This window comes from Paenibacillus terrae, from assembly GCF_000943545.1.
GTDB lineage: Bacteria > Bacillota > Bacilli > Paenibacillales > Paenibacillaceae > Paenibacillus > Paenibacillus terrae_A.
In genome coordinates this window covers 1-57,671 of the sequence record NZ_JTHP01000024.1, presented here as the reverse complement: position 1 = coordinate 57,671, position 57,671 = coordinate 1, and the positions used below count along the sequence as shown (strand labels likewise).

The window sequence follows — 57,671 nt, the reverse complement described above, 5'->3', positions numbered from 1 at the left end:
GATATTTTTTACGGGTTCTCGTTCTTTTTACCTGCACTTATATTTGGTCTGAATGCGATTTACCTGTTCAAAATGAAATTTCCAGACATGCGGGTTCAGGCGCCCAAGGAACCAGTTCACGATACATCTGTATCTAACGTGGAACAAACGGTAGAGCTAAAAGCAAATGACCGGAGCAAGCCGCGCTTCTGGCAGGAAGGGCTTTGCCTTATTGTTCTCGGCTTTACCGGGCCTACCTTGCTGTATATTGTTCAGTTGTGGCTGCCTACTTTTGGACAGCAGTTTATCGGTATGACTGAATCAGAGTCCCTGAGATTATTAGTCTATTACAATGTCGGTTCTCTCGTCTCCGTATTTGTATTGGTGATTGTGTTAAGAAAGTGGATCAAACCGGTTCACATTATTCTCATTTATCCATGCATTTCTTTGTTGGCCTTTGGAGCACTACTCCTTTTCAAATCACATGCTGCGGCCATTATTAGCTCATGTATCATCGGATTTTCCATTTCGGGTGTGCTTCAACTGACATTGACCGTAATGAGTGAGTTTTTCAGTCAACGAAAAGGACAGATCACCGGGTTCATTTACACAGCAACTTCAGTATCGTACACGGTCATCCCCGTGTTTACAGGCTTTCTTTTGAAGCATTCTCAAATATCCAGTGTTTTTATGCTGGCTCTGATTGTAAATGTGGTGGGTATTGTGCTGGCCGTGTTTGTTAATTTCCGGTACAGTACCATTTTTCCATCAAGTCGCAAATTGTCCCCTAAAATCGCGCTTGATCCGGAGTAAGCCAACAAACCGGGCCTAATCATCAGCAGGCTTATTCAGAATGCGTTATACTATGAAATATTGTAAATGTTCGACTTAAAACTGTTATTTAGGAGTGAGTTAGATATGGCAAAAATCGTTAAGGTAAAAGATGTTCTGATCGGTGAAGGAGCGCCTAAAATCTGCGTCCCGATGGTGGGAGAAACGTTGGAGCAACTGATGGAAGAAGCTGCACATTTGCGTACACTCGACCTGGATATCGTAGAGTGGAGAGTCGATTTTTTCGAGCATGTAGAGGATTTGGGGAAAGTTAAGGAGGCCTTGATTGAAATCCGGTCCATCTTGGCAAATATCCCGCTCGTCTTTACGTTCCGTAGTGCCCGGGAAGGCGGGGAAAAGGAAATCAGTACGGCGAGTTATGTGGAGTTGAATCGCATGGCAGCCGAAACGGGACAGATAGATATCATTGATGTGGAGCTTTTTAATGACGAAGCCGATGTGAAGGTGCTGGTGGAAGCTGCGCATAAGCATAACGTATCCGTGATTATATCCAACCACGATTTCCAGAAGACGCCGCCAAAGGAGGAAATCGTATCTCGGTTGCGTAAGGCGCAGGAGCTGGGAGGCGATTTGCCTAAAATAGCGGTTATGCCGACAAGTACAGCCGATGTGCTGACCTTGCTGGATGCCACCCGTACCATGGCAGAGGAATATGCAGATCGGCCTATTATTACGATGTCAATGGCGGGGAAAGGTGTCGTGAGCCGTCTGACCGGAGAGCTGTTTGGTTCGGCTTTAACCTTTGGTGCCGCTAAGAAAGCTTCCGCGCCGGGGCAGATACCTGTCACTGAACTGAGAGAGATATTAACAGTGCTGCACAGTCATTCATAAAAGACACATGGTATTAATGCTGACAACCCAAGTGCCAGCATCCAAAAAAGGAAGGTCCGCATGCAGTAAGCATGATGGAACCTTCCTTTTTGTAACTCTAATTCAATCCACGAGTAGGCTCATACAGTTCCCAACCGAGATTTAGAGTTTGAATAATATAGTCTGCGACTTCTTCCGCATCCAGCTGATCTGTATTGATCTTGGAGTGATTTACCGCGTAAATGTCCTGTCTGGAACGGAAAAGAGCTTCGATTTCGTCCAAATTCTTGTTTTGCAGGTTGGGACGGGTATCGATGAGCATCTTGAGTCGATCCTTCCAGGATTCCCAATTTAAATCTAAAAAGAAGACGATAGATGAAGCCAGGCAAGCCTGTTTAACCTCTTCTTGTAAAAAGGCACCGCCACCAACCGAGATGACTTTCAGGCGGGTATTGCTGCATAGTTTGAGAATATGATCTTTTTCAATCTCACGGAATCTTTTTTCTCCATATGTTTTGAAAATTTCTGTTGTCGGCATGTTGTACTCTTGTTCAATCTCCTGATCAATATCCACAAAGTCCCGATACAGCTTGCGCGCGAGATGGGAACCGATCGTTGTTTTGCCTACACCCATAAAGCCAATGAGCACAATATTCTGTTCTCTTAATGGAATCTCTCTTTTGTTTTGCACCATAACCACTCTTTTCTCACCAGTAATGTTGAGATGTAACGCTTCAAAGCGCTAAATACATAAATACATTATACGTTCATCAAACGTGTCATTCAATAGCATAGATCACTTTAGGAGAAAGGTACAAGATAAAATGGTGTTCATCACCATATGGATGATATTGAACATGTAAGACGGACGGATTAGTTCATAAAGTAATTTCATGCGTAATTTCTCGAAAAATAAACTTGTACAAGCATAAAAAAGGCAATATTGTGTACTTAATTGAAAAAAAGGACATATTTTGCCGAAAAATATATTGAAATTACTGGAAGTTGGATTATAATAGAGTTATGCAAATTGTAAATGTAATCGCTGTATTTACAATTTGTGTTTAATTAAATTTATGTAATTTGATAACTTTGAACCAAATACCAAGTATACATATGTAAATAATAATATATATTTCACAGACGTGTATTGGTCAATGGGTTCATTGTACGAAGGTGGTGATACGGTCTACGCACTCTAGTCAACGAAGAATTGTGAGACAGGAATAAAAAAATATCTTCGAGAGGGATGAATTGAAATGAACACAAGAACAGCCAAAGTATTGAAAAAGGGAATGAGTATCGCTTTATCAGGTATGCTGGTCGCTTTATTTGTTGGCAATTATTCTGCTCATGCAGCTCCAGAAGTCGTTAGTAAAACCATTCTTGTAAAAGCCGGAGAAGTATACGATGGTAAGGGGAAGACGGTAGCCGCTGATCCAAAAACCTTGGGTGACGGAAGCCAGGCTGAGGCCCAAAAGCCTATTTTCAAGCTTGAAAATGGTGCAACTTTGAAAAATGTGATCATTGCTGCGCCTGCTGCGGATGGTGTGCATGTGTATGGCAACGGAACCATTTCCAACGTAACGTGGGAGGATGTAGGTGAAGATGCATTGACGCTTAAAGAAAAAGGTACGGTAAACATTACGGGCGGTGGAGCGTTCCATGCATATGATAAAGTCTTCCAAATCAATGCCGAGGGCACGATTAACATTAAAAACTTTAGAGCCGATGATATCGGAAAACTGGTTCGCCAGCTGGGCGGCTCTACCTTCAGAGTGAATATGACTTTGGATAACTCGGATATTTCCAATGTAAAGGATTCGATCCTGAGATCGGACGGTCCTAACAGCACAGCTAAAATTACGAACACTCGTTATCACAATGTGCCACAATTGTTCAAAGGCTTTAAATCCGGTAATACGAGTGAGTCTGGCAATACTAAATATTAATCGGAACAGGATAGGAGCGGGGATGGAAATCGATAGATTTTGATTCTATCCTTGTATAGATTGAAAATAGGGGCTGTCCCACAGATCGTCTGGATCTGATGGGACAAGCCCCTATTTAGCTTTTATTTGTTTTTCGCGCCGCGGGAGGATACCGTTGGAACGCTCAAAAGACAAGCCGGGCTTCGTTCAGAACGAGTACTGTGATATGATCTTGCTATTACATTTTATACAAAAAAGTTGGGAAGCTATGAATCTATTTCATCCATATGTGAATGTTGACGGTACTTTGAATGATACGCAGGTGTGGAGTCGGGAAGTTTTATATACAGGTACAAATGGTCGGCATGTTGAACGTTTTTACGTGTCACCTTCTGAGAGTTATGTGTTCAAGCCATTAACCAATGATGAGCAAGCAGGCCGGGAGAGATGGGTGTATGAGCATGTACTTCCTTCACTACCGTCGGTTTATCCCCGATTGCTTGCCTGCTCTGATTCAGAGGAAGATGGCGGAGTAGAATGGATGATTTTTGAGGATCTTGGTCCGTTGCATCATCTACACGAAGAACAAACGATGTTGCGGGCTGTTGGACTTGTAGCAGGGTGGCATGCTTTGCCGCCGGATCGTTTTACCGGAATTCCACTGCGCGGCCCGAAGCCGCTCATTCAGGATTTGGTTTCTGAGTTGTACATGCGCAAGCTTGATGTGTTGAAGCTTTGCAGCTCGTTAGGGTTTCCTAAACAGCAGGTTCAGCGTATGTATGCACAGCTGGATCACTTCGCTTTTTCACCGCAGCTTGTGTTGTCTCATGGTGATCTTCATCCGGGCAACTATGCGCTGAGTGGGGAGCGGCTAATGGTGCTGGATTGGGAGCATGCCCATTTGAACACACCGCTCTGGGATGTGTATCATCTGATCGACATGTCCCACCCGTTGTTTCCCCGGTGTATAACGTCCGACTTGCGAATTCGCTTGCTGGACAGGTATTTGGAGCAGTTGGAGCTGTTGGGAGCAGGACTGGAGCGAGGCGCATTTATGCAAGAATATGGCATGTTTGCTGTGGTATTTTCGCTGTGGATGCTGTTGTTAATTGAAAGTGATTTGCGAAGGATCGGAACGAAATTGCATATAAACGGTGATAAATGGTCAAAAGAGCAATTAGAAGCCCAACGGGGCGAGGCGTTAGCCTGTTTGAACCAATGCGCAGCGATGCTGGAATGGGGACAAGTCAGAAGGTGTGAATAAAGAGTTTGAGCTACAGCGTGTGTACAGATCGTAAACAAAGGTGGGGACATATATGAAAAAAGTCGGTTTGGTCATGAGAAAAATACAGTTTGCCGAAGCGCAGGGCCCGCGTATTTTTGCGGAACGTCTGAAGCAGATCGGGCTGGAGCTGGGCGTGGATATCGTATTTGTGTCACCGGAGCGCCATGTTAGCAGCCATGACTGGCTTCCCGGTTATGAGCATGAAAAGGGTGATCTTGTTAATTATGACGTGGTACTCGATCAGCTTCATGAGCAGCAGATTGAGGATGTTATTTATACGGTATCCGGCTTTACATATTTGAAAATGTTCTTTAAAAACAGCGTGCTTTTTCCGCACAGTTTTCCTGATCCGGCGCTTACAGGCTATGAGATGATGAAGCCTTTTTATCAGATCGTGGACAAGGCTATTGTGCAGACTGACTTTCTCAAGCAGGAGATGGCATCCAAATTTGGTGTAACCGATGTGACGGTCATCCCGATTGGGTTTAATGAGCGGCTGGTGGAAAAGCATTTTGACCCTTCGCAGGTCGTGGAGAATCGGGTGATGTGGATCGGAAGGGATGAGGAGAATCGGCGTCCTGATCTGGTATTGGAGTATGCGCGGCATAATCCCGACAAGGAAGTTTACATGGTGTTTGGCGGAGAACGCTATAAGGAAAGCATGAAGAAGTACGATATCCCTGACAATGTGAAGCTCCAATTTGCGTTGACGCAGGATGAGGTATTTGCGCTGATGAATACGGCCAAAGTATACTGGAGCTGCTCCAAATTCGACACGTTTGCGATGCCGCTGACCGAAGCGCTGGCTATGGGGAAAATCGTCGTGAAGCCTGAGCATCCTTGCTACGGACATATCAGCTCCACGCACTCTTTTTCGGGCAATGAGAAAAACTGGTTCGAGCTGGTCAATATGGCTACCGCCTCACCTCGTCGGGTTTCCACGGAAAACCAGGCGTATGCCATGGAGAAGTTTTCGAGCAGGGTGATGAAGCAGGGGTATCGGGACTTTTTTGAGAATTGGTTAAGCTGAGCAGGTAACGTCGCAGTATTTAAAAGCCATCGTTTGAATAAGTAAAAGGAAGAGGGGGTTACCCTCTCCTTTTTGAATTCTAAATATGTGGTTTGTTGGGGATAATATGAAATAAAAATATACCTTCTACTATGGCAAATAAGCTAGTAAATGAATGGTTAGCAAAGCGGGTTTGGTTCGTTAACTTTGAGTACTCAGGCGGATGAATGTGGTAGGGCTCTGTTGTAGTTTGATAATCCTCATCTTGATGTGGTTCACAGTGGAATTTAGCTAGAACCTGTCTATCGTCTTTGCTAATCCAATCGTAGTAATAGTGTGTAATCACACCGTGTCGTATATGTTCAGTTATGTATAACTTGGAGTCATCTACAAAAACAAGGGTTGCTCGCTGGGCGTAAGCGGTGCTTGTCTTGCCAGTGCTATCTGTATCTCGAACAAGCGAAATGGCATCCCCGAAGGTTCTTTTCAATAACTCCAAGTTTGAAGCAGGATTTCCTATCAATTAGGGCTGATTTCTTGAAGAAAAGCTCGCCACTCTTTACCTTCTCTTGACCATTTAAAATCATTAGACATACTTGGTTCTCCTTTCTCTTTAAGCACATGTTCGAACGAATTACCATATCGTTCTTCATAAAAATTAATCATATCTACAGAATAACGAATGTGATTTATTTGAGATTCGGTCTTATCCATGTTTAACTTGGTTTGGTTTTCTTTGTATAATGTAGCTACTTCCTTCAAGGAAATGTGTTCTCCTGTAGGGGAAATCCACAAGGTTCGAGCGTTAATTCGGGCCTGTTTATTTTTTTCCTCTCTGACGAATCCTACAAATCGCTTTGCGGCAATCCAGTTGTTAATAGTTGATATACTAACTCCAAACATTTTAGCTAACTGCCCTGTCGAATATGAAGGTGATATTTCTTCCTCCGCCAGAGTAAGTATACTAGCGCTTACGTCCTTTAAACCTTTTGTAAGGATATCTAAGTTCTCATCGCCTACACGTCCGAACTGAATGATTTCAGTAATTTCTGATTCCAAGTTTGCAGGTAACGCATTAAATCTCACAGCGATGTTATGAAAAACCTTCAAAATAACTTCTGCTTTCTCCGGGGATCGTGAAGATTCAGTTATGAAGTTTTCGAATATTATTTTATCCTCTGTTGATAACGCCACCATATTCACCTCTTTATGCCTCCATTCTAAATGAACTGCAATCAAACTGCAAGTTAAACTGCAAATAAACTACAACTTCCTATATTTCCATTGTATCTGTCCCCTTTATTTGTATACCTAAAAGATTTGAAAAAAATTAATATCGAAAGTGCGATAAGGTTAGTTTTTGTTGGTTTAAAAATCAAAAGAGATCCCTGTGTGACTTATCACAAGAATCTCTTCGATGTTTTGCAGTGCTGATATCAAATGGGTCCAAACTCAATATCTGTAGCCAAGGTTTCTCTAACGAGTTAATCCAATTTAGGATTGTATCCACGCTACGGCTTCAGATTGAGCAGTTCTGCGGTCGATGACGTAGCTGACCAGCATGAGAAGCAGGCCACCGACAGTGATAAGAGATGCGACCCATGGGATGGCGGCGAGTCCCATTTGATTAATGACGACCCCGCCGATAAAAGCGCCTCCTGCATTGCCCAGATTCAATGCGGAATGGCTGGAGGTAGAAGCGAGCAAAGGAGCCTCATAGGCCAGATTCATGATGCGAACCTGAATGCCGGGCATAATGCCGAACGCGGCAATGCCCCAGATAAAGACAGTGATGACGGCCAGCACCGGGCTTTGTAGCGTGAACGTCAGGATGGCCAAAATAACTGCCAATACGGCATAGTTTGCGATCAGCGACGGCAGCAGTTTCCAATCTGCAAGCTTGCCGCCGACGATGTTGCCGATGGTTACGCCGAGGCCAAACAGGACAAGAATCCACGTGATGCTGTGCTCGGCAAAGCCGCTAATGTCGGTCAGTAAAGGCGTGATATACGTAAAGACGGTGAACAGGCTACCGCAACCGACAGCACCTGTGAGCAGCATCAGCAGTACCTTCGGATTAAACAGGCTTCGGACTTCTTGTTTGAGACTGGAAGGCTTGTCCTGATGCATGACCGGAATGTACCGGATGATGCCAAAGAGAGAAATCAGGCCGATCACAACGATGGCTCCAAAGGAAGCACGCCAGCCGAGCTGCTGTCCGATAAAGGTGCCAAAGGGCACGCCGATAATGTTGGCTACGGTCAGTCCGGTCAGCACCATGGAGATGGCACCAGCCCGCTTATCAGGACGGACCAGCCGCGCCGCGATCAGGGAACCCACTCCCAAAAAGGTTCCGTGCGATAACGCGGTAGCCATACGGGCTACAATCAGAAGCTCGTAGTTGGGAGCAATGACGGAAAAAAGATTGCCTAAAATGAATATAATCATCAGCAGGCATAACAGCTTTTTTTGCGGTACCTTGTGAGTCAATACGGTGAGCACAGGTGCGCCAATGGCTACACCAAGCGCGTAACTGGTGATTAGCTGTCCGGCTTGCGGGATGGTAACTTGAAGATCTTGGGCTACATTAGGCAGAAGCCCCATAATGACGAATTCGGTCATGCCGATGGCGAAGGCACCGAGTGTCAACCATAGCAAGGAGGGTGGAAAGCGATTGGCTGTCAAATTTTCTTGAGTACTCATAAATATCTTGTATCCTCCTGAAAAATAGTAATGCGAGTATATCATTAGAAACCACATCTGGCGACCCATTTGCAATAATTTTACATACTAAGCAGATAAGATTTATGTATTTTACAAAAGCGACAGGTATGAGCGGGTTAAATATGTTATTTTTATAATATGGACTCATCCAAGGAGGATATAATGATGACACTTAAAGTGGTACATAGTATTACAGATTTAATTGGAGATACGCCTTGTGTGCGGCTTCAACGGTTAACCGGACCGCAGGATGCGGAAGTGTATGTGAAGCTGGAATACTTTAATCCCAGCGGCAGTGTTAAGGATCGGGCGGCGGGTAATTTGATTGACGAGGCGGAAAAGGCTGGACACTTAAAGCCGGGTGGAACCATTATTGAGCCGACCAGTGGCAACACGGGGATCGGTTTGGCGATGAATGCGGCTGCCCGAGGCTACCGTGCGATTTTGGTCATGCCGTCGAATATGACGAGGGAACGAATCAATATTTTAAAAGCGTATGGGGCTGAGGTTGTGCTGACACCAGCGGAAGAACGGATGTCAGGAGCGATTCGCAAGGCGCTAGAGCTGGGGGCTGAGATTGAAGGGAGCTTTATCCCGCATCAATTTGAAAACGAGGCCAACCCGGATATCCACCGTACAACGACTGCACTTGAAATTTTGGAGCAGACAGAAGGCAAGCTGGACGTGTTCGTCGCTTCTTCGGGAACAGGCGGTACGATTACAGGAACGGGTGAGGTACTGCGCCAGCATTTGCCGGATCTGCGGGTTGTCGTGGTGGAGCCGAAGGGTTCGCCAGTGCTGTCAGGGGGCAAGCCTGGTCCGCATAAGCTAGTCGGTACTAGCCCGGGATTCGTTCCTGCCGTACTGAATACGGATATTTATGACGAAATCATACAGGTTTCGGATGAGGATGCGATTGCGATGACACGGGCCATTGCTGCTCAGGAAGGAATTCTTGTCGGACCTTCCAGCGGAGCTACAATATGGACGGCAATTCAAGAAGCTCGGCGCTTGGGAGCGGGCAAACGGGTGCTTTGTATTGCCCCGGATACAGGAGAGCGATATTTGAGCATGGGTATTTTCGGATAAAAAGAGTGAAGGGGGAATAATATGAAGATTATGCCTTTACAGAAACGTGGAATCTCCGATAGTCGTCTGGTTCTGGGTTGTATGCCTTTTGGCGGAGAATGGAGCCAGGCGCCATTTACGCAGGAGCATATTGTTGAAGCAGAAAGAGCGGTGGAAGCCGCACGTTCCATCGGCATTACGATGTTCGATCATGCAGACATCTATCGTATGGGGAAAGCGGAAGAAATTTTCGGTCGGATTTTGAAGGGACAGCCTGGTTTGCGCGAACAGATCGTTATCCAGTCCAAATGCGGCATTTTCCTGCCAGATGGTACGCTCCCAGGGCGATTTGATTTTTCATATGCTCATATTATGGAGTCTGTGGATGGTATTCTGAAGCGTTTGGGCACCGAATATTTGGACATTCTGCTGCTGCACCGTCCTGATCCGTTGGTTGAGCCGGAAGAAGTAGCAGAGGCGTTCAGTAAGCTTAAGGCATCCGGTAAAGTACGGCATTTCGGTGTTTCCAATATGAATGTAAGCCAAATTCAGTTTCTGGAGCGCAGCTTGGCGGAGCCGCTGATTGCTAATCAATTGGAGATGAGCCTTGCGCATCTGCACTTTATAGATCAGACGGTGCATGTGAATCAACAGGCGGGGACGAGTGTCCATTTTGGCGAAGGCTTGCTGGAATACTGCCAAACGGAGGATATTCAGCTTCAAGCGTGGGGTCCGCTGGCACAGGGACGTTTTAGCGGTGGTTCTTTGGACGGGGAGCCGGAGCATATACGCCAAACAGCAGAGCTGGTGCAAAAGCTGGCTGTTGAAAAGGAAACGACACGTGAGTCCATCGTGCTTGGCTGGCTCATGAAGCATCCGGCGCGTATTCAGCCTGTGATTGGCAGTGCCAATCCTGGACGGATCAAGGCGTGTCAGGACGCAGAGCGCCAGAGTGAGCTGATGACCCGTGAGGAATGGTATGAGCTGTATGTGAGCGCACGGGGACAAGCTTTGCCGTAACTTTGGAATGCTTCTCAGCTTGTTATAGCAGGCACATTTTCATGAAAGCATATGACTTGGTAATACAAACCGTAATTGAATAGGCCCGCCCTTTGTCTTATGGACAGAGTGCGGGCCTTTTTTTATTGGACGTATTAATATTTTTTCAGCGGCTAATCCTCTTCGTATCTTGCAAGTGCCCTGGCGGTTGTTTCCTTCATTCGGGAAATGAGCCGGGAGCCTTGGACGACCTTGACGCGTTTGCCGAGGAAACGGATTTTGGACAGTACATATTCATCTTCGTCTGCCTGAAAAGTGAGCGTAATGCGATAGGTATCCGCATCCTGAATATACTCTACTTCTTTCTCAAAGCAGGAAAAGGCGTATAAAATACGGGACATTTCCCCGTTGTAGACAGAAATAATTTCGATGATGCCCTGTTCTTTGCGTGACTCCAGAATACCGAGTATACGTTGGGTGAATTTCTCGGTCTCTTCAGGTGGAATTTCCTCTTCGGTGATGGTTACGATGTTAGGCAGCTTGGTGGACATCAGCGCACGGTGTCTGCGATTGTACCAAAGCAGGCTCCATTCCTTTTTGACCATGGAAAATTCCAGTTTATACGGAAAGCCGGACATACGCTCATGAACACGCCCGTTGCGCATTCTGTAGCTCATACAGATACCTGAGCGTGACCGCAGGATGGGACGCAATATACGCAGGAGCGGATGATAAACCGGGGAGGCAGGAATGCCGGCCTTTTCCCTCAAGCTGCCATCGACCTCCAGCGGCTCGTCATCTGCGAGCATCAGCCGAAGCTTATCGAGCGTAGACAGGGTAAAAGCTTCTGTCGCCGCTGGATCTGCCAGCATGGACTGGAGCCAGATTCTTTCCTGCGATGTGGTAGCAAAAGCGCCCGATTCATCCAGCCGCGAGACGATTTGGTAGTTAAATATTTTCTCGAATAGGCTCATAATAGGCTTGAAGCTCCTTCCATTCCTGCTTGAATTCCTGACGCAGCCGCTTGGGTTCCAATACCTCACAGCTTGATCCAAAGCTGCGTAGCCATGGTTTAATCTCGGTGATTCCGTTCACTGTAATTTCATAGATAAAGGATTCACTTTCTTCCTCCGTGATCGTTCCCCATTGTCCCTGCAACAGCACGCGTTCCCGAATAAAGTTGCGTTTGGCACCTTCGGGATTGAAAAAACGTACCCGCACCTTCACGGCACGTCCGGTATCCACAAGCCAGCTATACCGCGTTCTTTCTTCCAACACGGCCAGCAGGTCGGCAAAACGCTGCTCCGACACGGGTTCGCCCTCCGCCAACTGTGTCATGCCCTCCATGCGAAACTTCATGATCCCTTTGCCGTCCACCTGACCCAGTACATACCAACGTCCATATTGATGATCATAGATGACTTGCAAGGGAAGAATGGTGTGCTCACGGCCTTCGGTTTCTTTTTCAAACAGCGGATTCGTGTTCTGTGACCCATACATGCTTCGTTTGGCCGCCGAAAAGTACAAAAAAGTCACACAGCTACGTTGCCGAATGGCGTGAAGAAGCGGATGAATATGGGCCTCATCCAGAATGCGTGAGTAATAGTGGTATTTGTATAAAAAAGGTTCCACCATTTCCTGATCTCCAGCTTGACGACGCATGGCTTTTTTTAAAAGATCGCGCAGCAGATATCCCTGTACAGAGGGGAGGTGCGTATTCGCCATAATGTCCACAAAGTCATACAGGTCCAGTAATTCCTCGTCCGTCAGTCCAGTGACCAGATCATTGCGAACAGCATAGCGGTAAGGTCTGCCGCCGGGCTCCTTGCGAACCACGCCGACTTCGACCAGATATTTCAGGTCCGAACGGATCGTTTTCTCATCCGGTAGCGTACTGTCGGGAGGCAGCCCATCGCAGCAGGCATCCAGCAGCTCCATGGTGGTCAGCGGTTGTGACTGTAGCGCTGTCAACAGAAGGGCCAGGCGGACGCTTTCCGACTCCTTGAGCGATTTGGCCCGAAACAGGAATAGCAGTAGTGGATCAGCGGATTCATAGTAGTTGAAGCGCAGCATTTCATTGAAGTCATGTCCCTGCTCCGCTGGTAACTGCTGCTGCACGGATTGAACGATTTCTTTGAGACGCCGGATCGTTTTATCAAAGGTATGTACGGAAATGCCCAGTCTGTCTGCAAATTGCTGCCGATTATAAGCGCCGCTCGTCAGTGTCAGCATGCGCAGAAATTGAATTTCTTTATCAAAGCTCTCTCTCGCCATGGCGGATTCCCCGTTTCTGTTGCCGTTCTCCGAAAATAAGTATCCCTCTATTCTAACAGGGAAGAGATGCAGGAAAAAGGGAATTTATTCATCTTTGTAATACTTTCGCCATGTTCGCGGCAAGCAAAATATAGGATGATATAAATACCAAGTAGAATCCGTCAGCCAAGACGGGGCGTAGAATGAATGTGGAGCATTCAGGAAATATCAAGATATAAAAGCGGTGGTTAGGGAGGGAATAGCATGAAAGATATAAAACATGGACGGAATTCAATCAGACCGGAAATGCGTGAAACGATATTGCAGGAGCTGCGTGCTTTGGAGCAGGAGGAGCAGGTGCGTATTGTATATGCCTGTGAATCAGGCAGTCGGGCGTGGGGATTTCCTTCACAGGATAGTGACTACGATGTACGTTTTATTTATGTAAGGCCGGTGGAGTGGTATTTGTCCATTTTTGATAAACGGGATGTGATTGAGCGTCCAATCAGCGATTTGCTGGATATCAACGGCTGGGACTTGAAAAAGTCGCTCAATCTATTTCGCAAGTCCAATCCGCCTTTACTGGAATGGCTGCAATCCCCGATTCCCTATCTGGAGCCATATTCAGTGGCAGAACAGATTCGCGCTATATCGCCGTTAACTTTTTCGCCTAAGTCCTGTATGTATCATTATCTGAATATGGCGCGGGGAAACTATCGGGATTATTTGCAAGGAGAACAGGTGAAGATTAAAAAGTATTTTTATGTGCTGCGCCCGTTGCTGGCGTGTGGCTGGATTGAACGCTATAACAGTATGCCTCCGATGGAATTCGAAGACTTGCTGGAGGAATTAATTCCGGCAGATACAGAGCTTTATCAGGTGATCGGACATTTGCTGCAACGTAAAAAAGCGGGCGAGGAACTGGATATTGAGCCACAGCTTTCTGTGGTCAATGATTATATCCAGCAGCAAATGGCTTATTTTGAACAAAAGGCGCCTTTGCTCCAGCATATGGAGGGTGGACGTGATCAGCAACTGGATGATTTGTTCCGCGCTGCGGTGAAGGAAGTATGGCAAGCCGAACTGTAAAGACTGGTTCGTTGACTATGAATTGGGAGAAATAGTGGTATGGGAATATGATCCGAGATTATAGTTTTATAAAGGAGGAACTGAAATGGGTATGTCACTGATTGATATTGGTGTAAATCTGATGCATCGTTCGTTTCATGAGGATCGGGAGCAGGTGGTGGAAAGAGCGGCAGCCGAAGGGATTACACCGCTGATTATTACCGGGACAAGTGTCCGCAGCAGCCGGGGGGCTTCACAGTATGCGGCACGTTATCCCGGCAAGCTGTATGCGACGGCTGGTGTGCATCCCCATGATGCCAAAGACTGTACCCCGGATACGATTCAACAGCTTCGTACGCTGGCGGGTCAGCCGCAGGTCGTAGCCATCGGGGAATGCGGACTGGATTATAACCGTGATTTCTCTCCGCGTGATGTGCAGCGTCAATGGTTTAGGGAACAGATGAAGCTGGCTGGCGAGCTGAAAATGCCGTTATTTTTGCATGAGCGGGATGCGCATGAGGATTTTGCGGCTATGCTGCGGGAGCATCATGGGCTGATAAATAAGGCGGTGGTGCATTGTTTTACCGGAACCGCACAGGAGCTGCACATGTATGTAGACATGGGATTGTACATCGGTATTACAGGCTGGATCTGCGACGAACGGCGCGGCAAGCATTTGCGTGAACTGGTCAGGGATATTCCACTGGACCGTCTCATGATTGAAACGGATGCTCCATTTCTCACCCCGCGTAATTTACCTGTAAAGCCGAAGGAAGGGCGCAATGAGCCGATCTATCTCGCACATATTGCCGCTACGGTTGCAGAATGTACAGGTCGAAGCATTATGGAGATCGAAATCGCGACGACAGAGACAGCCAAACGTTTTTTCGGATTGTAGGATTGTCAAAGCAATAGATGTGGTGTACATTATAGTGAATTAAAAAGCATTGTCGGGAGCTTGAGAAAGTCAGGCTGAGAGGGTGGCCCTTGCCATCGACCGTGAAATCTGATCTGGGTAATGCCAGCGTAGAGAAACCTAGAACACTATACAGGAATGCCGCTTGTTTTGCGGTTGTCGATAGATTCGGTTCATATCTTATAATCAAGCTAGACGGCTGCGCTTAGGCTACTGGTTGTATGAGGCATATCGACGAATGATGTTTTGTATGGTGATCCACCTTTTACTGCGCATAAAGCTTGCCTGGAGATTCAGCTCCGGACAAGCTTTTTTTCATGGCCACGAGGCCCATTTTAAGGGAAAAGGGGAGTACATCATAATGAATACTGCTGTAAAAGCGTCTAAAGGATTGAAGCTGACGGATATTTTGGTCACGATCGTGATCGCCGTCGTGTTTGGGTTGGTCTATAAAATATGGGGGCCTGCGTATGATCTGGTGAAACCGCTGGGGCTGAACGCCGAGCAATTGGTGTACGGCATGTGGTTTATGGCGGGCACATTCGCATACCTTATTATCCGCAAGCCGGGAGTTGCGATTTTGGCAGAGGTGGCAGCGGCAACGGTCAGTGCTTTTTTGGGAAGTGAATGGGGGATGTCTACCTTGTACTATGGCTTGCTGCAAGGATTGGGAGCAGAGCTGTTTTTTGCGGTTTTTCTGTACCGGAACGCCAATCTGTGGGTCACTTCCCTGGCTGCGGCTGGATCGGCTATAGCCTCCCTGATTTTAGACTTCAGTTACGGGTATATTGATCAGCTTTCGACCTGGAACTATGTTCTGTATGTCGGATTCCGCATGATTGGCAGCATTGTGATTGCCGGGGTGTTCGCGTTCTATCTGGCTAAGGCGCTGGAAGTCACCGGGGTGACACGTACCTTGAGACCTGCAACGGAACAGGACTATAAGGGGCTGGACTAATGAGTTGGGTAGCCGAAGATGTAGTGGCGTCGGTCACTCGTCTTCGTTTGAAATTTCCCGGTGAGCAGGAACTGATTTTCCACAATATGTCTGTATCCGTCCGCAAGGGGGAAAAGCTGCTGCTGCTTGGACCGAGTGGATGCGGTAAATCAACGCTGCTTCAGGTGCTGAGTGGTCTGATTCCGCGCACGATAGAAGTACCGATGAAATGTGATGCTGCTGTCATTCCGGCGCGTGCGGGTGTCGTATTTCAAGATCCGGATACGCAGTTTTGTATGTCGTATGCGGACGAGGAACTGGCTTTTGTATTGGAAAATAATCAGGTTCCCCGTGAGCAAATGCCGTCTCGTATCCGCAAGCTGCTGACGCAGGTCGGTCTTTCGACGGATGAGATACATATGCCGATTGGCAGCATGTCTCAGGGCATGAAGCAACGGCTGGCGATTGCGTCTGTGCTGGCGATGGAGCCGGAGGTGCTTTTTCTGGATGAGCCGACGGCTTTGCTGGATGAAGAAGGCACCGCACAGGTGTGGGATACGATTCGCCACATTTCAGCAGATCAGACGCTAGTGATTGTGGAGCATAAAATTAATGAAATTGTCCATGATGTGGACCGGATTGTGGTGCTTTCTGCTCAAGGGGAAATCATGGCGGACGGGACTGCGGAGGAGGTATTTCATAAGCAACGGCAGGCGTTGTCTGATTACGGTGTCTGGTATCCGGGCGTATGGGATGAGGCATCCTCACCACGTTGGAGTGAACAAGGGACACAGGAGCATGGAGTGGGGAATGACAGCGGGGCGTTCATCTTGGCAGCGGGTACTCCTATACTGGAGCTGGAGCATTTCAGCGGCCTTCGGGGTTCGAACTCAGTCATTTATGTAGAGCAAGCGCAGGTGAAACCGGGGGACTGGATTGGTGTGGTCGGTGAAAATGGGGCTGGTAAAAGCTCGCTGCTGCTCTCCATGATGCGCTTAATCCGAACGCAGGGAAGTTACAACGTGGACGGAATAGAGGCTGGCGGTACGGAACAACTGGCAGAGCGTATCGCGTTCGTGTTTCAAAATCCGGAACTGCAATTCGTAGCGCATACCGTTCGGAAGGAACTGGAGTATTCGCTGCCGGAGAGCTTGTTTATGGATGAACAGCGCCGGGAGCGAGTGGATCGAATACTCTTACAGTTCGGGCTGGAACGGCTGGATGAACGTCATCCGTATCAGCTTTCGTTGGGGCAAAAAAGGCGGCTGAGCATTGCCACAGCTATGATCCGTGAGCCAGCGGTGCTGCTGCTGGATGAGCCGACCTTTGGGCAGGATGCGCGTAATACCTTTGTCATGCTGGACATGCTGGAACAGCTTAGAGTGGCAGGCACGGCGATTGTGATGGTCACGCATGACCCGGAAATTGTCCGTCGATATTGCACGGATATATGGCGGATACAGAAGGGGGAACTGCGGCATGAACCTGTCTTTTCCCCATCATGAAACATGGCTTCACCGGGTTAATCCGGGATTAAAGCTTGTTATGTTTTCCTTGTTGTTCGTGGTCGTCATTCTGATTCACAATCCGAACGTGATGTTCAATGTAGCGTGCGCTATGCTGCTGTTGCTCGTCTGGTCAGGCCATCCGTGGAAGCGACTGCTACTGTATGGTTCTCCCTTTATACTGGTGTTTATTTCAACCTCCACAGGCATGATGATGTTCGGCAAAGGGGTGACGACCTGGTGGACATGGGGCCTGATCCATATTACGCAGGAAAGCTTTTATCGGGGAATGCATCTTGGATTTCGTGCACTGAGTATGGCGGCGGCAGGATTATTATTTGGTTTGACGACACGCCCGGTGAACCTGTTTTATTCGCTAATGCAGCAATGGAGGCTTCCTCCGAAATATGCATACAGCTTTTTGGCGGCCATGCGGATGATACCGATGCTGCTGGAGGAATTCCAAACGTTGAGACATGCCCACCGCATTCGGGGTGTACATCAGCATGTGTCCAAATGGAATATGTATGCTACGCTTCGCAGATATGCGATTCCGCTGCTGGCTCAAAGCATCCGGCGCGCCCAGCGAATTGCTATTGCCATGGAGGCCAAGGGGTTTGCCAATGAAACCAAGCGCACGTACTATTATGCGATCCATTATTCGGCTGTAGATAGTGTGTTTATTTGCTATTTTGTGGTGATGCTTACGCTGGCTTGGGGGCTCGGTATCCGCTTTCCTTATGTGGGCGTGTGGGATGTGCGCTAATTTGCTGTCAAAAGGCTTTGCCCGATTTCTGCTCTGTGTTATATTAATGCAATGGGAATTGACGGCTCGTACAGACCTGACTGGGCTGGCGGGCCTATTACATTTTCCCTGAGAAATGGATCATCAGGAGGCCAGTTTCATGATTACGCTGCATCAGGTAAGCAAGCATTATACGACCTCAAGCGGCCCATTTCAAGCGGTTCAATCCGTGTCCCTTCAAGTGGAGGAAGGGGAAATTCACGGTATCATAGGTGCCAGCGGTGCCGGTAAGTCAACGTTGCTCCGGTTGATGAATGTATTGGAACAGCCGGATGAGGGAAATGTGGTTGTAAATGGAGACGAGCTGACCCGCATGCCGGAAAAACGTCTTCGTGAAGCGCGGCGATCCATCGGGATGATTTTTCAGCATTATCATCTCGTCCACAACCGTACGGTTAGTGGCAATGTGGCAATGCCGCTGGAGCTGGCAGGCGTACCGAAAAAAGAGAGAGCGGTACGCGTGCGCGAATGCCTGCAATTCGTCGGCTTGGCTGACAAGGCGGAGCAGTATCCAGCACAACTGAGCGGAGGCCAGAAGCAACGTGTGGCGATTGCCAGAGCGCTGGCGAATCGACCTGCGGTGCTGCTTTGTGATGAGCCGACCTCAGCGCTTGATCCGCAGACAACGGCGGATATTCTAGGCGTGTTGCAGGAGATCAACCGTGAACTGGGGGTTACGATTGTGATCGTAACGCACGATATGGACGTGGTGCGGAGCATTTGTAGCCGCGTTTCGGAGATGCGGGATGGACATTTGCTTTCAACGCAGCTGGTGGCTGACCCGGCGGTCAATTCAACAGCGAAAGCAGGTGAAGCTCATGAATGAAACGCTGAGCATCATTGCGCAGTATCAGTCCGAGATATGGAAGGCCATCGGAGAGACGTTCATCATGGTGGGCTTTTCCATCGCAGCAGCCGTACTTTTGGGGCTTCCGGCAGGAACAATTTTGTATTTGTGCGGCAAGGGGCAAAAATATGAAAATCGGCTGGTGTTCACCATACTAAACAGTCTGGTCAATGTGATTCGCTCGTTCCCGTTCTTGCTACTGGTCGTGTTTATGATTCCATTTACACGTCTCGTCGTGGGCACGGCGCTGGGTACGATGGCAGCTACGGTTCCCATGTCAGTGGTAGCCATTGCCTACTATTCAAGGCTGGTGGAGCAGTCACTGCTGGATGTGCCAAAGGGTGTAATCGAAGCTGCTACTTCTATGGGAGCGTCTACCCTCCAGCTTATTTTTAAATTTTTGTACGTGGAAGCCCGTTCCGGGCTTGTACTTGGCTTGACCACGTCCACAATCAGCTTCATCTCTTACTCTACGGTGATGGGCATTGTGGGCGGCGGCGGCGTGGGTGATTTCGCCATCCGCTACGGTTATCAACGTTTTGAAACCGGATTGATGGCGTTCACCATCGTCGTCATGATTTTTTTAGTGCAAACGATCCAGTTCACCGGAAGCACGATATCCCGCCGGATCGACAAGCGATAAGATAGGTTATAGCCTGCTATGTTAGAGCGGACGCTTTATTGAACATCTTATATGTTCAAGCGTAACAGCAGCCTATGGCAAGAAGGTAAACTGAGGATGTAATCCCTCAGTACCGATAGATCGTAGGCAATACACTTGCACCACCCACCATGGGAAATGAGAATGACTTTACAGTGGCACATAAGCGTAGCGGGCAGAATTGTTCTAAAGAAGCGATAGCGTTCGCCTTTACCCCCGGATTTTTACCTTATAATGTTCTACTAAATGAAAAAAATCTGGGGGTAACAGCGATCGGAAGAACAATCTGCACGCGAAGCGGCTCCCCCTGTAACTCACTCTCCTCTTCCCAATCACAAATTTACTTGGAGGTTTCTCACCTAATGAGTCGGAAAAACAACATGAAAACTAACCTGAAATTACTTACACTATTCGCTGTCGTCATGCTGTTGGTTGCAGGATGCGGCGGTCAAAAGCAGGCGACACAAGAAACACAGCCTAAAGAAGCGACTTCTCAAAAAGAAGTGACTTTGAAAGTGGCGACGCTGATTCCACCGATGACGGATGTGCTGGATATCGTAAAACCATTGCTCAAGCAGGACGGAGTCAATTTGGAAATCGTCGTGCTGTCGGACAATATCCAGCCGAATAACGCATTGGCAGCCCATGAAGTGGATGCTAACTTCTTTCAGCATGCTCCTTTTATGCAACAATACAATGAAAGCAACAAGTCTGATCTGGTAGCAGTCAAACCGATTTACAACGCCATCTATGGCGCGTATTCCAAAAAATACAAGAACATTAAAGATCTGCCCGAAGGTGCGACCATTGCGATTGCCAACGACCCAGCAAATACCGGACGTTCTCTCGTGATGATGGAACAAAACGGTCTGATCAAGCTTAAAGAAGGCGTAGGCTATAATGCTACACAGGCTGATATTATTGAAAACAAGAAAAAGTTTGTGTTCAAAGAAGTCGATCTGTTAATGCTGGCGCGGTCGCTGGATGATGTGGACATGGCTGCCATGTATCCCGCTTATGCCAAGCCGTTGGGCCTGACACCGAAGAAGGACGCGCTAATTACTGAAAAGGACGATACCCACTTTGCCATTAATCTGGTAGCGCGCAAGGATAATGCGGATTCGGATGCCATTCAAAAGCTGGCGAAGCGAATGACTGGTCCGGAGGTTCGTAAATTTTTCGAGGATAATTACAAGGACAGCGTTGTCCCAGCATTTTAAATAAACAAGCATTTTGCATAAATCCAGAGAGCGGCTTTCAATCTATAATATATAGATCGGAATGCTTATGTTCGTCTATATATTAACCCGCTAGCGACTGGAATCAAATTATGCAAAATGCTAAATACGAGTGTTGAAACGTTGTTTTATGATTAGTTGCGGCCTGTATAAGGTAATGAATTCTGTGATGAGCAGATGGAGTTCCTTGTGCAGGTCTTTTTCTTTTCTATCCTTAATATGGATATTTTTTATCGAAAACAGGGTAAAAAGTCTTAGTTTTTAAGGTTTTAGGGTGCATACACTGCTATAAATTTTAGTCATTAAGGGTGATGGAGTAATGCTTGCGAGCATATTAAAATAAATATACGAACAAACATTCGTTTTCGATTTCGTTAACGGTGTCTTTGTATGGGTGGAAAATTCAACTGACAACGGGTCAGAAGCGGGAGCAAGAAGGAAGGGGAACGACATGAAGCTGGCTGTAACTGTAAAAAGTTTGGGAAAACGAAAGCCGGAACTCGCAAAACAGGAAATGGAGTTGAATCCTGCCCCTGAAACTTTGCGAGAGCTGATTGCTGCTACCGTCGCCCTGAATGTCCGCAGACTGCGTGAAAAGCAGGAGAGTGTCGCACTGATCCCGTTCCTCACAGGGCAGGAGGTTCAGGCGCAGGGCGAGACAGGCAAGGTAGGATTCGGGTCCGTCTATAATGATGGTGTTCCTGATGTGGAGGATGCGGTAAACACGGCGATGCAGGCTTTTGAAGACGGCTTGTACAGGGTTTTTGTACGTGATGAGGAAGCTACTGTGCTGGATGCCCCTTTGTTGCTTGAGGATGGAGACGAGATTGTATTTATACGGTTCACAATGCTGGCCGGAAGCCTATGGTAGGGGGAAATGAAATATGCATCAGGAGAAAAATGAACAGGAATATTTCACCGAACTGAAGGGGCGCGCGGCGCAACTGGATGGACAACAACAGGAATTGGCCCAACATGTTATGGAACTGGGTCGAATTCATTACATACGCGAGGATGAGGAGCCTTTTAACGAATGCCAGCGCATATTAAAAGTACAGGCAGAAGCAAGCGGGGAGCCGCTGTTCAAGCCACTGGCAGAGGTGCTACGTCAGTTGATTGGAACAACGGCCGGGGATGTGTTTGCATATATAACGGAGCATGTGACTGAATATCCTTACAGTACAGGGTATGAGCGTAAACCGTTCCGTACCTCGGATATCACATTCCATACTTCGCGGATTTATAAAAGAATGGTGCAGCTTATCCGAATGGACTGGATCGGCTTCTCGCTTATAGATTATTTAACGAAAAAGGATTATGAACATGGGAATGACTATCGGATTCAAGAGACGATTAGTGATTGGATTGCCTATGAGTTGGACAACGGTAATCCGCAGGTCTTGGAGGCGCTAAAAGGTATTGTTTATGGCGATAACCAGACTGCGCTTCTTACGCGTGCCATGATTAAAGGAATGCTCTTGAGCCATCAAGAGGAGAATTACCATATGATCGGCGAGCTTTTGGCAGCTGCCAAGCTTCAGGAGGGATTACGCCAAAGCATCGTGGAGCAAATGGATGAAGGAACCCCGGAGGCTCTTGTATATCTGTTGAAGGTGATTGTCGACCAGGGTTTCATTCGTTACAGCTCGGTGGTACGCGCGCTTGCGGTATGGACAGGCATGGGCTTGGAGTCTGCTAATCAGCGGGTGGTTCGCCAACTGATTGAGCAGGCGTATGAAGCATTGACGAATAGCAAGCTGCGTCAGGAATGGCTGACTAGCGCGAATGCCAATGAGGTATATATGAGCTTGTGGGCTACCGCAGTACATGAGGAACGTGATCTGTATGGACAAGTTCGGCAAGTCATGGAACAGGGAGCGCCTTATCAGAAGATTGTAGCGCTTTATGTACTCTCTAACAGTGGAAACAAGGATGTGCGTCTGGGGATTGCCAGAGAATATCTGAATGAGACGGACCCGGAGCTTCAATACTGGGTACTGACGAACTATACAAGTAATTATTTTTACGAATGGGTAGAAGGCGGGACGGTCGCGGATCGGATCGTTAAAGTGGTTCGTACTCCATTACTGGAAAATAAAGAAGAGCGACGCAAGGATTTTGAGCGACTTCATGCTCTGTTTGCACAGATGAAAAAAGGCGAGTCTGCCGAGCCCTCCAAGGTATTGGATTTTGTAAACGTTTATCACCGTTCAGATGCACCGATTCAAAAAATGCTGTATCTCGTCAGTTATGATATGGACGCGACCTGGATCGGTGAAATCGTAGCTTTGAAGGATCAGATTAGCCCTGATCTGCGTGGCGAGCTGCTGAATCACTTTGTGCGGAATCCGGATGATACGGTGCAACGTGAATTTATTTTCTCAAGCCTGTCCGACAAAAGTATGAGCATTCGCGAGTTCGCTGTTGCCAAGGCACGCAAGCTGACGCTGGCGGAAGAAGAAATGCAGCAGATGGAGGGGCTCTTGAAGCTCAAGACGGGTTCCCTACGGCAAAGTGTCATTGGTGTACTGCTGGTACAGCCGGATAAGTCTCTGAATGGCTCGTTGGAACGGTTGCTTCGAGCAAAGGCGGAGCTGCAACGATTGGGCGGACTGGAAATATTGACGAAGATCTATGCAGACCCCGAGCGTGCCGAGCAGTATGAAACCCTCCAGCCTTTAGCAGATATCATTCAGCAGCCGACGGCTAAGGAAGAACAACTACTGTCCAAGCTGGGGCAGGAGGATGCTTATACGGGGACAAACGGCTTTGGCTTGTACGAGCCTGCTGCCAAGGAGGCTTGGCTGGAGAAGCAGCCGGATCTGGGTGATTTCCGGTTGGGTGATGTTTTTGTGGGTTCATTGGAGAAGATGAAGCGGTTCCTGAGCGGACTGAATGAACTTGTCCACCAGCATCGTGATGTAGAATATACTGCTGAGTATTATTCGGGCTACAAAGAAACGCTGCTAATCGGCGCTAATTTTCGTACCGTACGCTTGGCTCAGCCTAATGAGGAAGCAGTTTCCATGCTGTCTTTATATCCTCTTCACGAGGAATGGAGTCGTTATTTGCAGGAGAGCGACATGGAAGCAAGTGAACTGCTAGAGCTTGTTTTATATGACCGATTGGATTCTATGGATCAAACACTTGACCGCTATCACCGTTATTTCTCCAATCATAACATGGACTATTCAGAACTGAGAAAGCACAAGCTGCTGGAAGGATGGCGTAAAGATTTCGCTGAACAAATGTATCCTTTAGATCGAATTAACGAGATGCAGCAATGGATAGCAGAGCTGATGTATAACGATCAGGTAAGCACGCTGATTAATGCTTATTTTCTGGACACTCCCGGTGATAAAACCTTTGATACCATTGATTTCTCGTTGAATACATTGATGCAAGCTATGCCGAAGGACAGACTTGCTGAGGACATGGGAATGCTGCACCTGCTGTCCAGCCCGTGGATCGGGTTGGAGAAAGGGCGTGTATATGATGATGAGTCCTTTAAACGTTTTTTCCATACTTTTGATAACTATAATGAACTGGCGGGTGTATTAAATCACTTTTATTCACCGCTGGAGCTGGAGGATTATTTTAAAGCATATGAAAAAGGGCTGATCGGTGTAGGAGAAGTGTATCGGGAACTGTTGGCTGGCAGTGACAGCAGAAGACATATGAGTTCCTTAACGAATGCCTGCAATACATGGATTGCCAGCAATCCGGAATTTTTGGAAATACGGCGTACGGTTATTGACCGACTGCTGGAGGTTGAATTGGTTCGAGGTGATTTGCCTACCGAGGCCACGCCAAAAGTGATGGGATTGAGCCGGATTGAAGGCATGGATTATTTCATCCGTATTCTGGATGGACTCGACAAGGAAACGTTCGTGCGTGGTTATGTGTATGGCTACGGCGATCGTATCACCAAAAAAGAATCGTTCAGCCACTTGCTCAAGGCATGTTATCCGCGTGATGGCGAGGATTCTGCTTTGCTGAAGGAAAAGCTGAGTAACGCTAAAATTACGGATAAACGTCTGCTGGAGGCGGCAATGTATGCGCCACAGTGGATTGAAATTGTAGCAGGCTACCTCGGATGGGAAGGTCTTCGCAGTGCTGCATGGTACTTCCATGCGCATATAAATGAAGGTTTTTCCGCCGAGAAGGAAACGATTGTAGCTCATTATTCGCCGATTGCTCCGCAGGATTTTAATGATGGAGCCTTCGATATTCACTGGTTTCATGAGGCCTATGAGACGTTGGGCGAGGAACGTTTTGATCTGTTGTACGACTGTGCCAAATATATTTCGGCCGGAGCCAATCATCGCCGATCCCAGTTATTTGCGGATGCGACGCTGGGTAAGCTGAAACTGAGTGAAATGAAAAAGTCGGTGGAAGACAAACGGAACAAGGAACATTTGCTGACCTACAGTCTGATTCCTCTTGTTAAACCTCCTGAACCAGATGTACGGGAACGTTATGACTTCATCCAGAAGTTTCTGGAACAGAGCAAAAAATTCGGGGCACAGCGTAAGGCCAGTGAAGCTCTGGTTTCACGAATTGCGCTTGGGAATTTAGCACGTAATGCAGGTTACGATGATGTAACACGGCTCGTGTGGGACATGGAAGCCCGTAAGCTGGAGAATCTTCGGTCTTATTTTGAGCCACATGCTTTGGAAGAGGCCACAACGATACAGTTGGTCATTGATGAAGAAGGAACGGCAGATATTGAGATTGTCAGCAAAGGGAAGACGCTGAAATCTATTCCGGCTCGCTTCAAGAAGGATGAGTATGTTGCTGCGTTGAAGGAGCTTAAAGGCGATCTGGTGGATCAGTATCGTAGAGCCCGCAAGGAATTGGAACGCTCAATGGAGTCCGGCACGGCCTTTATGATGAAGGAATTAACGGGATTATTAGGCAACCCTGTGCTTGCTCCGTTGGTGCGAACGCTAGTTTTCAAGGCTGGAGATCGCTTGGGATATTTCAATGAAGATACATCAGGGTTAGCTGATCCTTCGGGTCAACAGTTTCCCGTAGGTGAAGAGGACAAGCTGATCATCGCTCATCCGCTCCATTTGTACGAAAGTGGTCGTTGGAGCGACTTCCAGAAGGATTTATTTGACCGCCAGATTCGGCAGCCGTTTAAACAGGTGTTCCGTGAGCTGTATTTGCCGAATGCAGATGAACGTGCAAGTGCCACGGTTTCCCGTCGATATGCAGGACATCAGGTACAGCCGAATAAAACGGTAGCCCTGCTGAAAGGTCGCCAGTGGACGGTCAGCTATGAGGAAGGACTACAGAAGGTGTATTATGCCGAAAGCCTGATTGCTAACCTGTACGCGATGGCAGATTGGTTCTCACCAGCCGATACCGAGGCTCCTACACTGGAAACGGTGCAATTCTTTGATCGGACAACGTATAAGAGTGTGCCGTTGGAGGAAGTTCCTCCAGTGCTGTTCTCGGAAGTCATGCGGGATGTAGATTTGGTCGTCAGTGTCGCCCATGTGGGCGGTGTTGATCCGGAAGCCAGTCTTACGACCATTGAAATGCGCAGCGTTATTGTGCAGGAATCGCTGCGTTTGCTGAAAATCAGTAATGTACGTTTGGATGGGAATTATGCGCGTGTAGAAGGCAGCCTTGGTGAATATGCGGTACATTTGGGAAGCGGCGGTGTCTACAAGCAGGCGAAGGGAGCGCTGCATATCATTCCGGTGCATTCGCAGCATCGTGGGCGCATCTTCCTGCCGTTCCTGGATGAAGATCCAAGAACAGCCGAGATTTTATCCAAAATTGTACTGCTGGCTGAGGATCAGAAAATCAAGGATCCGCAAATTCTTACGCAGCTTCAGACGTAGGATAGAAACTGTAATATAGAGATTCATTTTGAAGTAGCGTGAAGCCCTGTCCATGCAGATCCGTGTGGCGGGGCTTCATCATTTGCGTCAGATAATTCTTTTGTTCCTGGCAGGCGTTTGCTAGAATAAAGGGGATTGTGTAAGTCAACGTTGACCATATTGCAGGGAGGGACACGAGTATGAGCAAGAAGATCAAATGGGGAATTGTCGGCACAGGATGGATTGCAGATCAATTCGCCGCGGATTTGGCGCATGTTACGAACGGGGAAGGGTACGCTGTTGGATCACGCACCATTGAAAGCGCTACCGAATTTGCAGCCAAGCATCAAATTGCACGCGCTTATGGAAGCTACGAGGAACTGGCTCAAGATCCCGAGGTAGATGCTATATACATAGGCACTCCTCATCCTTTTCATAAAGAAAATGTTCTGACGGCTCTTCGGGCGGGTAAAGCCGTTCTGTGTGAGAAACCTTTCACCGTGAATAGTGGGGAACTGGAGGAACTGATCGGCTTAGCACGTGAACATAAGCTATTCCTGATGGAAGCGATGTGGACACGCTTTTTGCCTCCGATTCGCCAAGTGCGGGAGTGGATAGACGCGGGACGAATTGGTGAGGTGAAGCTGGTTAAGGCGGAGTTTGGTTTTCGTGTAGAATGGAACCCAGAAGGACGCTTATTGAACCCCGATCTGGGCGGAGGTGCTTTATTAGATACGGGAATTTATCCGGTTTCCTTTGCTTCGATGGTGTTCGGTCCTGAACCCAAGCATGTATGGAGTACCGCTCATATCGGGGAAACGGGTGTTGACGAGACGTTCTCCATCCTGCTGGATTATGGAAATGGACGTACGGCTGTGCTCAATGGGGCGGTTCGTCTCGGGTTGACGAATGAGGCTTATATCCATGGCACAAAGGGATATATCCACATTCCATCTTTCCTGAATAGCACGTCGGCTACTTTACATGTGGACGGCGAAGAGGTACAAACCTTTCAGGATGACCGAGCTTCCACAGGGTATGCCTTTGAAGCAGAAGAAGTGGGGCGCTGCCTGAATGAAGGCTTATTCGAAAGTTCCACGATATCTTTGGATGAATCACTGGGCATTATGAAGCTGATGGATCAGATTCGCGCACAGTGGGGGCTTCGGTATCCTTTTGAGTAATTGAATTATGAATTGAATAAAGAATAAACCACTTAAAGTCCAGAGAGCTTTTGAAGCTCTTTGGACTTTTTTGTGTACATCGTTTGGAATTAATGCAATCCTCATAAATCGGCTCAATTCCAACTTTGGTCGCAGATTAAAGATGTTCATATGAGCACTGGAATGAGTGGGCCATACGAATCATTTTTTGTGATTTGAATTAGTTAAAAAATCGTCATATAAAAGTGACGAAAATGTAATAAAATCGTCAGTTAACGGAATTGGTAACGCTCTCTTTCTATGAAAATAAATGATGGTCCTAGGGAGTGGTTTCCAGAATTTTTCAATGAAATTTTCAGAAATGTACGGTAGGGTGTTGTACATGTCACTTGAGTCAGTGCGGCTTTTGCTGACTTGCTTGCTTATCCCGTGGCTTTTGATTCTTGTCGGAGCTCGCAGGATCGAGAGCCTCTGCAAGCCTATGAGAGTTGAATTGGCATTCATCTCATGACCTAACATCAAGGAGGAATTACAAACGTGAAAGTGAAATCAACATGGTTGTTTCGTATGATGATGATGACAGTTATCGCGGCTGTTGTGATCGGACCGATGAATATTGCAGGAGCGGCAGGAAGCCGGACAGACCGGCCCTGGATGAATACGTCCCTCTCGGCAGAGAAACGAACAGCTCTGCTGTTACAGGAAATGACGCTGGAAGAAAAAATAGATTTGGTGACTGGAAAGGTCAACAATTATTATGGATTCTACAATGATCCGATTGAGCGTCTGGGCATCCCGGCGTTGACGATGGCAGACGGCCCTGCGGGTGTGCGTATCGCCAATCCGGATGTACAGGACAAGCAATCGACTGCGCTGCCTGCTCCAATTGCATTAGCTGCAACATGGGATACCCAAGCTGCCAAACAGTACGGTGATCTGATCGGAGACGAGGCTTTTAATACGACTCATAATGTGGTGCTCGGACCGGGGATGGATATTGCCCGCATTCCATGGGGATCGCGGAACTTTGAATCTATGGGTGAGGACCCGCTGCTGCAATCGCAAATGGCGACCGCTTATGTCAAAGGTGTGCAAAGCCACCCTGTGTTGGCCACAGCCAAGCATTATCTTATGAATAATCAGGAGACGGAGCGCTTCACGACGAATGTCAAAGTCAGTGACCGTGCGCTGCATGAAATTTACATACGTCCCTTTCAGGAGGTTATTGCCAAGGCTGATTTGGGAGGGGCGATGTGCTCTTTTAACAAGGTCAACGGCGAGCCTGCTTGTGAGAACAAGACCCTCTTGACGGACCTCTTGAAGAAGGAGCTTCAATTCCAAGGTTTCATAATGAGCGATTACGGTGCGAACCTGAGTACAGTAGAGTCCGCTAATGCCGGCTTGGACCTGGAAACACCGGGTACACCTTTTGGTAAATGGGGAGATCAACTGCTGGTTGCTGTCAAGAACGGCAAGGTAAGTGAAAAAACGATTGATGATAAGGCTCAGCGTATTCTGGTGCAAATGTTCAGCAAAGGGTTGTTTGATCACCCGGTTGAAAATAACCAGATTGATGCCCGTGACCATGGCAAGACGGCCCGCCAATTGGCTGAGGAGAGCATGGTGCTGCTGCAAAATAAAAATAATACTTTGCCACTTTCCAAGGATAAGCTTAAATCTATTGCTGTGATTGGTCCCGATGCAGATAACGGTACTGTAGCAGGCGGAGGCAGCTCGTTGGTGAACCCGACGTATACTGTAAGTCCGTTAGAGGGAATCCGCAACCGTGTCGGCAAAGGGGTAACTGTCCAATATGCACCAGGTACAGACCCGATTTCTGCGGGAGACATTATGCCGGGTCCATCGGCTGTGCCATCCTCATTGCTGACCACATCCGACAAAAAAGAGGATATCAGCGTTGGATACGCCACTTATGGAGATGACGAACAGGGACTGCGGGGCGAATACTGGAAGAACAACAAAATGGAGGGCAGTCCGGAGCTTGTACGTAATGATGGTCAGGTCAACATGAATCTTGGATTCTATAATTATCAGGGTCTCAATGCGAAGTCCCCTAAAGTTCCCAATACGCCAACGACACTGAACAGCTTGATATCTGCGCGCTGGACAGGCGCAATTGCAGCTCCCGAGGATGGCGACTATGCGCTGTCATTAACCAGTTTGGGATCAAGCAAGCTGTATCTCGACGACAAGCTGTTTGTGGATAATCAAGGTACAAAGCTGGAAACTACGAAGAAGAATATCTCGCTCAAAGCGGGTGAAAAGCACAAGATACGTATTGAATACCGTGCCGATTATCCGGTAACCGGCCGTGATTCTGGCGGAATGGTTCGTTTGGGCTGGGAACCTCCGGCAGATACGTCAGACAAGCTGATTGACAATGCGGTGAAGCTGGCGAAAAAGTCGGATGTAGCGATTGTCGTCACACGTACTTATGAGAGCGAAGGCTATGTTGAGCGTTCCGATATGGAACTGCCCAACAATCAGGATCGGCTGATCCGTGCGGTTGCCGCGGCGAACCCGAAAACCATTGTTGTGCAAATGAGCGGCAGAGCTGTACAGATGGACACTTGGCAGAATAAAGTTCCCGCCATCGTACAAGCATGGTTTGCTGGTCAAGAGCAGGGGAATGCCATTGCACGCGTTCTGTTCGGGGATGTGAATCCTTCCGGCAAGCTGCCTGTAACCTTCCCGGTTAACGAGCAGTCCACTCCGGTATCCTCACCGGAAAAATTCCCGGGTGTGAACGGAATAGGTGACTATTCGGATGGTATTTTTGTAGGCTACCGGGGATATGAGAAATCGGGAATTCAACCCGCATTCTCCTTCGGATACGGCTTATCCTATACGACCTTTGGCTATAGCGATCTGAAAATAAAACAGCACACGAGCGGAAATAAATCCAATCGTACGAGCACCGTCGAGGTTTCGCTAAAATTGAAAAACACCGGGAAAACTGCCGGAGCAGAGGTTGTGCAGGTGTACAGTGGGAAGCTTCCGACAAACGTGGAAACTCCATCCCGTCAACTGGCAGGCTGGTCTAAGATCGAGCTGAAGCCGGGCCAGGAGAAGAAGGTCCGCATTGAACTGGACCCGAAAGCCTTCTCCTACTGGGACGAGAAATCCAAAGCATGGGTTATGCCGTCCGGTGAAGTGCCGATTTATGTAGGCAGTTCCTCTCAGGATACACGACTGACAGGAAGTGTTACGATTCCGGCAGCATCTACAGGAAAGACAGCGAAGTAACCCCGTTACATTTGTTTCAAAATGGTTATATTCAAGAGAGCGCGGGCATATGCACCGGCTCTCTTTTTGCGGTAGGTATGCAAGGGGGATTCCAAGTGAAAGCTGAAACAGAAGGAAGGCTGAGGACGATGAAGAAACCCCAAAAGCAACGACATTCCAACATGCGGCTGCTCGTAGCTGCAACTGCGATTTTGGTCTGTGCTATTCTGGTCAGTATCGCTATACGGAATAGTCCTGAGCCGAAAGCAGAAAGTAACGTCAGCATGTGGCTGACGTCACCGGACCCGGCGAATCGCCTGACCGAGCAAGCTCCGATACATTGGAGTAACGATAATGCTAAAGGCAGCGCAGCCAACTCGAACGTACTGACGGTTGAGGTGAAGCCGGATATTCGTTACCAGACGATGGAGGGGTTCGGCGCAGCGGTATCCGGTTCATCCGCTTATCTCATGAATCACGGCATGTCTCCGGATCAGCGTGACCAGTTACTCAACGATTTGTTTACCGCGAGCGGTATTCAATTGAGCTATATTCGCCACACCATCGGCGCATCCGATTATTCGGTGGATGAACGGGGACAGCCCAGCAGCTATACCTATGACGATGTGGCATCAGGCAAGGACTATGATCTGAACCACTTTTCCATTACCAAGGATCAGGACGTGACGGATGTGCTAAAGCAGATCGTACGCAGAAATTCTGACCTTCGGATTATGGGAACTCCGTGGACTGCGCCGCCCTGGATGAAATATGGGGAGCAGACCTACAATGGCTGGTATTTGGACTATAATGTTCCGCGCGTCTATTCCGCATATGCTGACTATTTTGTACGTTATATTCAGGCTTATGCGAACGAAGGTATTCCGATTCAGGCGATTTCCATTCAAAATGAGCCAGAGTTCACCACGTCCAAGTATCCCAGCATGAGTATGGGGGCAGCCGAGCAGGCAAACTTTATTAAGCAATATTTGGGTCCTGCCTTAAGTCGGAACAAATTGTCCACCCAGATTATTGCTTTTGACCATAACTGGGATACCGGGAGTGATTATGCCCGTACCGTGTTGGGAGATGAGCAAGCTCGAAGCTATACGCACGGCACGGCCTTTCACTGCTACAAAGGAGAGCCCACAGCGATGACAGACGTGCATAATGCCTTTCCGGACAAGGCAGTGTACATGACAGAATGCAGCGGGGGGCAGTGGAGTCCGGATTTTGGAGATAATTTGAGCTGGGATATGTCCAAGCTGATCATTGGCGCACCACGGAACTGGTCGCAAAATGTCTTGTTCTGGAATGTGGCGCTTGATCCATCCGGTGGCCCGACAAATGGCGGCTGTACCAACTGTCGCGGTGTGGTTACCATTGATCCATTGAGCGGTGCCGTTACTAAAAATGTGGAGTACTATGCGATTGGACATGCCAGCAAATTTGTCCGCCCGGGTGCGGTCCGTATTGATTCCACGCATTACAGCGGAAGTATTGAAACGGTCGCCTACCGTAACCCCGACGGTACCCTTGTCCTGATTGCCGCTAATACGGGAGCGGACGAGCGGACTTTCAAGGTTCGGCAGGGAAGCAAAGTCTTTACCTGCAAGCTTCCTGCCAAATCGGCAGCTACCTTTCAATGGAGCTCTTCGGCTTCATAAAAATGTGCCATTCTTCTGAATGCTTACAGTAGATTTAGAGCGCTCAGCCTATACGGCTGGGTACTCGTTTTTGTGTGTTCTAAAGTTCAAGCCGCGAAAAGATAAAATTTTAACATTGTTCAGAATTGCTTCAGAGGCGGATGATAAGATTTTTTCAATATGGTTCGGCACTGACCATCACTCCATCCTTCAAAAAGTGAGTGCAGTCACACAAGTACAATGATAAGCTTAACTATAATGTATATATATACATCGTTTAAATATCGCTCTTTTGGAATCACGGTTCCAAGTATTCATGCATAAAGGAGAAGAATAGCCTCATGGATATACAATTACAGTTGGACCCCTTGTCAGTTGAACGATTAGCAAACGCGCTTTCAGCACGACCGGGAGTATTTAAGCTGTTTTATGACACAGAGGGCTGCGGATGTAACGGCGTAATTGTCATCTTGGTTATCACTGCGCCCAATGCTACCGATATAGTCATTCAGTCCGAGCCCTATTCTTTTTTTGTAGACCGGCAGCAGGAGCAGCAATTCGACAGCAGAATGCGGCTTGAGGCAGACCCTAATTATCCGTCATTTAAATTGAGCAGCGATGCGGGCCTATTCAGCAGCAACATTAGAATGAAAGATGTGCGTGTCAAATCGTCTACTTGAAGAGTACTGGGTGGCTAGGGGAAGTATGTAATGTAAACGGAGACGACTATTGCGAGTAAGAAATCCGTTTTTAATAAGTTAGTAATAATACCCGAATATGGAGTAGTTTTTAATGGGAAAGAATAATCTTGCCCAATTTCAAGAATATCAGGAGAACAAATTTACCAAACGCATTATTCATAAAGAAGCATGAACACGAAACCAGTAGCGAATCCCAAAAGACGAACCTCATCCACCAAACATGGATCGAAGTTCGTCTTTTTGGACATATTCACTCAGCTCTTCAAAGAACTAAGTTATGTAGTGGCCTCCTTGTAAGTGTTACAATAACCATTATGATCATTCGAGAAGGACGTTGAGATGATGAAAAACTTGCTCGTTTCGGGCTACCGCGCCCATGAATTGAATATTTTCAACCAAAAGCACGAAGGCATTCCATATATCAAAAAGGCGATCACAGGCAGGCTCATTCCCCTGATTGAAGAAGGACTGGAGTGGATTATTACCCCGGGTCAGTACGGGGTGGATCTGTGGGCCTGTGAAGTGGCAATTTCACTGAAGCAGCAATATCCTCACTTAAAATGCTCCATTATGGTGGCTTATCAAAATATGGAGGAAAAGTGGAAAGAGGATAAAAAGGAGTATTTTCAGCAGATTTGTGAGGGAGTTGACTATGTGGGAGTCGTCAGCCGCCAGCCTTATCAGGGAATATGGCAACTCAAGGCACGGGATGAACTGCTTTTCCGCAAAACCGATGGTTTATTGCTCGTTTATGACGAGGATGCCGGGGAGGGCAGCCCACGTTTTATGAAAGAAATGGCATTAAAAAAACAACAGGCAGAAGGCTATCAATATATCAGCATTAGCTCAGAGGATATCCAAAGCATAGCGGATGAAGAACGATTATTCATGGACCTCTGATTTTTAAAGCATTAGCTCGGATTTTTGAACAAAAAGGACGAATGCGTCCCTTTACTTTTATGTAAGCGCTATCATAAAATTTAAACAACAATAATTTATCAGTCAGATAAAATAAATTTATTGAAAAAATAAACCATGAAAGGAGTTAAGGATTCAGATGAAAAAAAGATTTCGGTATACCGCGTTGCTCTGTCTCGGTGTCATTTTGTGTGGAACAGTCACCCCGATGGATAGCCAGGTCTTTGCTGCTTCTGCGAGGCAAATGGAAAAGCTGAACCGTGGAGCCGTTGCGGTCAAGGTGCCGGAGGGCGTGCTGGTGAGCTGGCGTTTGCTGGGCACGGAAGCGGATTTGGTCAGCTTCAATCTGTATAGAGGGACAAGCAAGGTCAATGATGCGCCGATTACGTCGAAAACCAACTTTTTGGACAAGGCAGGTACGACTTCCTCCTCGTACACGGTTCGTGCCGTTGTGAATGGAGCAGAACAGGCTGCTTCTCAGGCAGTGAAGGTTTGGAGCAACAACTATCTGGATGTTCCCATCCAGCAGCCTGCGGGCGGTACAACCCCGGATAATGTGAGCTACACGTACAATGCCAATGACGCCAGTGTAGGTGATCTGGATGGGGATGGCGAGTATGAGATTGTGTTAAAATGGGACCCTTCCAATGCCAAGGACAATTCGCAATCCGGCTACACGGGAAATGTATTTCTGGACGGCTACAAGCTGGATGGAACACGCAAATGGCGAATCGACTTGGGCCGGAACATCCGGGCTGGAGCGCACTACACGCAATTTCTCGTTTATGATTTTGACGGAGACGGCAAAGCAGAAATCGTATGCAAAACAGCAGACGGCACTAAAGATGGCACAGGGGTGACCATCGGCAACGCCTCGGCGGATTATCGCAATGCCAGTGGTTATATTTTGGATGGGCCTGAATTTCTGACCGTGTTCTCGGGCGATACGGGCAAAGCACTTAGCACGATTGACTATGTGCCGCCACGGGGAACGGTATCTAGCTGGGGAGATAATTATGGCAACCGGGTGGACCGTTTTCTCGCCGGGGTTGCTTATCTGGATGGCGTGCGGCCCAGCATTGTGATGGCACGGGGTTATTACACCCGGACGGTTCTGGTCGCGTACGATTGGCGTAATGGTAGCTTGAATCGACGTTGGACCTTTGATAGCAACGGTTCGACCAATGCTGGAACCGCTGGACAGGGCAACCATAGCTTGAGTGTGGCGGATGTGGATGGAGACGATAAGGATGAGATCGTGTACGGCTCGCTGGTGGTGGACGATAACGGGACCAAGCTGGCTAACACGGGCATGGGACACGGGGATGCGCTTCATGTTGGAAATTTGGACCCGGACCGTTCAGGCTATGAAGTGTTTAAGGTAAACGAGGACAAAAATGCGACTTATGGCGCTGCTATGTATGATCCGCGTAATGGAAGCATTTTATGGGGCGTAAATACAGGCAAGGATACCGGGAGAGGCATGTCGGCAGACATTGATCCCCGTACAAAAGGAAACGAGCAATGGGCGCCGGGGATCGGTGTGCGTTCGGCTAAAGGAGAGCTTATTACGAATACGCTACCGTCCTCCATTAACTTTGGAATTTGGTGGGATGGCGACCTGCTGCGTGAACTGCTGGATCATACCTCGTCAAGCGCTGGTAAAATCGACAAGTGGAACTATACCAACTCGACCACTTCCAATTTGCTTACGGCTACAGGCACCAGCTCCAATAACGGAACGAAAGGAACACCGTCCTTGCAGGCCGATCTGTTCGGCGACTGGCGCGAGGAGGTGATTTGGCGCAAAAGCGACAATTCGGCGTTGCGTATCTACACAACACCGTATGAGTCAGAGTATCGTTTTTATACACTTATGCATGATCCGTTGTATCGTCTGAGTATAGCGTGGCAGAACGTGGCCTATAACCAGCCGCCACACACTGGGTTTTATCTGGGAGAAGGGATGTCCAAGCCCGCGCAGCCGAATATATACATTCCTTGATTTACAGGTTAGTTTGAAGGTCGAAATGAAACGAGAATGAACAAAAACGGAAAGGGCCCCGGGTTGATCGGAGCTCTTTTTGTCATGCCAACAAAGAAGACAACGTATGATTTTCATAAAAAAGGGAACATTAGTTCTTATTAGCGAAATATACGCATGAAAAAGGAGGCGGGATATGTGACTTCTCTAACGACCGAAGGTATGATTGCGCTCGTAACCAATGTCGGATTCCCTGCTGCATTAAGTCTGATTCTGTTAAAATATATCCTTGTCACCCTTAGCCGCAGATTGGAGCAGCTTGACCGGTCTGTTAAGCAACTGTCACAATCCCTGGAAGAGGTGAAGGCAGAGCGAGTGAAGCAGTCAGAAGAAACTCACCCGGCAAATACGGACAAACTTCGTGCAGAATGAACAAATAAAGGCAAATAGAAACAATTTAGCAACCCAATTGTGGCAGGGGATTCTTATAATAGAAATGTGTGCAGTTTATGCAGGTATATGATTATGGAGGTGCATAGAATGATGAAAACAGGTATGAAAATAAATACGAAGCTATCCGCGCTGTGCATCGCAGCCGCACTTATGAGCGTGGCGCAGGCCGCAGCCGCCGCGCCCGCCGTGACCGCTCCAGCGGAAGCGACGCAACCGGGCATTGCCAGTCCGGCCGCAGCAGCCCCGGCCAAGGTGCCAGCACCAGCAGCATCTGCGTCGGTTACGACGCCAGCCCCGGCACAAGCGCCGTCGGTTCCAGCAGCATCGGCCCCGGCCACAGTTGTGGATTCCGCCAAAGCCGCTACACCAGCAGCTCCGTCTGCACCAGCACCGCGTCCATCCGCGTCGGTAGCGCCAGCGGCTGCTCCGTCCGTACCGTCGACTGCCAAGCCGTCGAAGCCGCAGCAGCCGTCCACTTCGGTGCCAGTAGCAGCCGCGGCTGCCAGCGTGAAGCCAACGCAGCTGGATAAGCTGAATCACGAGAGCGCCATTCCGCTCGTGCTGGAGGCGCAGTCACGTTATCTGTACGCGATCAGCGGTGGCAGCACGGTGGGCGAATCGTTCCAGTGGAACGGCAAAAGCTACCGCTACCTGTCCGAGGACATCGGCACCAAGACCAAGCTGACCAGCTATCTGACGCAGGCCTACACCAAGCAGGCCAGTGAGCAATTTGTTGGAAAATTTTTCGTTGAAATTAACGGAAAACTAGCTCAGCTGGACGCAGATGGTGGTAACCTGCTGGAGTTCAACCGGGCTACAGCGAAAATGGTGACGATGACCCCGGTTAAGCGCAGCTATCTGCTGACCGTGCCTTATCCGGCAGGAACCAAGCAGGCGAACGAGAAAATCACCGTAAATTTTGAAAAGGTCGGTAGCTACTGGAAAATCAGCTCCGCGCCGCATATCATTTTCTAAATTAAGATTTTGCAACGTTATTCATAAATGGGGTAAAGTGAGGTTGAGGCTTGTTTCGTAAGTCCCAATTCAAGGCAGGGGAGTGCTGTGCAATGATGACACCCATCAAGGTAAAAGACGTTAAGGATATTGAAAAAATCAATCAAATCGTTTCGAATTATACCTATGATATTTGGATTCATGGCAAAAGCGGCATGGCAGATGCCAAATCCATTTTAGGCATGTATGTGCTAAAGCTGGATGAACCGCTGACTCTGGTGGTGCCCGACACCGTCAATCCCAAAAAGCTGTTTAAGGAGCTGGAGGAATTTATTCATTTTCCTGCTCAAGAAGGATAACAGATAAGTGAACACCTGTAGACGCTGCATGCTCTAACTAAAAATAATGCAAAGAAGCCGTGGAATGCTTAGATTCCACGGCTTCTTTTTTTAATGCTCCTCCTCGTCCAAAAACGGGAGATTCACCGAATAGTACATCACACCCATCAGCAGCACACCGCCAACCAGATTCCCGAGCGTAACCGGAACGAGGTTATGGATCATACCAGCAACAGAGACCGTACCCGGATGGTCCAGCACGAGCGCAATGGCGAAAGTACACATATTAGCCACACTATGCTCATATCCCGAAATGAAAAAGCAGAACACGAACAGCATCATCGCAAACATCTTCGCGCCGTTTTCCTTCATAAACATCGGAACAAAAAAGGCAAGGCAGACCAGCCAGTTACACAAAATAGCTCGGAAGAACAGCTGCATTGCGGGCGCTTCCATCTTATGCTCCACCACGTTCAGCAAAAAACTATTCACATTGGAGGACTCAAACAGCCCGGTTAAGAAAATAAGGAGTGCGAACACCCCGGCACCCAGCAAATTACCGCCATAGCTGGCAGCCCACAGCCGAAGCACCTGTCCCCAGCGGAGCTTTTTACGGAGCGCAGCATAGGTGTAATAAAAGGTGTTGCCTGTAAACAAATCACCACCGCCGTAAGCGATCAGAATGATGGCCGCCCCGAACGTGAGCGCTGCCATAGGATAAGTGAATGGAGAATGCTCCATGTAAAAAAAGTTGCCCGTCTTGAAGGCCACAATAACACCGAACCCGATGAACATACTCGCCAGCATGGAACGAGCCAAATACCGGAGTAGGCTTTGCTTGTAAATTTTGTACTTCTTCATGGCTAGCTGTTCGACATTGCGTAAGCCTTCCGTCTCCATATCCAACGACAACCTCCTATTTTCTCGAATGTAAGTCTTTAAACAGACCTTATTTTTCCCTAAACATTGCCCAGTCAGTCAGCAATCCTGTTAGCTTATAACAAACCAAGCTTTTGCAGCCCGTACAAAATGCCGTCTTCATCTGCGCGTTTTGTGACCATTTTAGCTGCGGCTTTGGCTTCATCACAACCGTTACCCATTGCGACACTATTATGTACAGCCGTCAGCATTTCCACATCGTTCAAACCGTCGCCAAAAGCGTATTGATTTTCATCGGCAATGCCCAGTCTGGACGTAATTTCGCGGATGCCCATTGCTTTGGAGCCAGCGTGAGGAACAACGTCCACAGAACTCGGATGCCAGCGTACAAAGTCAAAAGCTTTGAATACCGCTTCATAGAAGGGTTCTTCTTCTACCGTACACATCAACAGCGTCTGATAAATATCTCTTCCCTGGAAATAAAGCGGATCGTATCCAACCGAAAGTTTGGCCTTGAACGTTTGAACCGATTTTTCTACAAGCTCATCGTTAGGAATATTAGCCTTCATATTGGCATGATCCATATATACGATCGCATGATTATGTGTGAGGGCAAGATCAGTCATCGCTTGCAAAGCTTCTCTGTTCAACGGATTGGTAGCAACCACTTCTCCCCGAAGCACGACATATTGCCCATTAAAGCTGACGTAAGAATCAATTTCCAACTGCTCACGGATTTCCTTGAACATAAAAGGCGCGCGTCCTGTGGCAATGGCTACCTCATGACCTTGCTCTTTCAAAGCAAAGACAGCCTTTTCAGCCGTAAGTGGCATTTTTTTGTCATCGTCCAGTAATGTACCGTCGATATCGAAAAAGATAATTTTTTTGTCTGACATGTTTTTACACCTGACTTTCAATAATGTATTGTCGAAATGAACTCATATGGATTCATTATATCAAAGGAACTGCTTCTGAATACACAAATACGTATAAATCCTCATGAATGTCTGACTTCTATAGCTTACAATATGAAATAAGGATTACTGTAAAATATAATGCCTATCTCCTATTTTCATAGACGGGATGTGATCATCATGACGAAAATCCAAGTCACACCGGAGCAGTTGGATAGCGTGGCCTCCCAATTTGCCAATGCCCACGGAACACTGAATAACCAGTTAAACGGCCTGGATAACACTATGAACAACCTTCACAGCCAGTGGGACGGTATGGAGAGGAATCGCTTTTATAACGACTATCGGACGGCTAAATATACGCTTTCTTCCGTGTTAAACAAGGTTCAATCCATTGAAATTGAGCTGAAAAGCATCGCTTCGAAGTTTAGAAATGCGGATGACAATCCGCGTGGCTTCTGGACCGCGCTGGCGGCGGCTATGAGCGCTAGTGCAGCGCTGGAGGGCGGTGGAGAAGCTGGAAACCATGCTGGGGATGCCTCCAAGTCGCCCAAAAACATAGATGATTGGGATCAGGCTGACGCCGATAAATACCAGCAATATGAGAAACTCCTGAAAGATGCCGAGGCGATTGGAGACAAGCAGGTCATGCAGAAAATCCACGACCAGATGAACGTCCTGCGGCTGCAATATGAGGATTCGGTTACCCGCACAGATTACAATACAGGAGAAACGTCCAAGATCACAGCCGATTCTCTCGTCGCCGTCACCGAGCTGACAGGTAAAGATGGCACGAAAACGGATATTTCTATAGATAAAAAAGGAAATGTTGTCAGCTACGAGCAAAATACCGACAAATACGATTACTGGGCCCAAGAGCATACCCAATCGGCCGGAGAGCACGCTCTGGGTAAAACGGCCCAGACCGTCACCGGGTATGGCATAGGTCTTATTTTGTCGCGTGGGACTGGCGTTGGTGGCGCAGGTTCGAGCATTAGTTCCGGCGCAGCCTCCGGCTGGGGAGAGCACGTCGTCGGCATCGGTGGCGGCATGATCAGTGACAAGGTGCTATTCTCTGTACCGGATGAAGGCGAAACCCGCACCATGATCTACCGAACCGACAAGGAAACCGGACATATCGAAAACATGATCATCGTCACCAAAGGTGAGAATGAAATGGAATACCGCTATTGGGAGGACTATAACTAGAAGTGATCCAGGGTTTGAAACGACATTAGCAACGCGAATAGGAGTATCTATACAATCTACAGTCTTTTTTCTGGAACGGTGAGTGGCAGTTGGAAACTGTAAAACTCGCTAGCTGGAGAAGTCTGTAGATTTTTTTGTTTACCAAAATTTTTTGGAAACCGATATATTAATAAATGAGTTACATATTTCACTTTCTTCCGAAAATATTTAAATGATTTATTTTGGTACAAAAGCTATTTTTAAAGTTGAACTAAGTGAGATTGAGACTTTCAGAGAGATCATGGCTTGGAGGAATTATTTGAAGATGATGGATGCGTTCATTAAGCATTATCGGGAAAAGGTTGCATTTAGTGCTTTATTATTTAGACATATGAAATTTCAGTATTTAGTTACACGTTGGGGTCTTGTCTTGTTTGTCTTTTCCTCAATATTGTTAGTTGGAGGCGCACTATTAAGTCTACTAGCCTTACAAATGACTATTGGAATAGTTAGTCTCGCCTTTTGGTTTGTGTGTGCGTGTATTATGTATACATTGGCTTATGTTTTCATTAAAAAAGCAAAAGTAATCATTAAGACACGTTACAGTATTCAACCTAAAAAAGGAGCTTGGCAAACGAAAGAATTTTATCAATATCAGTTCAAATGCTTCGAAAATCAACTTCATTTATTTAATCTATACGATGAGAAAAAGCTGGAATTTCTGATTAACTTGATCGAAAAGGAGATTGCCCGAGGAAAGCCCAAGGAATATCTCGCCTCAGGCGTATATCTTGCACTCTTTGTTCCCTTGTGGGTGCAATTTTTGACGGCCATATACAAAGCTGTACATGTAGAAGTTTTGAGTGTGGCACAAGAAGTGCTCATTTTTCTTGGAATTGGATTTGGTATTCTTATTGCAATACGAATCTGGGGAGGGTACAAAAAGATGTTTGCAGAGACGGCTGAATTGTTTCAGAATAATGATTCACAGACGCTAAGCGAAATCATAAAATTGTCAGAAAGTGCTTTGCTTAAATTGAAGAGTGAAGAAAGAAAAGCATAATAAAAGTAGTTGAAGTGCGTTTTATACAAGCTTGAAAAAAGCTGTGGTGAACCGCGGATTATAGAAAAAAGCGCAGTGACTTCCGCTGAATTGGAAGGCTGCGCCTTTTGTTTTTTGAATTAAATTTACTGAGCCTCCCCGTTCAAATAACGATAAAAGGGAGCATCCACCCAGAAGTGGTAGCTTTCCACCTCTACACCTGGCTTGATTTTACGTAAGCCATCGGCAATGGAGGAGGCCTTGTCCGTGAGCGAAAAAGACTGGGCGTAATAGCGTCCTGCGCTGACCCGATTGTTCGCAATCTCCGTGTAGGCTGAGCGGGGAGAGGACAGGGAGTAATAGAGCGGCTGCCACCAGGACTGAGCGATCAGGCCGGCTTGGTCTTTAATGTTCTTTTTGGCGTATTGGTTGATGATGGTGTCAAAACGGTTCTTCTGCCCGATCGTCGCAAATTCGAGAGCCAAGTCATACTCCTTGGAGTAGGCGATGTAGTTACCGTTGTTGATTTGTACGACTTTATAGTCTTCGGTCTGGGCAGGCTGTCCCCATTCTTTCAAGTATACAAAAGCCGAAGTTTTCGGCTCTAGCTGTACACTGGCTTGAATACCCTCGCTGCGAAGCAGCCCGATCAGCTGGATCGCGTGCTTGAGATTGCTGTGTCCATAGGTGAGGGACAGCTTCGGATCAAAATGGGCATCATAGCGGCTGTCCTTGATATTGTAGCCTGTGAACAGATTCTGCTGAAGTCCTGCGTCGAACAGGGCTTGCAGCTCCGGGGATTGGACGAGTATCTGTGTATCATAGGCCTGATGGATTTTAGCAAAAATATCGTCATCCTGTACTTGACCGACGGTATTTTTGTATTCGCCGTGGAATGCTAGCACACGGCTTAGCACCTCGGCGGTGAATGACGCATCGGCTTGCTCGTCCGGCTGGAAGGAGGACAGCACGCTTTGCGGCAGCAGTCCTGTATCTACAGCGACTGCCAGATCCTGCGAGGCCGCTAGATTGGTCTCAGCAGTTCCAGCCAATGTACGAATACCCGATTTTGTCAGCACGGCCTGCGCCTTATCCGCAGGGTATGTAGCAGCCAACTCAGTCAATCCGGCGGCTTTGACAGCTATACGGATCGCGTCATTTTGTGACAGGGGAACGGACGGTTTTACGTCAGTGTTATCCAGTATACCTACTGCATACAGTGCTGCCGCTTGGGCATACAACGGGTCATTTGAGTTTAAGCCTGTGAAGGCGGTGTTTTTGTCCGCAGAAGCTGTACTTGAGCTGTTCAGGTTCAGCACGGTGGCAAGAGCAGCGATATATTCCCCCTTTGTCGGGGTTGAGGATAGTTGGATGTTAAAACGGTCCTTTAGATAGGTGAGCTGGTTGTCCGAATCAGTAACAGTGCTTGAAGCGGAGCTGTTTACTTGCTGGACGATCGGGGCTGCCGCGGGTGCGGCGTAGGAATCAATAGGGCTGGAAAAGGCAGCGATGAATAGGGCGGTGGATAGAGGGATCATTTTCCAAGAGGATGGTCTTAGGTTAGCAAAAGGTGCGGTCATGTGAAATTTCCTCCTAAATAGGCTATACTATTTTATATTATTCCTAGCGAAATACTTGTAATTTGATAGAATAATAGCTTGTTCCTCTCAAACTGTCAATCCATCTTAAATGAGTATTTTGCAAAAATCCACAAAGCGATGCGTAATCAGGAATATATAGATCGAAATGATTTTATTCGTCTATATATTGTACCTTGGAGCGATTGGGATCGAATTTTGCAAAATCCTAAAATTATAGTTATCCAAAGGCAAATGATTATTATTGAAGGCAGCTGAGCTGCTAGTTTTCGTCTCTGCTCTAATACTGTGAAGGTAGAATAGGATTGTATTTAGCCACAATCCATATAATCATACCCGCGGGGTATCTATGGACTTGCAATTAGGGTACCAAATGATAGATGATGGAAGAGGGCCTTTTAGCAGAAAATAGGGCTAAAGATAGAGAGGATACCGACAGAAAATAGACCGGATTTACCGTATTTTTGTATATTATTGTAGAAAAAGATCGTAATTCAGGTTATAGTAAAGGGAGAAATTAACTAGGATGCGTTTCACCCAAATACGATTTTGTGGAGGGCAACATGAGTACATTTAAAAATTGGCTGAACACGACTAAAAAGGGTCTTGGAGACCAGGTTAAGAAGTTTAAAAATAAAGATTTCATGGAAGCTGTTGTTGCGGGTTGTGCGCTGGTAGCCTTTGCTGACGGTACCATTAGTCCGGACGAGAAATCAAAAATGGCCGGATACATAAATCTCAGTGAGGAACTGAAAGTGTTTGATATGGGAGAGGTCATCAATCGCTTCAATCACTATGTAGCGAACTTTGAATTTTCGCCTGAAATCGGCAAACAGGAAGCACTGAAAGCGATTGGCAAATTGAAAGGCAAGCCTGAAGTGGGCCGACTCGTCGTTGGCGTATGTAGTGCCATTGGTGCTGCTGACGGTGACTTTGATGCAGATGAACAACGAATTGTCGCTGAAATTTGCGGTGCGCTGGGTTTGAATCCGTCTGAATTTAGTCTGTAAATTTTACGGAAGGGAGGTGTGTTAATCAGTGGCTGTAATTAATCTGGTTAAGGGCCAGAAAATTGATTTGACCAAAGGAAACGCAGGTCTAACCAAAGTTATTGCCGGATTGGGATGGGACCCGGTGAAGTCCAAAGGATTTTTTGGCATCAAGAAGCAACCGAATATTGATTGTGACGCTTCTGCCATTTTACTGGACGCAAACGGAAAACTGACTCAATCGGATAACGTAGTATGCTTCCACAATAAAAAAAGCCCATGCGGCTCTATCGTACATTCCGGTGATAATTTGACTGGACAAGGTGACGGTGATGATGAACAAATTGTGATTGACTTGGCACGTATTCCTGCTAGTGTCCACAAAGTGCTTGTTGTTGTAAATATATATGATTGCGTAAACCGGAAACAGGATTTTGGCATGATCGAGAAAGCGTATATCCGCATTCTGGACGGTGCTAATTCCAAGGAACTGGTCACGTTTAATTTATCTGATAATTATGAAGGGCTGACTGCATTGGTTTGTGGAGAACTCTATCGTCATAACGACGAATGGAAGTTTGCTGCCATCGGTGAAGGCACGAATGCCGTACATATTGATGTGCTGGCTCAGCGCTACATGTAATTTTATTTTACGAATACCAAACTTAATTATGGAAAAGGGGTTCTTATCATGGCAATTAACTTATCCAAAGGTCAAAAGATTGATTTGACGAAAACAAATCCAGGCTTGTCCAAAATCACGGTTGGTTTGGGTTGGGACACGAATAAATACGATGGCGGTAAGGATTTTGACTTGGACGTATCCGTATTTTTGGCTAATGCAGAAGGTAAAGTAGAATCGGATAAGAACTTCGTCTTTTTCAATAACCCACAAAATGAGAACGGCTCTGTTGTTCATACCGGTGATAACCGTACGGGTGATGGTGACGGAGATGACGAGCAAATTAAAATTGATTTGGGTAGCGTGCCAGCTAACGTAGAAAAGATCGCTTTTACGATTACAATCTATGAAGCACAAGAACGCAGCCAAAACTTTGGACAAGTGTCCCGTGCTTATGCTCGTATCGTGAACGAAGCAAACAATGAAGAATTGATTCGCTTTGACCTGGGAGAAGATTTCTCGATCGAAACGGGCGTTGTTGTAGGCGAATTGTATCGTCATAGTGGTGAGTGGAAGTTCAATGCCATTGGTAGTGGCTACCAGGATGGTCTTGCAGGGTTGACTCGCGATTACGGTTTGGCGTAACTAAAATCTGTACAAAGAAAGCAGGTATACAGTATGACCATTAGTCTTTCCAAAGGACAACGTATTGATCTGACCAAAACCAATCCCGGCTTGACTCGTGTTGTCGTAGGTCTTGGATGGGATACGAATAAATACAGCGGTGGCGCGGACTTTGACCTCGATGCTTCGGCTTTCCTGCTTTATGAAGATGGCAAAGCGAAAGCTGCTGATGATTTTGTATTTTACAACAATCCAACCGGCGGAGCAGGATCTGTGACCCATACAGGCGATAACCGCACAGGTGAGGGCGATGGGGATGACGAGCAAATCATCGTTGATTTTTCGAAGATTCCTGCGAACATCCACCGTATCGGGATCACGGTTACCATTTATGATTACGAGGCACGTGCGCAAAACTTTGGTCAAGTGTCCAATGCTTTCGTACGTGTGGTAGACGCAGCGACGGATCGTGAAGTGCTGCGCTACGATTTGGGAGAGGATTTCTCCACCGAAACGGCCGTGGTATTCTGTGAATTTTACCGTCAGAATGCGGACTGGAAATTCCAGGCAATCGGTAGCGGCTTTGCTGGTGGATTGGGTGCGCTTGCTAAAAACTATGGCTTGGACGCTCAATAATATCCACTTGGGGTGGTGTCCATAGGGCGCTACCCTTTTTTTAAGCCATTGAATTGGCGTGCGCTGACACATGACAAACGGACAGAAAGGTGACACAATCATGGCTGTTATCGTAGTAAAGGGACAGAAGGCGGATTTGACGAAAACGAATCCGGGTCTGACCCAGGTCAACGTAGGGATCGGCTGGGAGTCCCCAGCGGCTCTGGAACTGGATACTTCGGCATTTTTGTTAGGCTCTGGAGGAAAAGTGTCAAGCGATGAGGATTTGATCTTTTACAACAATCCGACCACGCCCTTCATCACTTATTCAGACGGACAACAGTCTGGTGACAAAAAGCAATTTGCACTTGATCTGACGCGGATTCCTGTCAACATTGAGAAGATTGCGTTCACGCTGACGATTTATGATGCGGATCAGAAACGGCAAAATTTTGGACAGGTTCAAGGTGGGTTCATTCGTTTTGCTCATCCGGTTAGCGGAGAGGTTTTGCGGTTTAATTTGGACAGCGGATTTACAGTGGAAACGGCCATTGTCATAGGTGAGCTGTACCGCCATAACGGGGAATGGAAATTCAACGCAATTGGCGCTGGTTTTTCCGGTGGATTGGATGCGTTGTGCGTCAATTTCGGGATTGAAGTGGAAAATAATCCGGCTCCGCCGCCAGTGCCTACACCACCTCCAACTCCTCAGCCAGCACCAACACCGCCGCCAGCACCTCCTGCTCCGAAGCCAGAGCCATCTGCAACACCAGTGAATCTGAATTTGCGCAAAATTGAACTGAAGAAGAAGGGCGACACTATCAATCTGAAAAAAGGCTCAGGTGGATTAGGAGAAATCCTGATCAATCTGAACTGGAATCAGGTGCAGCAAAGCAAGGGCTTTTTCAGTCGTGGCTCCAAGGGTGTCGATCTGGATCTGGGTTGCTTGTATGAGATGAAGAACGGAGATAAAGGCGTTGTTCAGGCGCTGGGTGAAGTTTTCGGCTCGCTGAATCGCTTCCCGTACATTGCTTTGGACGGCGACGACCGTACGGGATCTGTGAAAACAGGGGAAAATCTTCGCATCAACGGTGCTAAAATTTCTGAAATCAAGCGAATTTTGGTGTTTAGCTTCATTTATGAAGGCGTTACGAACTGGTCGCAGGCGGACGGTGTGGTCACGTTGTACCAGAAGGACGGACCGGATATTGTCGTTCACCTGAATGAACATGACAACCGCAAGGGGATGTGTGCGATTGCCATGCTCCAAAACGTGAACGATGAAACGTTCAGCATTGAAAGACTCGTGCAGTTCTATGGCGGCCATCGTGAGTTGGATCGTGCACATAACTGGGGCATGCGCTGGTCGCAGGGTAGTAAATAAACTGAATTATCGGAGGCACTCTTTTCATGTTGAATGATTTATTTAAAAATATCAGCGAGAACTACGGCCATTTCTTTTCATGGAGTGATGTTGTAGCTACGCTTTCTGACCCGGTGAGTTGGGGGATTATTGGAACTCTCATTTTGCTGGAAGGTCTTTTGTCGGCGGATAACGCCTTGGTTCTCGCAGTTATGGTTAAGCATTTACCGAAGGAACAACAAAAGAGAGCCTTATTTTACGGGATTTTGGGTGCGTATGTATTCAGGTTCCTCGCGATCGGCTTGGGTACATTCCTGATTAAGTTCACGCTGATTAAGGTGCTGGGTGCGGCTTATCTGCTCTATATCGCTTATAAGGGCTTATTCAATTCCGAAGCTGACGGAGAAGTGAAAAACAAACCTACTTCTTTCTGGAAAACCGTATTAATGGTCGAGCTGATGGATATTGCCTTCAGTATTGACAGTGTCATTGCCGCTTTTGGTGTAAGCGAACAGGTATGGGTTCTGTTCCTGGGTGGTATTATCGGCGTTCTGATGATGCGCGGTGTTGCACAAGTGTTCCTCAAGCTCATTGATAAATTTCCGGAACTGGAACAGACAGCCTTTATTTTGATCGCCATTATCGGGGGTAAGATGCTGGCTGCTGCTTTTGGCTTTCATATGTCGCAGGTTTTATTCTTCGGCATTTTGATTGCCGTCTTTGTAGGCACCATGTTTATTAGCTCGGCGAAAAGAAAGAAAAAGGCCGACGAAGAGGCTTAATGTACAAAGTATAGCGAAATCCCTCCTGAACTTAAGGGGGGATTTCTTTTATACCCGAGGCACAGGGCTTCAGTCAGGCAAGAAAGAGCAAGAGGAGGAGAAGGCCCTGAAATATTTTAATGATTTGACCTCTGAGGAAGTAGAAGCGATCTTTTGTACGCCGCCGTCAGAATTTAATAACCGATCCCCCAAAAGTATATTGGCTTACGCGATAGGGGCGGCTTTGTACATGCCTGCGACCCGTTCGGAAGTAGCGGAAGAGATCAAGAATGGAAAACATGAAGGATTGACGACGGTCATGCTGGATTTGGAGGATGCCATTGGGGATCAGCAGGTCGGGCAGGCGGAACAGTCGCTGGCACAGCAGTTGCTTCAACTATTTTCGTATGTACGGACAGGCGCGATGAGTGAACAGAGTTTACCGCTGCTGTTTGTACGTGTGCGATCTGTGGAACAGCTCGAACGGCTACTGAACGGGTTGGGAGAATCTCTGTCGCTACTGACGGGCTTTGTTTTGCCCAAGTTTTCTTCTGACAATGGACGAGCATATTTTGAACTCATTGCCGGATATAACCGGGGTAAGGTTGAACAAAACATCCCTGTGTTGTACGGATTACCGATTCTCGAAAGCTCCAAAATCATTTACCGGGAAACTCGCTGGAATGAGCTGCTGTTGATCAAAGAGATTTTGGACGAGTATCAGGAATATGTGCTGAATGTACGAATTGGGGCAACTGATTTTTCCAGCCTGTTTGGCTTGAGACGTAGTCCAGATATTACTATCTATGAAATTGCTGTCATTCGGGATTGCATCGCTGATATTATTAACTTGTTTGGACGCGTAGATTCGGATTATGTCATTTCCGGTCCTGTATGGGAATATTTCTCTCATCGGGAACGTGTATTTAAGCCTCAATTAAGAGTGTCGCCCTTTGAGGATGCATTTGGTAAGCAGGGACGCAATCTGCGGATGGACTTCATTTCAGATGCGGTGGACGGACTAATACGAGAGGTCATGATGGACAAGGAAAATGGCATTATCGGCAAAACGATCATCCATCCTTCCCATATTAAGCCGGTACAGGCCATGTACGCAGTGACACATGAAGAGTATATGGATGCCCTCGCGATTGTGGAGCGTAATGACGGTAGTCTGGGTGTATTCAAAAGCACCTATGCCAACAAAATGAATGAAATTAAGCCGCATTTAAATTGGGCTCATCGTATTATAAACAGATCAAAAGTATACGGGGTGTTACATGAACAACAACATTTTGTCAGTCTCTTACCCAACCACGAAAACACATCTGCTGCATATCCTGGAGCAGTTCAGCGTTAAAATTACGGAAACACATAATCCATTCTGCCTTCCAGTAGACAAGCTGTTTGCGATGGCGGCGCGGGTGAACAAGAAGCGTTCATTTCTATTTGTCAGCAAGGTGCTGGGCAAGCATATTCCGGTGAACCCTTACACCTCTCTGCTGAGTGGTGCGGCGTTGGCTATACTGCTGTACAAGGAGCTTGTCCCACAGGCAGGACAACAGATGGATGAGCTGATTGGAGAGGCTGTGAAGGGACTTCTGGATTCGGACTATGCCCAAGAAGCTTATCATAAGCTGATGGAAGAACGTTTGGCTTTTGTGGAGCCGATCAAGTTTGTTGGCTTTGCCGAGACGGCTACGGCGCTGGGACACGCCATGTATCAGGTGTTTGCGGACGGTGCTTCGTATATTCATACGACGCGCGAGGATATTCCGGGTCTTCAGCCGATCATTCGATTTGAAGAAGAACATTCGCATGCTGTTGATCATCGCTGCTATGCGCTGGATGAGCATGCATTTGCGGGAGACGGCCCCATTGTGCTGGTAGATGATGAAATTACGACGGGCAAAACGACCCTTAATATTATTCGGGATATTCAGGCACATTTTCCAAGAAAGCAATATGTGATTGCTTCGTTATTGGATTGGCGGACAGACAGCGATGAGCAGGCTTTCACCGATCTGGAGGCAGAGCTGGGCATTACGATTACGCCTTTAAGCTTGCTCAAAGGAAAGATTGAGGTACAGGGAGTGCCGATGCTGGATCACGCAGAATACGCTGGGCGAGCCGGGCACGCAGAACATGCTGCTACTAGCATAGCAGAGGATACGACAGACGCTTCTGGAATAATTGACCACTGTTTTGCAGAGGATGCGTCTGGTTTTGAACGGGTAGTACACAGCTCGATTTCAACGGACGGATACGCCAATCAGGCTCCTTATTTGAAATATACAGGTCGTTTCGGCCTGCAATCGGCTGATAATACTGCGTTGGATGCGGAGATTACGCGTACTGCGGAACGATTGAAGAAGCTTCGTTCAGGGCAGCGCACGCTGGTGATGGGTACGGGGGAATTTATGTACATTCCGATGCGAATCGCAGCGGAGTTAGGCCCGAATGTGTATTATCAGTCGACGACGCGCAGCCCGGTTTACCCCCATCGTGAGGAAGGATATGGCGTAGTTTGTGGTGTGCCTTATCCCTCACCTGATGATGGGACGGTGCGCAATTTTATTTATAATGTAGATCCTGGTCAGTATGACGAGATCTTTGTATTGATCGAAAGGGAGTCGGACGCGCAGCGAATGCAGCCCATGCTGGATGCTATGACCCGTCTTGGCTGCGACCAAGTGCATGTCGTATATTTTAATCGGTTAACTGGGCAGGAGAGTAAAGGAGAGCGGATATGAAGCAGACACTCATTAAGCAAATACAACAGAAGAACATTCATCCGCCCGAACCGTTGGGGAGCTATCCTGCATCGGATGTGACCTTTTTATTGAAGGATTTGAGCCGGGTTACGTTGGAAAAAGGGACGGAGGATCGTGAAGAGGCGATTCAGTCGGGAGTCCATTATTCAGAAATGCTCCCAGTGGAATATGAGCCTACGGCAGAGTATATTGCACTGTTTCACGAAACACTTGCCCAATCGGCTGAAAAAGTCGCATTAGCGGCAGCTTCTGTGGCTGAAATGATTGTGAGAAAAAGGGGCCTGAACACGGCGATTGTTTCGCTTGCCAGAGCAGGAACTCCCATCGGTATCTTGATCAAGCGGTATATTGACTGGAAGTATGGCGTTTCCCTGCCGCATTACAGCATTTCCATTATTCGCGGCAAAGGCATTGACCGGAATGCTATTTTGTATATTTTACAGCAGCATGGGCTGGATATTGAGCTCCAGTTTGTCGATGGCTGGACGGGAAAAGGTGCGATTCGGCAGGTGCTGATTGAGGCTTGCCGTGAGATGAACGAAGATTACGGATTACGCCTGAATGATGATCTGGCGGTGCTGGCCGATCCGGGTAGCTGCTCGGATACCTTCGGTACACGGGAAGATTATTTGATCCCGAGCGCTTGTCTGAATTCGACCGTATCGGGTCTGATGAGCAGGACGGTATTGCGCGACGATCTGATAGGCCCGGACGATTTTCATGGAGCCAAATTTTATGAATCCTGGCGGTCGGTCGATCAGTCCAATACGTTTGTGGATACGGTTTCAGGTTATTTTCCAGATGTGGCTGAAACTGCCGTTGCGTATGCTGAACAGATGACATTGAATCCACCTGTGGTGACGTGGCAGGGCTTACGGGATATCGAGGCGATACAAAAGGCTTTTGGTATTCAGGATATCAATCTGGTCAAGCCCGGCGTGGGGGAGACGACCCGTGTGCTGCTGCGCAGGGTGCCGTGGAAAATCCTGATTGACCGTGAGGATAACCCGAATCTCCGGTATATCGTGCTGCTGGCAAAGGACCGGGGAGTGCCTGTCGAGGTGTTTGAAGGTCTGACCTATTCCTGCTGCGGGATCATCAAGCCGCTCAAGGGAGGACAAGAATGATCTACGCAAGCGATCTGGATCAGACACTGATTTACTCCAAGCGTTCGCTTGGCGTGCCGCTGGAGTCCCCTGGTCTGTTGCCTGCGGAACAGATAGACGGGGCGACGTCGGCTTTTATTTCTGAACAAGCCCTGCAATTGCTAAAGACACTGCCTGAAGATGTGATGTTTATGCCCGTGACGACTCGGACGATAGAACAGTATAGACGAATCACTGTGTTTCAGACGGAGTTGGTTCCCGCATATGCCGTGACGAGTAATGGTGGAAACATCATCGTCGGAGGCGAGGTGGATCGGGAGTGGAATCGCCGCATTCACGAGCAGGTACGCCGAGATGGTGCTAATGCGGAAGAAGCACGTCATGTATTCGGACAGGTGCTGCATGAGGATTGGGTTAGGAGTGAGCGTTTCTGTGATGAGTTATTTTACGCATTCGTTATAGAACGGGATCGTATGCCGCTGGAGCAGGTGCTGGAGAAGGCGCGAATCATGCGTGAAATGGGCTGGGAGGTATCCATTCAGGGGCGTAAGGTGTATCTGGTGCCTGCGGCCGTGAATAAACAGGCAGCTGTGGAGCATATCCGTAACCTCACGGATGGGGGGCCTATTGTAGCGTCCGGCGATTCTTTGCTGGACCGTTGTCTGCTGGACTATGCCGACTATGCAATTGCTCCACGTCATGGCGAGCTGTACCGGGAACAGCTGCGGGATGAGCTGGAGGTCAATTACCGTTTTACGGATGTGTCTGGTGTATACGCTGCGGACGAGATTATGGCCTATGTCCATGAAATACAGTCCATTTCAAGACAGAAAGGGGGCAAGGCTCTGTGAAGAAGCTCAAGGTGTATTTTAACCGCTGGTTTTCGGTGGCGTATCATTATATGAATGCGATTCGTAACAATGAGGACGGTATTCCGTTCGAAATCTATGCGACGCACTCGGACCCGCAGCATATGGCATTACAGGCCAGTGATGTGGCTGAGGTGGAGCCGCGCATAAGTGGCGTGGAGTATGCACGTTATTGTGCGGATTTTTGCCAGCGTCACGGAATTGATGTATTTATTCCACGGTGGAATATGCTCGATATTAGCAAGAATCTTCATCTGTTCGACGAAATTGGGACGAAGGTTATCGTATGCCGGGATACCGAGCTACTGGAGCAGTTGATGGAAAAGGATCTGTTTTATGAATCCATTCGCCAAAAGGATATTGTCACGATTCCCGATTATGCCATTGCCAGCAATGCGGAGCAGTTTAAACACGCTTATGAAACGTTAACGGCACGCGGGCATAAGGTATGCTTCAAGCCATGTAATACAGAGGGCGGAATGGGCTTTCGCATCATCGACAACGAACGTAATCCGCTGGAGGAGCTGTTCGGCCATACGCTGAACCATATCTCGTTCGAGGAGGCATATCGTGTATTGTCATCCACAGAGTCGTTCCCCAACCTGATGGTGATGGAGCTGCTGGAGGGCTATGAATACAGTATTGATTGCCTGGCTGATCGAAACGGAAAGTTGCTGGCAGCAGTTCCGCGCAGGAAGGCGGGAGGGCGATTACGGTTGCTGGAGCACCATACCGAGCTGCTGGATGTGGCGCATAAGGTCGCTGATGCATATCACATTCCGTACAATTATAACATTCAGGTAAAATATAACGGCGAGCGTCCCAAACTGCTGGAAATCAATCCGCGGATGTCTGGTGGACTACATGTGTCATGCTTGTCCGGCATCAATTTTCCTTATTTGGCGGTTAAATCGGCTTTGGGTCACGAGGTGGGTCCGCTTTATCCGCAATACGACATTTTAGCCAGTCACATCGAGCAGCCAATCACCATACGTAAATCCTTACATTGACACATGTAGAGTGTATTTTCTACAATATGGTAAGGGTTTACGTCAGGAGGTACAAGCTATGACGTCAAAAATGTGGGGAACCACGATTGCCGTGGCCAGCTATCTGATTGCGCTTTTGCTAAGTTTTTGGTTACCGTTGTTTGTGTGTTTGGCGATTCCGGTCATTTGCTTAGGGGGATACAACGTCGTTATGGCTATCCGTCATCCCCGACCCAATCTGACGGGTTCTGTTATACCGGTAGAGCAGGCACAAGCTGTTGAGACAAAAAAGATTGAAAAGGAATCCTCGGCACCAACAGAGCCTGTAACTGAGAAACCACGCTTATCAGAACAGGTGAGCAGTGATTTTGCTCAGGTCATGGAGTATCTGGAGGTATTGGAGGATATGGTGATCTCCGAGGGGCAAAAGGATGCGCTCGATAACGAGATCGTCGAGAAGGCATTGGCTCTGTTCGCACGTTTACAGCGGGTGATTCCGCTTTTGCATGAATTAAATAGCAGCGAAGTAAACCACACCGTTCGGAGGCTGATTTTGAAGGACCTGAATGGACTGATTAATCCGTTTCTCCGGCTCAGCGGTGATGCCAAGCGAACCAACCGGAGAACGTTATTAAACGGCTTGCGGGATGTGGATAGCAAAATATCGGTGATTGTATCCACGGTGGAGCACAAGGATCTGCTTGAATTACAAAGCAAAGCCGAGCTGATTCACCAGCGGTACAGCAGTTCCGAATTGTAGGCTATTTGAATCAATTTCATAATCCCCTCAGTAGCTTTATCAAGAGTACATATAGATCAAAATGGTTTAGTTTGTCTATATGTAGTATACATTTCGTTGGCTTAATCATTTATGAAATGGATTCATTTTTATGAAAATTAAGAAACAGCAGCGTAGCTGCTCTACACAATAACTATTAGCCGTTGGTTAACAGTTATTGGTAGAATAGGAGGTAGCGTTATGGCGACCCCATGGGCTGAATTGAAAAAAGAAGACGAACAAAAGGTGACCGAGGAGGCTTCACAGCTCATTCAGAAGGTGTCACAGAGCGATGTCATGAGCCTGGATACCTTAATGGACGACATCGGGAAGCTGGGAGTTAAAACACAGGAGCGTGCGGGACAGACGCTTAAAATGCTGGATCGCCCGGTGAACGATCTTATGTCCGGCGACCGGGCCGAAGTATCGAACATGATCTTAAAGCTGCGGGATGAATGCGAAACGCTCCAACAGAGCAAAAATGTGAGCTTTTTCGGCAAGCTTCTACGGAAAAGCCCGCTGAAGAACTACATTTACAAATATCAGTCGGTCAAAACAAACATCGAGCAAATCATTACAGCCTTGAGAGATGGTAAGGACAATCTGGAAGAAAATATCGTCAGCATGAGGCAGTTGAAGAAGGCTTCCATTGAGGAAATCTACAATTTGCAGACGAAAATCGCCTTTGGCAATCGGTTGAAGGAGCTGTTCGAGACTGAGATTGCCAAGCCGGAGAATGAAACGCGGAAGCCTCATCTGGAACGGGGACTGCGCAAGGTGGTTACTCGTACGCAGTCGATGACCGAAATGATTTTGCTCTACAATCAAGCGATTGCGGCAACGGATATTATTAATGATAATAATGATAAACTGATTGATTCCGTAAATAATGCCATTGATAAAACGTCGAATTTGATCACTGTATCGGCTATGATTGCGATGGCACTGGCGGATCAGGACAAAATCATTTCAGCCGTGGATGCCACGAATCGTACGATTGAGAATCAATTCAAGGAAAATGCCAAGCTTCTCAAAACGACGACGGAGAGAACGACAGATTTACTTAGCAAGCCTTCTATGTCACTGGAAGCTGTGAATCAGGCGATTGGGGATTTGGTATCTGCTTTGGATCTGTCCGAAAAATCCAACCGTCAAATTATTGAAAGCTGCCATGATTATACGAGCAAAATGACGGCAATCAACGCCAACCTCAGCCAACGTCTGGGTATAGAGGGGAAGGAACAGCCGAAGAGTTTGAAGGATAAAGATTCTTCCGAAGGACTAAGCTCGTTTCTGAACTGATTTTACAAATGTGAAATAATGGACCTAACCTATTGAAAAGACGCCAGGGCGATCCTGAAAGGCGTCTTTTTTGGTTTGGGGGCAGCTAATAAAGGACATGATAATCATACATAGCAATCTCGTGCATAAACTCTTAAAAAGTGAAATGACAAAGGAGAGAACGAGCGTATGATGTCCTTTATTTTGGGGTGTGTGATTGTCTATCTGCTTGTAGCTGCCAGTAGTGAAAAAGCAGATTCTATCGTGGAATTAAATGATGCTGTGAAATAAATTTTTTTATTGAAAATCATGCATTTTCTGATAGGATAGAGTTAAATATTGGAATCCCAAAGGAGAATGCATGCTGGAATTTTCATTTGAAATCATCGACGAATCGAAAATCAACATTGTGTATCAGTATGGGAGCAGCAGCTTTAATTTCAATTTGTTTTTTAATTACGGTGTATGGACGCTGCATCCTTTTGACGGAATTCTGTTGCAAAACAAGGAAATGTGCCGTCTGATCGTGGCAGACCTGTTTAAGAACAAAGATTTTCATGTCATGCTGGTACGGGAAAATATTTTGTTGTCAGCCTTGCGTACCTCTATTGATCTCAATCCAGAAACCCGGGGAGAGCGATACCAAGAGCAGGAGCCAGATGAACTGTCTGAATTTGCTGGGGCACACAGCTTTGAAGATGTGCTGCATATGGAGCAGGATTCCATCCGCCAGCGTATCGAATTTTTCCAGAACATCATTCAAAAAATGTATATGGAAGGATTCGGCCCGGAAGACAGCGACTTTAACAAGGTACAAGCTATGATCCGAATTTACAAAGATGCGCATGACCAACTCGGAGATTTGAGCGACTTTCCCCTGAGAGGCGACGAACGCCGCAGATGGTAAATTAGACGGACTAAGGCTTGTAAGGTGAAAATCCTGCAGAGCTCATTTTGAAAAATAGATATTAAAAAGAGAGAGTCCCACGATTAAATGAACTGTGACCCTATTTGTGGACACATAAAAGAAAAGAGTTAGATTATGCTGTTAATAGATGGTTCCTGTATTCATCAGGAGTCATCTTTTTTAATGTCCATTGATACCGATCGGTGTTGTAGTAATCCATGTATTCATTAATACGTGACCGTAATTCC

At 47.4% G+C, this 57,671-nt stretch carries 52 protein-coding genes (1 of these 52 running past the window's edge); 42 read left to right on the top strand and 10 right to left on the bottom strand.

The annotated features are described in order from the left end of the window. Positions 1-792 carry the 3' portion of an MFS transporter gene (locus QD47_RS13485; protein WP_044646618.1) on the top strand. The gene continues 468 nt to the left of window position 1, outside the view, so only the last 792 of its 1,260 coding nucleotides appear in the window; its start codon lies beyond the left edge, outside the window; it ends in the stop codon at positions 790-792. Positions 793-897: 105 nt separating this feature from the next. After that, positions 898-1,662, top strand: a complete 765-nt coding sequence (aroD, locus tag QD47_RS13480; RefSeq protein ID WP_044646617.1) for a type I 3-dehydroquinate dehydratase — start codon at positions 898-900, stop codon at positions 1,660-1,662. A 97-nt stretch (positions 1,663-1,759) separates the two neighbouring features. Here aroD and QD47_RS13475 read toward each other — a convergent pair whose 3' ends face one another. After that, positions 1,760-2,332 (bottom strand): shikimate kinase, encoded by a 573-nt coding sequence (locus QD47_RS13475; protein ID WP_044646641.1) that lies wholly within the window; start codon positions 2,330-2,332, stop codon positions 1,760-1,762. A 568-nt stretch (positions 2,333-2,900) separates the two neighbouring features. Here QD47_RS13475 and QD47_RS13470 point away from each other — a divergent pair. The 3 genes from QD47_RS13470 (at position 2,901) to QD47_RS13460 (ending at position 5,887) form a co-directional block, all read left to right on the top strand. Beyond that, positions 2,901-3,593: a pectate lyase gene (locus QD47_RS13470; protein WP_044646616.1), complete on the top strand. Its 693-nt coding sequence runs from the start codon at positions 2,901-2,903 to the stop codon at positions 3,591-3,593. A gap of 205 nt (positions 3,594-3,798) precedes the next feature. Further along, the gene (locus QD47_RS13465; protein WP_200893436.1) at positions 3,799-4,836 is read left to right on the top strand and encodes an aminoglycoside phosphotransferase family protein; all 1,038 of its coding nucleotides are present in this window, start codon (positions 3,799-3,801) and stop codon (positions 4,834-4,836) included. Between the two features lie 52 nt (positions 4,837-4,888). Next, positions 4,889-5,887, top strand: coding sequence for a glycosyltransferase (locus QD47_RS13460; protein WP_044646615.1), 999 nt, complete (start codon positions 4,889-4,891; stop codon positions 5,885-5,887). 79 nt (positions 5,888-5,966) lie between these two features. Here QD47_RS13460 and QD47_RS13455 read toward each other — a convergent pair whose 3' ends face one another. The 3 genes from QD47_RS13455 to QD47_RS13445 form a co-directional block, all read right to left on the bottom strand. Next, the gene (locus QD47_RS13455; protein WP_152643809.1) at positions 5,967-6,365 is read right to left on the bottom strand and encodes a toxin-antitoxin system TumE family protein; all 399 of its coding nucleotides are present in this window, start codon (positions 6,363-6,365) and stop codon (positions 5,967-5,969) included. Positions 6,366-6,385: 20 nt separating this feature from the next. Then, positions 6,386-7,069, bottom strand: coding sequence for a hypothetical protein (locus tag QD47_RS13450; protein ID WP_044646613.1), 684 nt, complete (start codon positions 7,067-7,069; stop codon positions 6,386-6,388). Positions 7,070-7,360: 291 nt separating this feature from the next. After that, complete coding sequence (locus tag QD47_RS13445; protein ID WP_044646612.1) at positions 7,361-8,569, bottom strand: MFS transporter; 1,209 nt, start codon at positions 8,567-8,569, stop codon at positions 7,361-7,363. Positions 8,570-8,755: 186 nt separating this feature from the next. Between QD47_RS13445 and cysK the strand changes: the two genes are divergently transcribed. Together cysK and QD47_RS13435 are read left to right on the top strand one after the other, a co-directional pair. Then, a complete protein-coding gene (gene cysK, locus QD47_RS13440; protein ID WP_044646611.1) occupies positions 8,756-9,679 on the top strand; it encodes a cysteine synthase A in 924 nt (307 codons plus the stop codon). 21 nt (positions 9,680-9,700) lie between these two features. Continuing rightward, the gene (locus QD47_RS13435) at positions 9,701-10,678 is read left to right on the top strand and encodes an aldo/keto reductase (protein ID WP_044646610.1); all 978 of its coding nucleotides are present in this window, start codon (positions 9,701-9,703) and stop codon (positions 10,676-10,678) included. A 152-nt stretch (positions 10,679-10,830) separates the two neighbouring features. Here the strand turns inward: QD47_RS13435 and QD47_RS13430 are convergent, their stop codons facing one another. Continuing rightward, complete coding sequence (locus tag QD47_RS13430) at positions 10,831-11,631, bottom strand: WYL domain-containing protein (protein WP_044646609.1); 801 nt, start codon at positions 11,629-11,631, stop codon at positions 10,831-10,833. Further along, entirely contained in the window at positions 11,606-12,931 is a 1,326-nt protein-coding gene (locus QD47_RS13425) for a helix-turn-helix transcriptional regulator (protein WP_044646608.1), read from the bottom strand. Before QD47_RS13425 ends, QD47_RS13430 begins: the two co-directional genes overlap by 26 nt. Positions 12,932-13,174: 243 nt before the next feature. On the opposite strand from QD47_RS13425, the gene QD47_RS13420 reads away from it, so the two are divergent. The 19 genes from QD47_RS13420 (at position 13,175) to QD47_RS13330 (ending at position 38,145) form a co-directional block, all read left to right on the top strand. After that, a complete protein-coding gene (locus QD47_RS13420; protein ID WP_044646607.1) occupies positions 13,175-13,999 on the top strand; it encodes a nucleotidyltransferase domain-containing protein in 825 nt (274 codons plus the stop codon). A gap of 85 nt (positions 14,000-14,084) precedes the next feature. Beyond that, entirely contained in the window at positions 14,085-14,876 is a 792-nt protein-coding gene (locus QD47_RS13415; protein ID WP_044646606.1) for a TatD family hydrolase, read from the top strand. Positions 14,877-15,255: 379 nt separating this feature from the next. Further along, positions 15,256-15,852 (top strand): ECF transporter S component, encoded by a 597-nt coding sequence (locus tag QD47_RS13410; RefSeq protein ID WP_044646639.1) that lies wholly within the window; start codon positions 15,256-15,258, stop codon positions 15,850-15,852. After that, complete coding sequence (locus tag QD47_RS13405; protein ID WP_044646605.1) at positions 15,852-17,336, top strand: ABC transporter ATP-binding protein; 1,485 nt, start codon at positions 15,852-15,854, stop codon at positions 17,334-17,336. Before QD47_RS13410 ends, QD47_RS13405 begins: the two co-directional genes overlap by 1 nt. Then, positions 17,311-18,102, top strand: a complete 792-nt coding sequence (locus QD47_RS13400; protein WP_044646604.1) for an energy-coupling factor transporter transmembrane component T family protein — start codon at positions 17,311-17,313, stop codon at positions 18,100-18,102. Before QD47_RS13405 ends, QD47_RS13400 begins: the two co-directional genes overlap by 26 nt. A 139-nt stretch (positions 18,103-18,241) precedes the next feature. Further along, positions 18,242-18,967 carry a methionine ABC transporter ATP-binding protein gene (locus QD47_RS13395; RefSeq protein WP_044646603.1) on the top strand — a complete coding sequence of 242 codons (726 nt, stop codon included), beginning with the start codon at positions 18,242-18,244 and terminating at the stop codon, positions 18,965-18,967. Next, positions 18,960-19,631 carry a methionine ABC transporter permease gene (locus QD47_RS13390; RefSeq protein WP_044646602.1) on the top strand — a complete coding sequence of 224 codons (672 nt, stop codon included), beginning with the start codon at positions 18,960-18,962 and terminating at the stop codon, positions 19,629-19,631. Before QD47_RS13395 ends, QD47_RS13390 begins: the two co-directional genes overlap by 8 nt. 380 nt (positions 19,632-20,011) lie before the next feature. Continuing rightward, positions 20,012-20,869 (top strand): MetQ/NlpA family ABC transporter substrate-binding protein, encoded by an 858-nt coding sequence (locus QD47_RS13385; protein WP_044646601.1) that lies wholly within the window; start codon positions 20,012-20,014, stop codon positions 20,867-20,869. A gap of 469 nt (positions 20,870-21,338) precedes the next feature. After that, positions 21,339-21,758 (top strand): hypothetical protein, encoded by a 420-nt coding sequence (locus QD47_RS13380; protein WP_044646600.1) that lies wholly within the window; start codon positions 21,339-21,341, stop codon positions 21,756-21,758. Positions 21,759-21,771: 13 nt separating this feature from the next. Beyond that, positions 21,772-26,742: a DUF4132 domain-containing protein gene (locus QD47_RS13375; RefSeq protein ID WP_044646599.1), complete on the top strand. Its 4,971-nt coding sequence runs from the start codon at positions 21,772-21,774 to the stop codon at positions 26,740-26,742. A gap of 179 nt (positions 26,743-26,921) precedes the next feature. Continuing rightward, complete coding sequence (locus QD47_RS13370) at positions 26,922-27,905, top strand: Gfo/Idh/MocA family protein (RefSeq protein WP_044646598.1); 984 nt, start codon at positions 26,922-26,924, stop codon at positions 27,903-27,905. Positions 27,906-28,421: 516 nt separating this feature from the next. Further along, positions 28,422-31,151 carry a beta-glucosidase gene (locus QD47_RS13365; RefSeq protein WP_044646597.1) on the top strand — a complete coding sequence of 910 codons (2,730 nt, stop codon included), beginning with the start codon at positions 28,422-28,424 and terminating at the stop codon, positions 31,149-31,151. A 128-nt stretch (positions 31,152-31,279) separates the two neighbouring features. After that, positions 31,280-32,797, top strand: a complete 1,518-nt coding sequence (locus QD47_RS13360) for a glycoside hydrolase family 30 protein (RefSeq protein ID WP_044646638.1) — start codon at positions 31,280-31,282, stop codon at positions 32,795-32,797. 320 nt (positions 32,798-33,117) lie between these two features. After that, positions 33,118-33,456, top strand: a complete 339-nt coding sequence (locus tag QD47_RS13355) for an iron-sulfur cluster biosynthesis family protein (RefSeq protein ID WP_044646596.1) — start codon at positions 33,118-33,120, stop codon at positions 33,454-33,456. Between the two features lie 363 nt (positions 33,457-33,819). Next, positions 33,820-34,377, top strand: coding sequence for an SLOG family protein (locus QD47_RS13350; protein ID WP_044646637.1), 558 nt, complete (start codon positions 33,820-33,822; stop codon positions 34,375-34,377). 157 nt (positions 34,378-34,534) lie between these two features. Continuing rightward, a complete protein-coding gene (locus QD47_RS13345; protein ID WP_044646595.1) occupies positions 34,535-36,400 on the top strand; it encodes a rhamnogalacturonan lyase in 1,866 nt (621 codons plus the stop codon). Between the two features lie 177 nt (positions 36,401-36,577). Then, positions 36,578-36,811 carry a hypothetical protein gene (locus QD47_RS13340; RefSeq protein WP_044646594.1) on the top strand — a complete coding sequence of 78 codons (234 nt, stop codon included), beginning with the start codon at positions 36,578-36,580 and terminating at the stop codon, positions 36,809-36,811. Positions 36,812-36,934: 123 nt separating this feature from the next. Further along, the gene (locus QD47_RS13335) at positions 36,935-37,807 is read left to right on the top strand and encodes a DL-endopeptidase inhibitor IseA family protein (RefSeq protein WP_044646636.1); all 873 of its coding nucleotides are present in this window, start codon (positions 36,935-36,937) and stop codon (positions 37,805-37,807) included. Between the two features lie 92 nt (positions 37,808-37,899). Then, entirely contained in the window at positions 37,900-38,145 is a 246-nt protein-coding gene (locus tag QD47_RS13330; RefSeq protein ID WP_014279995.1) for an HPr family phosphocarrier protein, read from the top strand. 90 nt (positions 38,146-38,235) lie between these two features. On the opposite strand, the gene QD47_RS13325 is transcribed toward QD47_RS13330, so the two are convergent. Together QD47_RS13325 and QD47_RS13320 are read right to left on the bottom strand one after the other, a co-directional pair. Beyond that, positions 38,236-39,024: a formate/nitrite transporter family protein gene (locus QD47_RS13325; RefSeq protein ID WP_044646635.1), complete on the bottom strand. Its 789-nt coding sequence runs from the start codon at positions 39,022-39,024 to the stop codon at positions 38,236-38,238. Between the two features lie 95 nt (positions 39,025-39,119). Further along, positions 39,120-39,899 (bottom strand): Cof-type HAD-IIB family hydrolase, encoded by a 780-nt coding sequence (locus QD47_RS13320; RefSeq protein WP_044646593.1) that lies wholly within the window; start codon positions 39,897-39,899, stop codon positions 39,120-39,122. A 198-nt stretch (positions 39,900-40,097) separates the two neighbouring features. On the opposite strand from QD47_RS13320, the gene QD47_RS13315 reads away from it, so the two are divergent. Continuing rightward, positions 40,098-41,126, top strand: a complete 1,029-nt coding sequence (locus tag QD47_RS13315; protein WP_044646592.1) for a WXG100 family type VII secretion target — start codon at positions 40,098-40,100, stop codon at positions 41,124-41,126. Positions 41,127-41,424: 298 nt separating this feature from the next. Further along, positions 41,425-42,168 (top strand): hypothetical protein, encoded by a 744-nt coding sequence (locus QD47_RS13310; RefSeq protein ID WP_134911028.1) that lies wholly within the window; start codon positions 41,425-41,427, stop codon positions 42,166-42,168. A 125-nt stretch (positions 42,169-42,293) separates the two neighbouring features. Here the strand turns inward: QD47_RS13310 and QD47_RS13305 are convergent, their stop codons facing one another. Continuing rightward, positions 42,294-43,727, bottom strand: coding sequence for a hypothetical protein (locus QD47_RS13305; RefSeq protein WP_044646590.1), 1,434 nt, complete (start codon positions 43,725-43,727; stop codon positions 42,294-42,296). Between the two features lie 581 nt (positions 43,728-44,308). On the opposite strand from QD47_RS13305, the gene QD47_RS13300 reads away from it, so the two are divergent. From QD47_RS13300 to QD47_RS13235, 14 genes are all read left to right on the top strand, one after another. Then, on the top strand, positions 44,309-44,755 hold the full coding sequence (locus QD47_RS13300; RefSeq protein WP_044646589.1) for a tellurite resistance TerB family protein: 447 nt from the start codon (positions 44,309-44,311) through the stop codon (positions 44,753-44,755). 28 nt (positions 44,756-44,783) lie between these two features. Beyond that, positions 44,784-45,377 (top strand): TerD family protein, encoded by a 594-nt coding sequence (locus QD47_RS13295; RefSeq protein WP_044646588.1) that lies wholly within the window; start codon positions 44,784-44,786, stop codon positions 45,375-45,377. A 48-nt stretch (positions 45,378-45,425) separates the two neighbouring features. Then, a complete protein-coding gene (locus tag QD47_RS13290) occupies positions 45,426-46,001 on the top strand; it encodes a TerD family protein (protein ID WP_044646587.1) in 576 nt (191 codons plus the stop codon). A 33-nt stretch (positions 46,002-46,034) separates the two neighbouring features. Further along, on the top strand, positions 46,035-46,616 hold the full coding sequence (locus QD47_RS13285) for a TerD family protein (protein ID WP_023987194.1): 582 nt from the start codon (positions 46,035-46,037) through the stop codon (positions 46,614-46,616). Positions 46,617-46,716: 100 nt separating this feature from the next. Beyond that, positions 46,717-47,979 (top strand): TerD family protein, encoded by a 1,263-nt coding sequence (locus QD47_RS13280; RefSeq protein ID WP_044646586.1) that lies wholly within the window; start codon positions 46,717-46,719, stop codon positions 47,977-47,979. A gap of 26 nt (positions 47,980-48,005) precedes the next feature. Next, entirely contained in the window at positions 48,006-48,740 is a 735-nt protein-coding gene (locus QD47_RS13275; protein WP_044646585.1) for a TerC family protein, read from the top strand. Between the two features lie 124 nt (positions 48,741-48,864). Next, positions 48,865-50,079, top strand: coding sequence for an HpcH/HpaI aldolase/citrate lyase family protein (locus QD47_RS13270; RefSeq protein WP_200893432.1), 1,215 nt, complete (start codon positions 48,865-48,867; stop codon positions 50,077-50,079). A 52-nt stretch (positions 50,080-50,131) separates the two neighbouring features. Further along, positions 50,132-51,472: a phosphoribosyltransferase family protein gene (locus QD47_RS13265; RefSeq protein WP_044646633.1), complete on the top strand. Its 1,341-nt coding sequence runs from the start codon at positions 50,132-50,134 to the stop codon at positions 51,470-51,472. Continuing rightward, the gene (locus QD47_RS13260) at positions 51,469-52,620 is read left to right on the top strand and encodes a cysteine protease StiP family protein (RefSeq protein ID WP_044646584.1); all 1,152 of its coding nucleotides are present in this window, start codon (positions 51,469-51,471) and stop codon (positions 52,618-52,620) included. The genes QD47_RS13265 and QD47_RS13260 overlap by 4 nt, the downstream gene beginning before the upstream one ends. Then, positions 52,617-53,450: an HAD family hydrolase gene (locus QD47_RS13255; protein WP_044646583.1), complete on the top strand. Its 834-nt coding sequence runs from the start codon at positions 52,617-52,619 to the stop codon at positions 53,448-53,450. Before QD47_RS13260 ends, QD47_RS13255 begins: the two co-directional genes overlap by 4 nt. Next, positions 53,447-54,478, top strand: a complete 1,032-nt coding sequence (locus tag QD47_RS13250) for an ATP-grasp domain-containing protein (RefSeq protein WP_044646582.1) — start codon at positions 53,447-53,449, stop codon at positions 54,476-54,478. The genes QD47_RS13255 and QD47_RS13250 overlap by 4 nt, the downstream gene beginning before the upstream one ends. 58 nt (positions 54,479-54,536) lie before the next feature. Then, complete coding sequence (locus QD47_RS13245; RefSeq protein WP_044646581.1) at positions 54,537-55,217, top strand: hypothetical protein; 681 nt, start codon at positions 54,537-54,539, stop codon at positions 55,215-55,217. Between the two features lie 219 nt (positions 55,218-55,436). Then, positions 55,437-56,537, top strand: a complete 1,101-nt coding sequence (locus QD47_RS13240) for a toxic anion resistance protein (RefSeq protein WP_044646580.1) — start codon at positions 55,437-55,439, stop codon at positions 56,535-56,537. A gap of 340 nt (positions 56,538-56,877) precedes the next feature. Further along, positions 56,878-57,423, top strand: a complete 546-nt coding sequence (locus QD47_RS13235; protein WP_044646579.1) for a hypothetical protein — start codon at positions 56,878-56,880, stop codon at positions 57,421-57,423. A 133-nt stretch (positions 57,424-57,556) separates the two neighbouring features. Here the strand turns inward: QD47_RS13235 and QD47_RS30760 are convergent. Further along, a partial coding sequence (locus QD47_RS30760) for an IS3 family transposase (protein WP_152643808.1) occupies positions 57,557-57,671 on the bottom strand: 115 nt, incomplete at its 5' end.

Bases quoted from the DNA above. Each gene is read 5' to 3' on its own strand.
- QD47_RS13410 (WP_044646639.1), top strand. From the start codon at position 15,256: ATGAATACTGCTGTAAAAGCGTCTAAAGGATTGAAGCTGACGGATATT.
- QD47_RS13400 (WP_044646604.1), top strand. From the start codon at position 17,311: ATGAACCTGTCTTTTCCCCATCATGAAACATGGCTTCACCGGGTTAAT.
- QD47_RS13290 (WP_044646587.1), top strand. From the start codon at position 45,426: ATGGCAATTAACTTATCCAAAGGTCAAAAGATTGATTTGACGAAAACA.
- QD47_RS13275 (WP_044646585.1), top strand. From the start codon at position 48,006: ATGTTGAATGATTTATTTAAAAATATCAGCGAGAACTACGGCCATTTC.
- QD47_RS13305 (WP_044646590.1), bottom strand. From the start codon at position 43,727: ATGACCGCACCTTTTGCTAACCTAAGACCATCCTCTTGGAAAATGATC.
- QD47_RS13460 (WP_044646615.1), top strand. From the start codon at position 4,889: ATGAAAAAAGTCGGTTTGGTCATGAGAAAAATACAGTTTGCCGAAGCG.
- QD47_RS13325 (WP_044646635.1), bottom strand. From the start codon at position 39,024: ATGGAGACGGAAGGCTTACGCAATGTCGAACAGCTAGCCATGAAGAAG.
- QD47_RS13280 (WP_044646586.1), top strand. From the start codon at position 46,717: ATGGCTGTTATCGTAGTAAAGGGACAGAAGGCGGATTTGACGAAAACG.
- QD47_RS13465 (WP_200893436.1), top strand. From the start codon at position 3,799: ATGATCTTGCTATTACATTTTATACAAAAAAGTTGGGAAGCTATGAAT.
- QD47_RS13240 (WP_044646580.1), top strand. From the start codon at position 55,437: ATGGCGACCCCATGGGCTGAATTGAAAAAAGAAGACGAACAAAAGGTG.
- QD47_RS13300 (WP_044646589.1), top strand. From the start codon at position 44,309: ATGAGTACATTTAAAAATTGGCTGAACACGACTAAAAAGGGTCTTGGA.
- QD47_RS13345 (WP_044646595.1), top strand. From the start codon at position 34,535: ATGAAAAAAAGATTTCGGTATACCGCGTTGCTCTGTCTCGGTGTCATT.
- QD47_RS13395 (WP_044646603.1), top strand. From the start codon at position 18,242: ATGATTACGCTGCATCAGGTAAGCAAGCATTATACGACCTCAAGCGGC.
- QD47_RS13390 (WP_044646602.1), top strand. From the start codon at position 18,960: ATGAATGAAACGCTGAGCATCATTGCGCAGTATCAGTCCGAGATATGG.
- QD47_RS13470 (WP_044646616.1), top strand. From the start codon at position 2,901: ATGAACACAAGAACAGCCAAAGTATTGAAAAAGGGAATGAGTATCGCT.
- QD47_RS13265 (WP_044646633.1), top strand. From the start codon at position 50,132: ATGGCGGCGCGGGTGAACAAGAAGCGTTCATTTCTATTTGTCAGCAAG.
- cysK (WP_044646611.1), top strand. From the start codon at position 8,756: ATGACACTTAAAGTGGTACATAGTATTACAGATTTAATTGGAGATACG.
- QD47_RS13360 (WP_044646638.1), top strand. From the start codon at position 31,280: ATGAAGAAACCCCAAAAGCAACGACATTCCAACATGCGGCTGCTCGTA.
- QD47_RS13245 (WP_044646581.1), top strand. From the start codon at position 54,537: ATGACGTCAAAAATGTGGGGAACCACGATTGCCGTGGCCAGCTATCTG.
- QD47_RS13330 (WP_014279995.1), top strand. From the start codon at position 37,900: ATGATGACACCCATCAAGGTAAAAGACGTTAAGGATATTGAAAAAATC.
- QD47_RS13445 (WP_044646612.1), bottom strand. From the start codon at position 8,569: ATGAGTACTCAAGAAAATTTGACAGCCAATCGCTTTCCACCCTCCTTG.
- QD47_RS13350 (WP_044646637.1), top strand. From the start codon at position 33,820: ATGAAAAACTTGCTCGTTTCGGGCTACCGCGCCCATGAATTGAATATT.
- QD47_RS13385 (WP_044646601.1), top strand. From the start codon at position 20,012: ATGAGTCGGAAAAACAACATGAAAACTAACCTGAAATTACTTACACTA.
- QD47_RS13335 (WP_044646636.1), top strand. From the start codon at position 36,935: ATGAAAATAAATACGAAGCTATCCGCGCTGTGCATCGCAGCCGCACTT.
- QD47_RS13405 (WP_044646605.1), top strand. From the start codon at position 15,852: ATGAGTTGGGTAGCCGAAGATGTAGTGGCGTCGGTCACTCGTCTTCGT.
- QD47_RS13260 (WP_044646584.1), top strand. From the start codon at position 51,469: ATGAAGCAGACACTCATTAAGCAAATACAACAGAAGAACATTCATCCG.
- QD47_RS13255 (WP_044646583.1), top strand. From the start codon at position 52,617: ATGATCTACGCAAGCGATCTGGATCAGACACTGATTTACTCCAAGCGT.
- QD47_RS13355 (WP_044646596.1), top strand. From the start codon at position 33,118: ATGGATATACAATTACAGTTGGACCCCTTGTCAGTTGAACGATTAGCA.
- QD47_RS13375 (WP_044646599.1), top strand. From the start codon at position 21,772: ATGCATCAGGAGAAAAATGAACAGGAATATTTCACCGAACTGAAGGGG.
- QD47_RS13380 (WP_044646600.1), top strand. From the start codon at position 21,339: ATGAAGCTGGCTGTAACTGTAAAAAGTTTGGGAAAACGAAAGCCGGAA.
- QD47_RS13285 (WP_023987194.1), top strand. From the start codon at position 46,035: ATGACCATTAGTCTTTCCAAAGGACAACGTATTGATCTGACCAAAACC.
- QD47_RS13235 (WP_044646579.1), top strand. From the start codon at position 56,878: ATGCTGGAATTTTCATTTGAAATCATCGACGAATCGAAAATCAACATT.
- QD47_RS13435 (WP_044646610.1), top strand. From the start codon at position 9,701: ATGAAGATTATGCCTTTACAGAAACGTGGAATCTCCGATAGTCGTCTG.
- QD47_RS13370 (WP_044646598.1), top strand. From the start codon at position 26,922: ATGAGCAAGAAGATCAAATGGGGAATTGTCGGCACAGGATGGATTGCA.
- aroD (WP_044646617.1), top strand. From the start codon at position 898: ATGGCAAAAATCGTTAAGGTAAAAGATGTTCTGATCGGTGAAGGAGCG.
- QD47_RS13425 (WP_044646608.1), bottom strand. From the start codon at position 12,931: ATGGCGAGAGAGAGCTTTGATAAAGAAATTCAATTTCTGCGCATGCTG.
- QD47_RS13430 (WP_044646609.1), bottom strand. From the start codon at position 11,631: ATGAGCCTATTCGAGAAAATATTTAACTACCAAATCGTCTCGCGGCTG.
- QD47_RS13420 (WP_044646607.1), top strand. From the start codon at position 13,175: ATGAAAGATATAAAACATGGACGGAATTCAATCAGACCGGAAATGCGT.
- QD47_RS13415 (WP_044646606.1), top strand. From the start codon at position 14,085: ATGGGTATGTCACTGATTGATATTGGTGTAAATCTGATGCATCGTTCG.
- QD47_RS13315 (WP_044646592.1), top strand. From the start codon at position 40,098: ATGACGAAAATCCAAGTCACACCGGAGCAGTTGGATAGCGTGGCCTCC.
- QD47_RS13320 (WP_044646593.1), bottom strand. From the start codon at position 39,899: ATGTCAGACAAAAAAATTATCTTTTTCGATATCGACGGTACATTACTG.